This is a genomic window from Streptomyces sp. NPDC088747 (assembly GCF_044751025.1).
Classification (GTDB): Bacteria; Actinomycetota; Actinomycetes; order Streptomycetales; family Streptomycetaceae; genus Streptomyces.
In genome coordinates, this window is the sequence record NZ_JBIVKZ010000016.1 from 55458 (window position 1) to 112331 (window position 56874).

50 protein-coding genes and 3 pseudogenes (2 of these 53 running past the window's edge) are annotated in these 56874 nt (G+C 71.2%); 31 read left to right on the forward strand and 22 right to left on the reverse strand.

Translation table 11 applies throughout. The features are described 5' to 3' along the window. Together ACIP79_RS31375 and ACIP79_RS31380 are read left to right on the forward strand one after the other, a co-directional pair. Positions 1-264 carry the 3' portion of a helix-turn-helix transcriptional regulator gene (locus ACIP79_RS31375; protein WP_383690416.1) on the forward strand. Its footprint begins 108 nt before the window's first position, so the window shows 264 of its 372 coding nt (coding positions 109-372); its start codon lies off the left edge, out of view; the stop codon is at positions 262-264. 29 nt (positions 265-293) lie between these two features. Continuing rightward, a complete protein-coding gene (locus ACIP79_RS31380; RefSeq protein ID WP_401228566.1) occupies positions 294-839 on the forward strand; it encodes a dihydrofolate reductase family protein in 546 nt (181 codons plus the stop codon). 65 nt (positions 840-904) lie between these two features. On the opposite strand, the pseudogene ACIP79_RS31385 reads toward ACIP79_RS31380, so the two are convergent. Beyond that, positions 905-1320 (reverse strand): annotated as a pseudogene (locus ACIP79_RS31385) (VOC family protein). A 143-nt stretch (positions 1321-1463) separates the two neighbouring features. Here ACIP79_RS31385 and ACIP79_RS31390 point away from each other — a divergent pair. Continuing rightward, positions 1464-2594 carry a helix-turn-helix transcriptional regulator gene (locus tag ACIP79_RS31390; RefSeq protein ID WP_401228568.1) on the forward strand — a complete coding sequence of 377 codons (1131 nt, stop codon included), beginning with the start codon at positions 1464-1466 and terminating at the stop codon, positions 2592-2594. Between the two features lie 11 nt (positions 2595-2605). On the opposite strand, the gene ACIP79_RS31395 is transcribed toward ACIP79_RS31390, so the two are convergent. Together ACIP79_RS31395 and ACIP79_RS31400 are read right to left on the reverse strand one after the other, a co-directional pair. Further along, entirely contained in the window at positions 2606-3310 is a 705-nt protein-coding gene (locus tag ACIP79_RS31395; RefSeq protein ID WP_401228570.1) for a Clp protease N-terminal domain-containing protein, read from the reverse strand. Positions 3311-3433: 123 nt separating this feature from the next. Beyond that, a complete protein-coding gene (locus ACIP79_RS31400; RefSeq protein ID WP_401228572.1) occupies positions 3434-4447 on the reverse strand; it encodes an NADP-dependent oxidoreductase in 1014 nt (337 codons plus the stop codon). A gap of 110 nt (positions 4448-4557) precedes the next feature. On the opposite strand from ACIP79_RS31400, the gene ACIP79_RS31405 reads away from it, so the two are divergent. Beyond that, positions 4558-5112 (forward strand): TetR/AcrR family transcriptional regulator, encoded by a 555-nt coding sequence (locus tag ACIP79_RS31405; protein ID WP_401228574.1) that lies wholly within the window; start codon positions 4558-4560, stop codon positions 5110-5112. A 67-nt stretch (positions 5113-5179) separates the two neighbouring features. On the opposite strand, the gene ACIP79_RS31410 is transcribed toward ACIP79_RS31405, so the two are convergent. Then, positions 5180-6049: a helix-turn-helix transcriptional regulator gene (locus ACIP79_RS31410; protein ID WP_401228576.1), complete on the reverse strand. Its 870-nt coding sequence runs from the start codon at positions 6047-6049 to the stop codon at positions 5180-5182. A gap of 195 nt (positions 6050-6244) precedes the next feature. On the opposite strand from ACIP79_RS31410, the gene ACIP79_RS31415 reads away from it, so the two are divergent. Then, positions 6245-7111 (forward strand): SDR family NAD(P)-dependent oxidoreductase, encoded by an 867-nt coding sequence (locus ACIP79_RS31415; protein ID WP_401228578.1) that lies wholly within the window; start codon positions 6245-6247, stop codon positions 7109-7111. A 43-nt stretch (positions 7112-7154) separates the two neighbouring features. Beyond that, the gene (locus ACIP79_RS31420) at positions 7155-8153 is read left to right on the forward strand and encodes an aldo/keto reductase (RefSeq protein WP_401228580.1); all 999 of its coding nucleotides are present in this window, start codon (positions 7155-7157) and stop codon (positions 8151-8153) included. 48 nt (positions 8154-8201) lie between these two features. Here the strand turns inward: ACIP79_RS31420 and ACIP79_RS31425 are convergent, their stop codons facing one another. Next, positions 8202-9065, reverse strand: a complete 864-nt coding sequence (locus tag ACIP79_RS31425) for a LysR family transcriptional regulator (protein WP_401228582.1) — start codon at positions 9063-9065, stop codon at positions 8202-8204. A 96-nt stretch (positions 9066-9161) separates the two neighbouring features. Between ACIP79_RS31425 and ACIP79_RS31430 the strand changes: the two genes are divergently transcribed. From ACIP79_RS31430 to ACIP79_RS31450, 5 genes are all read left to right on the forward strand, one after another. After that, on the forward strand, positions 9162-9899 hold the full coding sequence (locus ACIP79_RS31430; RefSeq protein WP_401228584.1) for an SDR family oxidoreductase: 738 nt from the start codon (positions 9162-9164) through the stop codon (positions 9897-9899). 198 nt (positions 9900-10097) lie between these two features. Then, entirely contained in the window at positions 10098-10946 is an 849-nt protein-coding gene (locus ACIP79_RS31435) for an RICIN domain-containing protein (RefSeq protein ID WP_401228586.1), read from the forward strand. Positions 10947-11397: 451 nt separating this feature from the next. Further along, on the forward strand, positions 11398-11682 hold the full coding sequence (locus ACIP79_RS31440; RefSeq protein ID WP_401228587.1) for a hypothetical protein: 285 nt from the start codon (positions 11398-11400) through the stop codon (positions 11680-11682). A gap of 104 nt (positions 11683-11786) precedes the next feature. Continuing rightward, a complete protein-coding gene (locus ACIP79_RS31445; RefSeq protein WP_401228589.1) occupies positions 11787-12800 on the forward strand; it encodes a glycoside hydrolase family 43 protein in 1014 nt (337 codons plus the stop codon). A gap of 122 nt (positions 12801-12922) precedes the next feature. Next, the gene (locus ACIP79_RS31450; protein WP_401228591.1) at positions 12923-13756 is read left to right on the forward strand and encodes a class I SAM-dependent methyltransferase; all 834 of its coding nucleotides are present in this window, start codon (positions 12923-12925) and stop codon (positions 13754-13756) included. 39 nt (positions 13757-13795) lie between these two features. Here ACIP79_RS31450 and ACIP79_RS31455 read toward each other — a convergent pair whose 3' ends face one another. Continuing rightward, on the reverse strand, positions 13796-14335 hold the full coding sequence (locus ACIP79_RS31455) for an EF-hand domain-containing protein (RefSeq protein ID WP_401228592.1): 540 nt from the start codon (positions 14333-14335) through the stop codon (positions 13796-13798). Positions 14336-14562: 227 nt separating this feature from the next. Here ACIP79_RS31455 and ACIP79_RS31460 point away from each other — a divergent pair, with 227 nt between their 5' ends. After that, positions 14563-15573: a phosphotransferase family protein gene (locus tag ACIP79_RS31460; protein ID WP_401228594.1), complete on the forward strand. Its 1011-nt coding sequence runs from the start codon at positions 14563-14565 to the stop codon at positions 15571-15573. Here ACIP79_RS31460 and ACIP79_RS31465 read toward each other — a convergent pair. Both ACIP79_RS31465 and ACIP79_RS31470 read right to left on the reverse strand, forming a co-directional pair. Continuing rightward, the gene (locus tag ACIP79_RS31465) at positions 15544-15960 is read right to left on the reverse strand and encodes a hypothetical protein (RefSeq protein WP_401228596.1); all 417 of its coding nucleotides are present in this window, start codon (positions 15958-15960) and stop codon (positions 15544-15546) included. The two genes, ACIP79_RS31460 and ACIP79_RS31465, sit on opposite strands and share 30 nt — an antisense overlap. A gap of 184 nt (positions 15961-16144) precedes the next feature. Next, positions 16145-16756 (reverse strand): sigma-70 family RNA polymerase sigma factor, encoded by a 612-nt coding sequence (locus tag ACIP79_RS31470; protein ID WP_401228598.1) that lies wholly within the window; start codon positions 16754-16756, stop codon positions 16145-16147. 164 nt (positions 16757-16920) lie between these two features. On the opposite strand from ACIP79_RS31470, the gene ACIP79_RS31475 reads away from it, so the two are divergent. From ACIP79_RS31475 to ACIP79_RS31500, 6 genes are all read left to right on the forward strand, one after another. After that, positions 16921-17916 carry a MerR family transcriptional regulator gene (locus tag ACIP79_RS31475; protein WP_401228599.1) on the forward strand — a complete coding sequence of 332 codons (996 nt, stop codon included), beginning with the start codon at positions 16921-16923 and terminating at the stop codon, positions 17914-17916. A gap of 219 nt (positions 17917-18135) precedes the next feature. Then, positions 18136-19383: an NAD(P)/FAD-dependent oxidoreductase gene (locus ACIP79_RS31480; RefSeq protein ID WP_401228601.1), complete on the forward strand. Its 1248-nt coding sequence runs from the start codon at positions 18136-18138 to the stop codon at positions 19381-19383. A 129-nt stretch (positions 19384-19512) separates the two neighbouring features. Then, positions 19513-20223, forward strand: a complete 711-nt coding sequence (locus ACIP79_RS31485) for an SDR family NAD(P)-dependent oxidoreductase (protein ID WP_401228603.1) — start codon at positions 19513-19515, stop codon at positions 20221-20223. Then, complete coding sequence (locus ACIP79_RS31490) at positions 20220-21443, forward strand: lycopene cyclase family protein (RefSeq protein ID WP_401228605.1); 1224 nt, start codon at positions 20220-20222, stop codon at positions 21441-21443. The genes ACIP79_RS31485 and ACIP79_RS31490 overlap by 4 nt, the downstream gene beginning before the upstream one ends. Next, complete coding sequence (locus ACIP79_RS31495) at positions 21440-22171, forward strand: methyltransferase (protein WP_401228607.1); 732 nt, start codon at positions 21440-21442, stop codon at positions 22169-22171. Before ACIP79_RS31490 ends, ACIP79_RS31495 begins: the two co-directional genes overlap by 4 nt. Positions 22172-22224: 53 nt before the next feature. After that, positions 22225-23721, forward strand: a complete 1497-nt coding sequence (locus tag ACIP79_RS31500; RefSeq protein WP_401228835.1) for an FAD-dependent oxidoreductase — start codon at positions 22225-22227, stop codon at positions 23719-23721. Between the two features lie 92 nt (positions 23722-23813). On the opposite strand, the gene ACIP79_RS31505 is transcribed toward ACIP79_RS31500, so the two are convergent. From ACIP79_RS31505 to ACIP79_RS31535, 7 genes are all read right to left on the reverse strand, one after another. Further along, complete coding sequence (locus tag ACIP79_RS31505) at positions 23814-24821, reverse strand: DUF5914 domain-containing protein (RefSeq protein WP_401228609.1); 1008 nt, start codon at positions 24819-24821, stop codon at positions 23814-23816. Next, positions 24818-25813: a phytoene/squalene synthase family protein gene (locus ACIP79_RS31510; protein WP_401228611.1), complete on the reverse strand. Its 996-nt coding sequence runs from the start codon at positions 25811-25813 to the stop codon at positions 24818-24820. The genes ACIP79_RS31505 and ACIP79_RS31510 overlap by 4 nt, the downstream gene beginning before the upstream one ends. Further along, positions 25800-27371 (reverse strand): phytoene desaturase family protein, encoded by a 1572-nt coding sequence (gene crtI, locus ACIP79_RS31515; RefSeq protein ID WP_401228613.1) that lies wholly within the window; start codon positions 27369-27371, stop codon positions 25800-25802. Before crtI ends, ACIP79_RS31510 begins: the two co-directional genes overlap by 14 nt. Then, on the reverse strand, positions 27368-28510 hold the full coding sequence (locus ACIP79_RS31520; protein WP_401228615.1) for a polyprenyl synthetase family protein: 1143 nt from the start codon (positions 28508-28510) through the stop codon (positions 27368-27370). The genes crtI and ACIP79_RS31520 overlap by 4 nt, the downstream gene beginning before the upstream one ends. 134 nt (positions 28511-28644) lie before the next feature. Continuing rightward, on the reverse strand, positions 28645-30141 hold the full coding sequence (locus tag ACIP79_RS31525; protein WP_401228617.1) for a cryptochrome/photolyase family protein: 1497 nt from the start codon (positions 30139-30141) through the stop codon (positions 28645-28647). 12 nt (positions 30142-30153) lie between these two features. Next, entirely contained in the window at positions 30154-31527 is a 1374-nt protein-coding gene (locus tag ACIP79_RS31530; protein WP_401228618.1) for a cryptochrome/photolyase family protein, read from the reverse strand. 81 nt (positions 31528-31608) lie between these two features. Continuing rightward, positions 31609-32556 (reverse strand): hypothetical protein, encoded by a 948-nt coding sequence (locus ACIP79_RS31535; protein ID WP_401228620.1) that lies wholly within the window; start codon positions 32554-32556, stop codon positions 31609-31611. Positions 32557-32763: 207 nt separating this feature from the next. Between ACIP79_RS31535 and ACIP79_RS31540 the strand changes: the two genes are divergently transcribed. The 9 genes from ACIP79_RS31540 to ACIP79_RS31580 all read left to right on the forward strand — a co-directional run bounded on the left by ACIP79_RS31540 (position 32764) and on the right by ACIP79_RS31580 (position 45215). Beyond that, complete coding sequence (locus tag ACIP79_RS31540) at positions 32764-33300, forward strand: DUF4383 domain-containing protein (RefSeq protein WP_401228621.1); 537 nt, start codon at positions 32764-32766, stop codon at positions 33298-33300. A 102-nt stretch (positions 33301-33402) separates the two neighbouring features. Beyond that, complete coding sequence (locus tag ACIP79_RS31545; RefSeq protein WP_401228623.1) at positions 33403-34017, forward strand: dihydrofolate reductase family protein; 615 nt, start codon at positions 33403-33405, stop codon at positions 34015-34017. A 262-nt stretch (positions 34018-34279) separates the two neighbouring features. Next, entirely contained in the window at positions 34280-34729 is a 450-nt protein-coding gene (locus tag ACIP79_RS31550; protein ID WP_401228625.1) for a DoxX family protein, read from the forward strand. Between the two features lie 147 nt (positions 34730-34876). Further along, positions 34877-35881 carry a LacI family DNA-binding transcriptional regulator gene (locus ACIP79_RS31555; RefSeq protein WP_401228627.1) on the forward strand — a complete coding sequence of 335 codons (1005 nt, stop codon included), beginning with the start codon at positions 34877-34879 and terminating at the stop codon, positions 35879-35881. A gap of 300 nt (positions 35882-36181) precedes the next feature. Further along, positions 36182-37516, forward strand: coding sequence for an ABC transporter substrate-binding protein (locus ACIP79_RS31560; protein ID WP_401228629.1), 1335 nt, complete (start codon positions 36182-36184; stop codon positions 37514-37516). Positions 37517-37523: 7 nt separating this feature from the next. Continuing rightward, the gene (locus ACIP79_RS31565; protein WP_401228631.1) at positions 37524-38471 is read left to right on the forward strand and encodes a carbohydrate ABC transporter permease; all 948 of its coding nucleotides are present in this window, start codon (positions 37524-37526) and stop codon (positions 38469-38471) included. Then, positions 38468-39325: a carbohydrate ABC transporter permease gene (locus ACIP79_RS31570; RefSeq protein WP_401228633.1), complete on the forward strand. Its 858-nt coding sequence runs from the start codon at positions 38468-38470 to the stop codon at positions 39323-39325. Before ACIP79_RS31565 ends, ACIP79_RS31570 begins: the two co-directional genes overlap by 4 nt. 50 nt (positions 39326-39375) lie before the next feature. Then, on the forward strand, positions 39376-42135 hold the full coding sequence (locus ACIP79_RS31575; protein ID WP_401228635.1) for an alpha-mannosidase: 2760 nt from the start codon (positions 39376-39378) through the stop codon (positions 42133-42135). Between the two features lie 62 nt (positions 42136-42197). Continuing rightward, positions 42198-45215 (forward strand): glycoside hydrolase family 2 TIM barrel-domain containing protein, encoded by a 3018-nt coding sequence (locus ACIP79_RS31580; protein ID WP_401228636.1) that lies wholly within the window; start codon positions 42198-42200, stop codon positions 45213-45215. A 16-nt stretch (positions 45216-45231) separates the two neighbouring features. Here the strand turns inward: ACIP79_RS31580 and ACIP79_RS31585 are convergent, their stop codons facing one another. Both ACIP79_RS31585 and ACIP79_RS31590 read right to left on the reverse strand, forming a co-directional pair. Beyond that, positions 45232-45750 (reverse strand): adenylate kinase, encoded by a 519-nt coding sequence (locus tag ACIP79_RS31585; protein ID WP_401228638.1) that lies wholly within the window; start codon positions 45748-45750, stop codon positions 45232-45234. Positions 45751-45859: 109 nt separating this feature from the next. After that, complete coding sequence (locus ACIP79_RS31590) at positions 45860-46231, reverse strand: DUF2255 family protein (protein ID WP_401228640.1); 372 nt, start codon at positions 46229-46231, stop codon at positions 45860-45862. 291 nt (positions 46232-46522) lie between these two features. Between ACIP79_RS31590 and ACIP79_RS31595 the strand changes: the two are divergent. Further along, positions 46523-47466: pseudogene (locus ACIP79_RS31595) on the forward strand (helix-turn-helix transcriptional regulator). 147 nt (positions 47467-47613) lie between these two features. Here ACIP79_RS31595 and ACIP79_RS31600 read toward each other — a convergent pair. After that, complete coding sequence (locus ACIP79_RS31600) at positions 47614-48591, reverse strand: ABC transporter substrate-binding protein (protein ID WP_387179462.1); 978 nt, start codon at positions 48589-48591, stop codon at positions 47614-47616. A 392-nt stretch (positions 48592-48983) separates the two neighbouring features. On the opposite strand from ACIP79_RS31600, the gene ACIP79_RS31605 reads away from it, so the two are divergent. The 3 genes and pseudogenes from ACIP79_RS31605 to ACIP79_RS31615 form a co-directional block, all read left to right on the forward strand. Beyond that, positions 48984-50375 carry an alpha/beta hydrolase family protein gene (locus ACIP79_RS31605; RefSeq protein ID WP_401228642.1) on the forward strand — a complete coding sequence of 464 codons (1392 nt, stop codon included), beginning with the start codon at positions 48984-48986 and terminating at the stop codon, positions 50373-50375. Positions 50376-50424: 49 nt separating this feature from the next. Continuing rightward, positions 50425-51312 (forward strand): PaaX family transcriptional regulator C-terminal domain-containing protein, encoded by an 888-nt coding sequence (locus ACIP79_RS31610; RefSeq protein WP_401228643.1) that lies wholly within the window; start codon positions 50425-50427, stop codon positions 51310-51312. Positions 51313-51836: 524 nt separating this feature from the next. Next, positions 51837-52175, forward strand: a pseudogene (locus ACIP79_RS31615) (LuxR C-terminal-related transcriptional regulator); the annotation flags it as partial. Here the strand turns inward: ACIP79_RS31615 and ACIP79_RS31620 are convergent. From ACIP79_RS31620 to lanKC, 4 genes are all read right to left on the reverse strand, one after another. Next, a complete protein-coding gene (locus tag ACIP79_RS31620) occupies positions 52101-54026 on the reverse strand; it encodes an ATP-binding cassette domain-containing protein (RefSeq protein ID WP_401228645.1) in 1926 nt (641 codons plus the stop codon). The pseudogene ACIP79_RS31615 and the gene ACIP79_RS31620 sit on opposite strands and share 75 nt — an antisense overlap. Beyond that, a complete protein-coding gene (locus tag ACIP79_RS31625) occupies positions 54023-55813 on the reverse strand; it encodes an ABC transporter ATP-binding protein (protein ID WP_401228647.1) in 1791 nt (596 codons plus the stop codon). The genes ACIP79_RS31620 and ACIP79_RS31625 overlap by 4 nt, the downstream gene beginning before the upstream one ends. 87 nt (positions 55814-55900) lie before the next feature. Beyond that, positions 55901-56017, reverse strand: coding sequence for a SapB/AmfS family lanthipeptide (locus ACIP79_RS31630; RefSeq protein ID WP_383689951.1), 117 nt, complete (start codon positions 56015-56017; stop codon positions 55901-55903). A 77-nt stretch (positions 56018-56094) separates the two neighbouring features. Continuing rightward, a protein-coding gene (lanKC, locus tag ACIP79_RS31635) for a class III lanthionine synthetase LanKC (protein ID WP_401228650.1) crosses the window boundary here: on the reverse strand, positions 56095-56874 show its 3' end. It continues 1962 nt past the right edge of the window; the window shows 780 of its 2742 coding nt (coding positions 1963-2742); the start codon falls outside the window, past its right edge; its stop codon occupies positions 56095-56097.

Here is a 56874-nt window from a genome sequence, read left to right on the forward strand (position 1 = left end):
GCGCGTTGCAGGCTCACCGAACGTGCCGTCCAGAAGATCGTCTCGGATCTTGAGGAGGGTGGGTATCTCACCCACACACGGCAAGGGCGGTCCAACGCGTACCACATCGAGGACGGGACCATCCTGCGTCACCCCGCCGACCAGAGGCTGACGGTGGCGGAGTTGTTGTCGCTTCTTGCCCAGCACGATGTCGAACACGGCGAGGACAAGCGTAAGTTGCAGTCGGCAGGCGGCCCCGCGGCCGATCCGGAAGCCGACGTGTGACGAGTGGCCGAGGCGCTTGGAGAAGACGCATGAGTGACGACGTGGGCGACGGCACGGGCAAGGTCGTCGTGAACAGGGCGATGTCGCTGGACGGCTTCATCGCCGGCCCTGGCCACGCGATGGGCTGGATCGGCGAGTACCTGACTCCGGACGTGGTCCCGGAGGTCATGGAGGCCACGGGCGCCATGCTCGTCGGCCGGGGCACGTACGAGGTCGCCAGGGGTATGACCGCCCAGGAGACCGCGTACGAAGGGGGCGCACAGTTCGTCCTCACCCACGAGCCTCCTGCCGAGCCGGACCCCGGCGTCGTCTTCCTCACCTGTGACATCGAGGAAGCCGTCGCCACGGCACGCAGCGCCGCGGGCGGCAAGAACCTGGAGATCCTCGGTGCCGACGTGGCCGCCCAGTGCCTGCGGCGCGGGCTCGTCGACGAGATCCTGGTGTACGTCCTACCGGTACTGCTCGGCGACGGTGTCCGCTTCACACCGCCGACCCTCGACAGGATCGACCTGGAACCCTTCAGCAACACCCAGTCCGGCGCCGTAACGATGCTCCGCTTCCGCGTGCCGAAGTAGGCGCGTCCGGGGAGCGGTTGACCCACCGGGTCCGTGAGCCGTCGCGCTCGAACCGGGACCAACGGTCACCGCACCATGCCGCCCTGGCGGTCCTGCCTCTGTACTGCCTCGGAGGTGACCGGCGTGAAGAAGTTGATCAGATTGCCGTCGGGGTCCCGGAAGAGGAGGGAGCGGTTGCCCCACGGCATCGTCGTCGGCTTCTGGACGAACTCGCAGCCGAGAGGCAGCAGGCGCTGTACTCCGCGTCGACGTCGGCGACGCGGAACTCGGTGATCACCGAGTGATTGGCGGCCGGTCGGGCGGAGCCGGTGCCGAACAGTGCCACGGTGCGGCTGCCGGCGATCGCCAGCGTGCACGACCGCGTCACGAGTTCGGCGAAGTCGGGAGTCGACCACGTCGCCGTGACGCCGGTGACCTGTTCGTAGAACTCGACGAGGCGGGCGACGTCGTCGGTGATCACACGGATCGAGACGAAGTTCATGACGGTTTCCTGTCTGTGCCGGGATCGGATGGTGGGGCTCGGACGGTGGGGTTCGGCTGGAGGGCTCGGACGGTGGGGCTGTCCGCAACGCTAGGACCCATACCGGACAGGTTCCGCCCGGTATGTGCGGCAGACTTTCCGGGGTGACCACATCGACCGCCCGCGTGCTCGCTCTGCTGGAGATCCTCCAAGGGGGCGGCATCCGCACCGTCCCCGACCTGGCGGCTCGTCTCGATGTCGACGAACGCACGGTCCGGCGATACGCCGGACACCTGCTTGAGCTCGGCGTGCCCGTCGATTCGATGCGAGGCCGCTACGGCGGCTACCGGCTCGCTCCTGGCTACCGGATGCCCCCGCTGATGCTCACCGACGAAGAGGCCCTGGCCGTACTGCTCGGTCTCCTGACCGGCCGCAGGGCCGGGCTGGTCACCACGTACGTCGCCGCGAGCGAGAGTGCCACGGCGAAACTGCTGCGGGTGCTGCCCAAGGCGCTGGGGCGACGGCTGGACGCTCTGCTGGAAACGGCGGACTTCACCACCTCGCCCCGCCCAGGCGTCGCCCCGGAAACCGAGGTGTTGCTCGAACTCGCGGAAGCCGCACGGCAACAGCGGCCGGTGGTGATCAGCTACACCGACAGAAAGGACCGCCGCAGCGACCGCACCGTTCTGCCCTACGGCCTCGTGGCGCACTCCGGACGCTGGTACCTGACCGGCGCCGACCCTTCCGGCAGTGAGGTGCACACCTTCCGGCTGGACCGGATCACCGCCCTGTCGGTGCAGTCCGGCTCGTTCACCGTCCCTGCCGACTTCGACCCGGCGGCCACCGTGCTGGACAGCCTCGCGCACACACCCTGGACCCATGATGTGTCGCTGCGGATCCGTGACAGCGCCCAGCACCTTCGCACGCACCTTCCGGCCGGGATCGCCACCCTGTCCGCGATCCCGCCCACGACCGCACCGGGCGAGGCCGGCCCGGCCGACACCGCCGAGCCCCGGTCCGGCGGTGCGGGCGACTCCGCGGCGGCCGACGAGGACACCGGGTGGATCCAGGTCCGGATCCGGGCCGAACGGCTGGACTGGATCCCTCCCGTACTCGCCGCCCTCGACCGCCCGTTCGTCATCGAACACCCCGCCGCCCTGCGCGACCTCGTGCGCGCGCTGGCCCGCCGCCTGGACGAGCACGCCGCTGTCGACCCAGGCGCTCCGCAGGATCAGGTCACCGACCCTCAGCGGGACACCCCTGCGTCAGAGGCCGCCCGCGACAGCCGCGGGTGAGACGCGTTTCGCTACTCCTTCTCGCGCGCGGCGGACCGTTCGGCGATCTCGGTCCTGACCGTCTCGCGCAGCTCGTCCCACGTGAAGCCCAGGTCGCGGAGGATCCGCGCGGCCGGGCTGTCCCCGGCGCGGATCAGGCCCAGCAGGGTGTGTTCCGTGCCGACCCAGTCGTGGCCGAGGCCGGCAGCCGCGCCGCGAGCCTGCTCGATGGCCTCCTTGCTCTCCGGCCGGAACGGGATGTGACCCCGCAGTGCCTTCTCCCCGGCCGGTGGCATCGCTGCCTCGATCGCGTCGCGGACACGTCGTTCCGACTCGGATTTCGCGAGCAGCAGCTCGTACGCCAGGCCCTGCGGTTCGCCGAGCAGGCCGAGCAGGAGGTGTTCGGTGCCGATGGAGTCATGCCTGTACGTCCGGGCGGCCTCCTGCGCCAGCACGATGCTGTGCCGGTTCAGATTGGTGTACCGCTCGAAAGGGCCGGGTGCGTGGCGTTGCTGGGCGGCCTGTTTGGACACCCCGATGGCGTCGCCGATCTCCGTCCATGACGCGCCGGTCTGCTTCGCCTTGCTGACGTAGTGGTCGATGAGCTGGTCACCGAGGTCCGACAGGGTCTGGGCGCGCAGTCGCGCCTCGCTGATGCGGGCCAGTTCGTCGGCCGCGGGGAGTTCCTCGTCGAGACGCGCGATCAGGTCGGCGAGGCTGATGTCGAGTGGACTCATGCGTCAATCGTAGGTTGACGATGGAGGGCCGTCAACTTCTAATTGACGATTGCCTCGGGTTCGCCCCGCGATTTCATGCGGTTTCATGTGGTTTCGTTCATGCGATGGTCCACTCCGGAACGGTCAGCGACCGACCGTGAGCACGATCTTGCCCTGGATGTGGCCTTGGCCGGCGCGTTCGTGCGCGGCTCGGGCATCCGCGAGCGGAAACGTGCTGTCCACCGCGACGCGAACCGTGCCGGCGTCCAACAGGCTTCCCAGTTCGGCGAGTTGCGCGCCGTTCGAGCGGACCTGGGTGCCGGTGACCGTGACGCCCAGTTTCGCGGTCTCCTCCTCGTCGAATTCGCCGAAGAACACGGGGAACTGGGAGCCGCCGCGCTTGAGCGTACTCAGGAGGCGCCTGCTGTCCGGACCGCCGACGGCGTCGAGGACGAGGTCGACGTCGTGTACGAGTTCCTCGGGGCGGGCCTTGGTGTAGTCGATGAACCGGTCGGCGCCGAGTTCGCGCAGGAACGACTCGTGCGCGCCCGAGGCCACTGCGATGACATGCGCACCCTTCCATTTCGCCAGTTGCAGCGCGAGGTGTCCCACGCCACCGGCGGCGCCGTTGACGAGCACTGTCGTGTCGGCGTCGAGCGGCACCGGGCGATGCCTCGCCGCCTGGAAGGGCGAGGGGTGATCGTGCCCGAGTTCGATCAGGAACTGCCATGCCGTCAGCCCGGCCATGGGCGCCCCGGCGGCGTGCACGTGGTCGATCCCGGCCGGCTTGAGCGCGAGGTCCGACGCACGTGCGGCCACGTACTCGGCGTAGGCGCTGCCCTCGAAGCTGGGAAAGCGGAGGAGGCCGAACACTTCGTCACCGACGGAGAAGTCCTCCACATCCGCCGCGACGGCCTCGACGACACCCGACACGTCCGTCCCCGGAATCACCGGCAGTTCGAACCTCGGCCGCGTCTCCGGAGGCAGGTTGGCCATCCCGTCGCGCAGGTACCAATCCGGGGGATTGAGGCCGGCCGCGTGCACGCGAACGAGCACCTCGCCCGGCCTCGGCTCGGGAATCGGCACCTCCTCGTAACGCAGAACCTCGGGGCCGCCGTGCTCGTGCAGCCGGATCGCCCTCATGGTGTGTGTCGGCATCGTTTTCTCCTGCCCCTGGTGGGGGATACGCTGATCGGATCAGCGATCCGGTTATCCGGATCACTGAACCGAATATATGGATCAGTGATCCGGATAGTCAAGAGGGGCACATGCGGGCCGACGCCAGGAAGAACCGCGACCACCTGCTCGCTGTCGCGGGCGCCGTCATCACCGAGCAGGGTGTCGACGCGTCGCTGCGCGACATCGCGCGCAAGGCCGACGTGGGACTCGCCACGCTGATCCGGCACTTCCCGACGCGCGAGGCGCTGTTCGAGGCCCTGCTCCGTACGAGCTTCGACGAGCTGACGGAGAAGGCGGGCGAACTCGAAGAGGCGAGCTCACCCGACGAGGCGCTGGTGTCGTGGCTACGCGACTTTGTCGCCGTCGCGCACAACTACCGCGGTGTCGTGGCGTTGATGGTGGCCGCCATCGAGGACGCGGGGTCCGCGCTGCACGCCTCGTGCGTGACAATGCGCGCGTCCGGTGCGCGACTCCTCGCCCGCGCCCAGGCGGAGGGCCTGGCGCGAACGGACATCGACGGCGCCGACCTGTTCGCCCTGGGCGGCTCGCTCGCGTGGCTCAGCGACCAGCCCTCGCTCGCACCACGCGCCGATCACCTCTTCGACGTGGTCGTGAGCGCGATCCTGACGAAACCGGACCAGTAGGCGCCGTCGCCGTCACCGTCTCCGGGGGAACGCCCTCTCGGGCCCGTGGCCGAGATAGTGGGTGCCGTCACTCGGTGTCGGCGGCGAACTGGTCGGTCCCGAGCACGGTGAGCAGGGCGAGCTTGTCGTGGCTTTCCGTGCCCGGGGTGGCGGTGAATATGAGGAGCGACTGGCCCTGGTCGGGCTCCAGCAGGAGCTGGCAGTAGAGGTTCAGCCGTCCGACCTGCGGATGGACGAACCGTTTGGTCTCGCTCCAGCGCAGGCCCACCTCGTGACGCTCCCACAGACGGGCGAACTCGGCGCTGGTGCTCAGCAGGATGTCCGCCAGGTTCGCCGCGGGGGAGCCGGGCCCGTCCCGAGTCACGGCCGCGCGCAACTGCGCGACGTTGGTCCGGCTGTTCCTGTCGTACTCCTCCGGGTGGTACCGCTCTCTGGCGGCCGGATCGGTGAACCATCGGTACGTCGCGCTGCGGGCGTTGCCGGTGTACTGGGTCTGGTGGCCGAGCAGCGCCACCGCGGACGGCGTCTGGAGCAGCGTCTCGCCCAGGGGACCCATGACCTGCGCGGTGGTGCCGGCCAGGCCGTCCATGACCCGCATCAGCCCGGGGCTGACGTAGCGGAGCCGCAGATCTCGGCGCGCGGTGCGGTAACCGGCGAGCAGGAACAGGTGATCGCGCTCGTCCGGCGTCAGCCGCAGGCCGCGGGCGATGGCCGCGACCATCTGCTCCGACGGCTGCGGCCCGTCGCCGCGTTCCAGCCGGGCGAAGTAGTCGGCGGACATCGTGCAGAGCTCCGCCACCTCCTCGCGGCGCAGGCCCGGAGCGCGCCGGCGCTGTCCGCGGTACAACCCGACGTCCTCCGGTTGCAGCGCCGCGCGCCGGGTGCGCAGGAAGGCCCCGAGGGACGAGCGATCGAACGTATGGTCCATGGTCCCCATCGTTCGTCATCCGGCGGGACTTAGCCACGACCTGCCATTCAGTGGTTCCACGTGTCCTTCCAGCGCCGGTGGCGCGGCGCGTTCACTGGCATTGCGATCACCGATCACCGGGGTCGCCGCGAACCGCGAACCGCGAACCGCGAAACACCAACCACCAACCACCAACCACCAACCACCGACGACGGAGCCATGACCATGACGATGACCAGCTGGACAGCGGACGACCTCCCGGACCTGACCGGCCGTACGGTGGTGATCACCGGTGCCGGCCGAGGCCTCGGCCTGATCACGGCACGCGAACTCGCTCGGGCCGGTGCCCGTGTGGTGCTGGGGGTACGCGACACCGGCAAGGCCCGCCGCGCCGTGGCCGACCTCCCCGGAACCTTCGACATCCGACCGCTCGACGTGTCGGATCTGACCTCGGTGCGGGCCTTCGCCGACTCCTGGTCCGGCGACATCAACATCCTGATCAACAACGCGGGCGTGATGGACATCCCCGCCGCGCGCACCGTCGACGGCCTCGACCTCCAGACCACCACCAACTACACCGGCCCCTTTCTGCTGACCACCCTGCTGCTCGCGCACATCACCGACCGCGTCGTCCACGTCACCAGCGAGCTGCACAAGCAAGGCAGGATCGACCTGTCCGACCTCGACTGGCGGACCCGCAAGCACAACGGAATGCAGGCCTATCAGGCGTCGAAGCTCGCTGTCGTCCTGTTCTCCCTGGAGTTGCAGCGCAGGCTGACCGCCGAAGGCAGCCCGGTGCGCTCGGTGCTCGCCAGCCCCGGCATCGCCCGTACCGCGCTGGCGGCCCAGTCCCGGTCGAACGTCATCAACCGGTTCACGTTCCTCACCAACGCCCCCGAGCGCGGAGCACTCTCGCTTCTCTACGCCGCCACGCAGGACGTTCCCGGCAACTCCTACGTCGGACCGGACGGCCTCGGCGGCTTCCGCGGTTCCCCGGCCGTCCGCCGACAGGGCAAGGCCGGGCTCGACCCTGCCATGGCCGGTCGACTGTGGGAGGCGACCGCCGACCTCGTCGGAGCGCGCGCCCGTTGAGCTGCCTGGACAGCACCGACCACGACAACAACAAGGTGGAGACATGACTTTGCAGACACACACGATCGGCGAGCGCGGCCTGGTCGCCTCCGTCGAGGGCCTCGGCACCATGGGCATGACCGCGATGTACGGCACTCCGGACGAGGCCGAGGCGGTCAGGACCGTGCACCGGGCGGTCGAGCTGGGCGTCACGATGTTCGACACCGCGGACATGTACGGGCCTTTCAGCGGCGAGGAACTGCTCGGGCGTGCGCTGAAGGGCCGCCGTGACGAACTGACCGTGGCGACCAAGGGCGGCGGCGTCACTCTCGACGAGACCGGGGAGTTCGTCGGCGGCCCCAACGGGCATCCCGACTACCTGCGTGGGTGCGTGGAAGGCTCCCTGCGCCGACTGGGCACCGACTACATCGACATGTACTACCTGCACCGGGTCGATCCAGCCGTGCCCGTCGAGGAGACGTTCGGCGCCCTCGCGGATCTGGTGACGGAGGGAAAGGTGCGGTACCTCGGTATCAGCGAGGCGTCCTCGGCGAGCATCCGCGCCGCGCACACGGTGGCCCCGCTGTCGGCGGTGCAGACCGAGTACTCGTTGTTCAGCCGCACGGTCGAGGTCAACGGCGTGCTCGACACGGTCCGTGAACTGGGGATCGGATTCGTCGCGTACGCGCCGCTCGGCCGCGGGTTCCTCACCGGAGCCGTCCGGTCGGTGCGGGACCTGCCGGCCCAGGACTTCCGTCGTACCTCTCCGCGCTTCGCCGACGCGAACCTGGAAAGGAACCTGTCGCTTCTCGACCGGATCGTCGCGGAGGCGGAAGGACTCGGCATGACGCCTGGTCAGCTCGCCCTCGCCTGGGTGCTCGCGCAGGAAGGGGTCACGGCCCTCCCGGGAACGAAACGGCGCACCTGGCTGGAGCAGAACGTGGCCGCGGCCGCCATCGAGCTCGCCCCCGCGACCATCGCCGGGCTCAGCGCCGCGATCCCGGTCGGAGCCGCGGCGGGGGACCGGTACTCCCCGATGGGCCTGGCCTCCGTCCAGGAGTGATCCCGTACCCGACTTCGGGGCGCCTTCCCGCACGGCGGACAACAGCGGTCACAGCCGTGCGGCCGTGCGAATCAGTCCGGCGAGGGTGAGCGAGCGGCTGTGCGCGGGCCAGGCGATGTGGGTGACGACGGGAGGTGCGTCGGTGAGGGGGACGGCGCTGTGTTCGGCCCACAGCCAGGCGCGGGCCGAGTCCGGGAGGACGGCCGCCGTACGGCCCAGGGCGATCAACTGGGCCAACTGCGTCTGGTCGCGGATCTCCGGGCCGGGACCGGGTGGGTACGTGCCGTGCCGGGGCCAGCGGGCGAGCGGAAGCTCGGGGATGTCGCTGACGTCGGCCAGCGACAGGCTCGCGCGTGCGGCGAGGGGGTGCCCGGCGGGCAGGACGGCGATCTGCCCCTCGGTCTGGAGTTCCTCGCTGTCGAACCCGGCGAGGGAGTTGAACGGCGCGTGCATGAGAGCCACATCGGCGCGGCCGTCGCGCAGCAGCCCTTCCTGCTCGCACATGCCGCACGGCAGTACTTCGATCTCGACGGCGTCGGGCTCGGCCGCGTAGGCGTCGAGGAGCTTCTGCAGCAGTTCGTGAGAGCTGGCGGCCTTCACCGCGAGCACCAGGCGATTGCGTGGGGCGCCCGGAGTGTCGGCGCCCCCGGCGCGGCGGGCGCGGCGAGCGGCGGCGGCCGTCGCGTCGAGGGCCGCGCGACCCTCGTACAGCAACACCTCGCCGGCGTCGGTGAGCGAGACGCCGCGGCGGTTGCGTTCCAGCAGCGAGACGCCGAGCCGTCGTTCGAGCTGCTGGATCGCCCGGGACAGCGGTGGCTGGGACATGCCGAGTCGCTCGGCGGCGCGGCCGAAGTGCAGTTCCTCGGCGACCGCCATGAAGTACCTCAACTCGCGGGTCTCCAAGGTGTCCATGGCCACAGCGTAACCCAGCGGTGATACCTACCGGGTATGACAGGCCACCGTATCGGTGTTGGATGCACCGGTCGCCCGCGCGTGAACATCGACGGCATGAGTGACACGAGAATCGCGCTGGTCACCGGCGCGAACAAGGGAATCGGGTACGAGATCGCGACGGGGCTGGGTGCCCTCGGGTACCGCGTGGGAGTGGGAGCCCGCGACGAGGTTCGGCGCGAGGACGCGGTGGAGAAGCTGCGCGCCGCCGGGGTGAACGCGTTCGGGGTGCCGTTGGACGTGACCAGTGACCCGAGCGTCACCGCCGCCGCGGAGTTTATCGAACAGGAGGCCGGGCGCCTGGACGTCCTGGTCAACAACGCCGGCATCTCGGGAGAGATGGGACCGGGGTGGGTGCAGGACCCGACCACGCTCGACCTCGACGTGGTCCGCACGGTCGTGGAGACCAACGTCATCGGTGTCATCCGGGTGACCAACGCGATGCTGCCCCTGCTGCGGCGCTCGACGTCGCCACGGATCGTCAACGTCTCCAGTGCCGTGGCCTCGCTGACCCGGCAGGCGGACCCGGACGTCGAGATCGGCCCCGTCATGGCGGCCTACTCCCCGTCGAAGACGTTCCTCAACGCCGTCACCGTGCAGTACGCCCGGCAGTTCACCGACACGGACATCCTCATCAACGCCGCCTGCCCGGGGCTCGTCGCGACCGACTTCACCGGCTTCCAGGGGCCGCGCACTCCTGAGCAGGGCGCGGCCACGGCGATCCGCCTCGCCACGCTGCCCGACGGCGGGCCGACCGGCTCGTTCTTCGAGGACGACGGCGTCATTCCCTGGTGACCCCGGCCTTGTCGTGATCGCGCCGCGGGCCCAGCGCTCCCTCGCATGGACCCGAGGCGCGGTTCACTCTCAGGGGTGTGTCCGTTTGCTTGTCCGATGTCCGGCTCTCTAAGTTTTCGCCTGCTGGACAGGTGCATTCCGCGACGCGGAAGTGCCCTGTCCAACCGCTTACCGGGTCGGAAAAGAGGGGGGCCTGTCATGGCTGGGGGAGACGGGCGGCGGAGCGCGGCTCAGGAACTGGGCGCGAGGTTACGGGCGCTCCAGCAGCGGTCGGGCCGCACTCTGCGCTCCTTGGAGGCCGAGGTGGCGATCAGTGATTCGTCGCTGTCCCGCTACCTGCGGGGCAGCACGGTGCCGCCCTGGAGCGTCGTCCGCGATCTGTGCCGCGCGCTGAAGGCCGACCCCGCGGAGTACCGGCTGCTCTGGGAGGCGGCCGACGGCGCCCAGTCCGCGCCGCGGACGGACACTCCCGTCCCTGCCGCTCCCGGTGACCCGAAGCCCGCGGCCGTCGAGCGGGGACGGTGGGGCCGCGTCGTACGACGGGTGCTGCGACGTCAAAGGGCGTGCGCGGCGACAGGTGCCCTGGGCGGTCTGGCCGCCGGCAGCGCGCTCACCGCCCTCGTCCTGCTGCCGTCCGCGTCGGCGAAGAGTTCTCCGGAGGCGTCGGCGCAGGGACCGCAGGCTCCCGCCATGGGCCAGTTGCTGGTCAACCGGGCAACCGGGGCCTGCCTGGACCACAGCCTCGAAGGGGGTCTGCGCTCCTTCAAGTGCAACGCGCTCAGCTACCAGAAGTGGACCGTGCGCAAGGCCCCCGACGGCACCTGGCAGCTTCGGAACCACGCAACGGGCTCCTGCCTGGACCACGGCGACGCGGGCCTGCGGTCCGTGGAGTGCCGTGCGGCCGAGACGCAGAAGTGGTTCTACACCGTCCTGCCCGACCACGCGGCCGAAGTGAAGAACGCCTCCACGGGCAAGTGCCTCGACGACAGCGCCGCCGGTCTGCGCGTGCTGGCGTGCGACCGGCGGGCCGCTCAGAAGTGGGCCTGACACGGTCCGTTCGCATACCCGGTTCCGCGACGCGGCATCTCGCCGGAACGACCTCCGAGACGCCTGCCTTCAGAGCGGCGTACTGATTCCGGCAAGCGCGCGCAGGAGGAGCCGCCGGTGGTCCGGCTCTCGGGAGGTGTCCGCCGTCCTCGACGTCGTGTCCGGGGCCATTGCCGGTGCGCAGCTTCCCCTCGCACGCGCAACGGTGGCGTCACGATGCTTCGTTCATCCCGGGACAGAGGTGTCCCAGCAGGTCAGAGAGGTGTGTGTCCCGTCCTTGGTGAAGCGGCCGGGACTGGATTGCGCCGCTTCCCGGCGTCGGCACAAGCTCCTCTCATCGGCCCGGACATCACCACGTTCGGTGAGCGTCCCAGTGACGGTCCGGCCGAGGGGCGCAGCCGCATGTGGGCGGCGCCGACCCCACAACTCCCTCTCCTCGAAAGGCACTCCCATGTCCCGTGTACGCACTTCCCTGCCCGCCGTCGCCGCGGGCGCTCTGGTCGTCCTCAGCCTGGGCGCGGCCGTTCCCGCCACCGCGGCCCCCGGCACCACCGCCGTTCAGCGGACGGTGTCCGTGAGTGCCGCGCCGGTGGACCTCGATGTCCACCGCGGCAAGTACATGTCTCTGGGCGGCTGCCAGACCGCCGGTCAGCAGGGCATCGAGCGAGGTCACTGGGACCAGTACCAGTGCGCCCAGGGATCCTTCTGGCTCTGGAACCTGTGGACCAACCGCTGATCTGAAGCCTCACCACACATAAGTCCCACCGCGGTACCCGAGTGCCGGTCGCTGCCGAGTTCTCGCCGGCGGCCGGCACCTCCTTCAGCAAGGAGCACCACCACATGCCCAGCCCACGCGTCGCGAGCTTGCTCGGATGCCTGCTCGTAGCCCTCGCCACCTCGACGGGAAGCGGGAGCCATCACGTCGTTCCGGCGGCCCACACCTCCGTCGGCGCCGCCGTGCCCGCACCGGTCCTGGACCGCAACTTCCCCGACCCGGACATCGTGAAAGTGGGTAGGACCTATCACGCCTACGCCACCAGCGACATCGGCAGGAACGTGCAGCACGCGACCTCCACCGACCTGACGCACTGGTCGGTCGCGGGGACGGATCCGCTGCCGCAGCTCGGTGCCTGGGTGCATGCCGAGAAGCCGCAGGTGTGGGCGCCCGAGGTGTACGACAACGGCCCCGGATTCACCATGCACTACACCGCTCACGACCGGGCCAGCGGCAGGCAGTGCATCGGCGTCGCGCTGGCGACCTCCGCCGACGGGCCGTTCCGGCCGGCCGGTGACGGCCCGCTGGTCTGCCCCGTCGAACAGGGCGGGGCCATCGACGCGGCCGGCTACACGGAGAACGGCCGCCGGTACCTGCTGTGGAAGAGCGACGGGAACTGCTGCGAGAAGGACACCTGGATCCATCTCCAGCCGATCTCCAGGGACGGCACCTCCCTCACCGGACAGCCCATCGGTCTGATCAAACAGGACCGCCACTGGGAGAACGGACTCATCGAGGCCCCCACTCTCATCAAGCGGGACGGACGGTACGTGCTGCTCTATTCGGCCGACGCCTACTCTTTGGACGTCGAGGCCGGCACGAGGTACAAGACCGGTTACGCCCTCGCCGGGAGCCTCCAGGGCCCGTACACGAAGGCGGCCGAACCCCTCATGACCACCGAATCCTTCGCGGGCCAGGTGATCGGACCGGGCGGACAGGACGTCGTCACGGGCCCGGACGGCCGTGACCGCATCGCGTTCCACGCCTGGAACGCGGACCGCACCAAACGGCCGATGTACCTCGCCGACCTCGGCTTCAGCCAGGGCAGGCCGGTGGTCCAAGGCATCACGGCTCCCTAGCCGCCGGGTGCGCATGACGTCCTCGGCACCGCCCACGACGGGAGTGCCGACGGCGGCGGCAACCGGCGCCGGAAGCGTGCGGCGGGGTGTCCGGCCACGGCCGGCGTCGGTACGGTGACCGCGTGGACCAGGACGAACGACTCCTTCATGCCTCGTCGTTCGGCGCGGCGGCGGTCGCGTACGCCGAGCACCGCCCGGACTACGCGCGGACCGCGGTGCGTTGGGCCATCGAGCCCGCGCCCGGTCCGCGCGTGCTCGACCTGGGCGCCGGAACCGGAAAGCTGACCGCCACGCTGCTCGCGCTGGGTTCCGAGGTCGTCGCGGTCGAGCCCGACCCGGCGATGCTGGCCGAGCTGCGCCGCGCACTGCCGACGGTCCGCGCCCTGCCGGGCAGCGCCGAGGCCATACCGCTGCCGGACGCCTCCGTCGATGCCGTGCTGGCCGGTAATGCCATGCACTGGTTCGACATGGCCGTCGCGGGACCCGAGATCGCCCGGGTCCTCGCCCCTGGCGGCGTCCTGGCGGGCCTGTGGAACGTCATGGACGACGGGGTCGAGTGGGTCGCCGGGCTCGCCCGGGTCAGCGGGAGCGCCGCGATCGGCCCGCGTGACACGCCCGCCGGCTGGCGCGCCGAGACGGCGGACATGCACCTTCCGGGGACGGGGACGGGGACGGGGACGGGGACGGGGACGGGGACGGGGACCAAGGCCAGGCCAGACGTGTCCGCCCGGTTCGGTTCGCCGGAACAGGCCGAGTTCCCGCACGGGCAGCGCCGCACCGCCCACTCTCTCGTCGCGACCCTGGCGACGCGCGCCGGGATGCTGGTCATGCCGGAGGGGGAACAGGAAGCCACGCTGAGCCGGATCCGTGCCTTCCTCGCGAGTGGACCGGAGACCGCCGCCGGTGAGTTCACCCTCCCGTTGCTGACCAGCGTGCTGCGCGTCCGTCGGTTGTGACCGCCCGGTCCTGGCCGCCGTTCGGCTTCCGGGAGGGATCTAGGCGGGGATCCTGCCGCAGAGCCAGTTGCCCGGTTCCGCCGGATCGTCGCTGATCCAGAACTGGCGCCACAGCAGGGCGAATTCCTCCCGGCTGAGGTGTCCGTCGCCGTTCAGGTCGAGGAGTTCGAAGACGCCTGTCATGTCGACGGACCGTCCGTTCCACGTCTCGACGAGGCGACGGTGTTCGTCGGGGGAGATACGCCCGTCGCCGTTGGCGTCCACGGCGTCGAAGACGGTGTCGGCGGTCGCCGTGACGTCCGCGACCATGGCGGGCAACTTGTCGACGAGCGCGAGGAGTTCGCCCATGTCGATGGCTCCGTCCCCGTTGGCGTCACCGGTTTCCAGCAGAGCCGCCCACCACCCCATCAGAAGGGTCTCAACCCGGGTGCCGAGCTCGGTCCCGGGCCTGGCCGCGGGGAGTTGTCCCCACCGGGCGACCAGCGCCCGGAAGTCCTCCTCGCGCAGCAGACCGTCGCCGTCCGCGTCGAACGCGGCGAACATGTCCTTGAGCTTGCGCTCCTGAAACGCACTGGCCATGAGCGGCCCCCCTTGCACAGACGCGAATCCCGATGCCGGCCATCGCCGTAGGCAACAGCTGACGGTGTGTAACTTTAGGGCGCGAGGCACCTTCACCCCCACGAGCACATGCGCACGAACGGTCACCCGCCCACCGGGTTTCGGCCCTGGGCGCCAGAGCTTCGCGTAATCGACGCGGGTCCATGGGCCCACCTGGCAAAGTGGATCCACTGGCATGGGGAGGGGCTGTGGTGGACAGCTGGGAACGAGCGCGGACGGCTCTGGACGCCGCGGGTCTGTCACCCGACGCTCTGGTCGGATGCCGGCTCCTGACGGGTGGGACGTACAACACCGTCGAGGAACTGCTTCTCGCCGACGGTACCCGCTATGTGCTGAAGGTTCCGCCGCCGCCCACCGTCCCGGGCCTGCGGCACGAACAGCAACTCCTCGTCTCCGAGGCGGAGTTCTGCCGCGCGGCATCCTCGGTCGGCGTACCCGCGCCCGAAGTCGTCGGACAGGTGCTCCTTGAGGGCCAACTCCTGATGACGTACTGTCCCGGCTCGCCCTGGTCCGATCTGGAGCCTGAGGAACAGCCGGACGTGCGAGTGGAGTTGGGCCGACTTGTGGCCCGTCTGCACACGGTGACCGGCCCCGGTTTCGGCTACCCTTCCGGCGCGCTCGGGCCCCTCGCCGGAGATTGGCGCACGGCCTTCAGCGCCATGTACGACGCGGTGCTGGACGACGCCCGACGCTATGACGCCTGGCTGCCCCGCCCCGTGGACGAGGTGGCCCGCACGGCGAGGTCGGCGTACGACGCGCTGGACGAGGTGACCGTCCCCCGCCTGATCCACTTCGACCTCTGGCCGGGCAACATCCTGGTGGACCGCTCGCACTGGGCACCCCGGATCGGCGGACTCATCGACGGTGAGCGCATGTTCTGGGGTGACCCCCTCGCGGACTTCGTCTCGCTGGCCCTGCTCGGCGACATCGAGGACGAGCCGCATTTCCTGACGGGGTATCAGGAAGCGGGCGGCCGGGCCGACTTCGATCCGTCCGCTCGACGCCGCCTCGCGCTGTACCGCAGCTACCTCTACCTGATCATGATCATCGAGTCCGTGCCCCGTGCATACGGTGACGAGCACGTGGCCAGGCTGCGCGAGGCCGTGACTCCCGAGCTCGTCGCCGCTCTCGACGAGCTGGCGGACGACGGCGGGAGCCATCCCCGGGGTTCAGTCCCTCCGGCCGGGACGCCGAGCTGAACGGCTCCACCACCAGACGACGATCCCGGACAACAGGGCGAGGGTGACACGGACCGTCCGGACCTGGGTCTCCGTGGAACCGCGGGTGTACCGCGGTTCGGCCGACCCCGGGGCGAGGGGGCGGACAGGCTCCGCGCACGCCGGCGGAGCCGGCTCCGCCGCCAGGGACAGATCCTGCTTGAGGCGCTGCCAGACCCGCTCCGGAGGGGCGGTCGGCAGGTCCGGCTCCTCCACACTGCGCGCGGTGACGACCAGTCGTGTCAACCGGCTCAGTTCCTGTCGGCAGCGGTCACACGACGCGATGTGCCGCAGGGCCCCGAGGTCACCGTTCGAGCCGCTGTTTCCCAGGGCCAGTTCCAGCAGACGTGCGGGCTCGACATGAGGCACCGATGCCCTCCGTTTCCCGAGGTCCGTCCCGGCCTGTTTCCAAGGAGCGAGTCCGGGAGGCCACGAGAAGCGCCCCTTCGTCGAGGAGTTCCGCCGGTCGGTCGCGGAGACTCTAGGCCGTTTCGTGCGCGGCCCCCGCTACGGATGCGGGTGAAGGGTGAATTTTCGGCGGGCGGCTGTGCCGCTACGCTGCGTTCTCGTCGCCGCGCCCCTGTTCGATGCCGACGCGCAGCCGATGCAGTCCGCGTCGGGTGTGGCTCTTCACGGTGCCCAGGGGCAGTTCGGTGCGGGCGGCGATCTGGGTCTGGGTCAGATCCTCGTAGAACGCCATGCACAGCACCTCGCGCTGCTGCCGCGGCAGCCGGGACAGGGCATCGACCAGGAGCACCCGGTCCAGGACGTCGTCCGGCGCGCCCACCTCCTGGCGGTGCGCGTCGGCGTCGGACGCCATCGAGTCGATCAGAGTGAGACGCCGCGTCCTCGCCGCCAGCGCATCGATGATCTTCCGGCGGGTGATGCCGACCAGCCAGGCGCCCAGGGGGCCCCGCTCCGGCCGGTAACCGTCCCGGCCGCGCCAGGCGCCGATGAACACCTGCTGGGTCACGTCCTCGGCCTCGTGGGAATCGCCGAGCGAACGGGTCGCCATGGTGTGCACGAGCGAGCCCCACCGCCGGTAGACGGCCGCGAACGCGACCTCGTCCGCGGCGCGCAGGCCGCGGGCCAGCTCTTCCTCGCAAGGACCTTCGTCCGCGCCGGCCAAGGACCGGAGACCGATGGATCGAGTGTCCGCACTCATGAGCTCGTTCCTCCTGCCGTGCGTCCTGTACGGGTCCTGAAGGCCGCCGGCCGAACCGGTCCGGTCGGCACGAGCACCGCGCCGACCGGGCGCCTGAGCACCACTCTCGTGAGCCCTGACCGAAGCCCACAACATGCGTCGTTTGTGCGTCGTACGATGGGCGGGTGAGCCTGAACCGAGGAGACGCCGGTCACGGACGTGAGCCGCTGGGAGGCGGGCTGACCACCGGCGAGGTGGCCAGGCGACTGGGGGTGGCGCCCACCACGGTCCGTTCCTGGGACCGCCGTTACGGCCTGGGCCCCACCGCGCACACCGGCGGCAGGCATCGCCGCTGGACCGCCGTGGACGTGGCCCGGCTGGAGCGGATGTGCGCCCTGACGGCGACGGGCCTGGCGCCCGCCGAGGCCGCCCGCCTGGCACTCGACGAGGTGGATCTGGAGGCGTCCGCGTCCCGGGCGGGCTCCGCCCGGTCCGCGCCACCGGTGGCCGCTCCGAGCAGGGCCGGCACCGGGCTTCGTCTGGGCGACGCGCGTCAGGAGTGCAAGGGAGTGGCCCGTGCGGCCCTGCGTCTGGACGCCTCAGCGCTCGACGAGTTGCTCGAAGCCGCCATCGACGACCACGGCCTGGTCGCGGCCTGGTCGGAGGTGATCATGCCGACCCTCCAGGCGGTCGGCCGCAAGTGGGAGAGCTCGGGCGAGCGGTACGTCGAGGTCGAGCACTTCCTGTCCTGGCACGTGTCCGGAGTTCTGCGACGCCATACCCCTCTCATGGCCGCCGACCGGCCCGGCGCGACCACGGTCCTCGCCTGCGTCCCCGCGGAGAACCACACGCTGCCACTGGAGGCGCTGGCCGCCGCGCTGGCCGAACGGAAGCTGCCTGTACGCATGTTCGGCGCCGCGCTGCCCGTGGAGTCGCTGGTGGCCGCCGTCCGCAGGACCGGGCCGGTCGCGGTCGGGCTGTGGGCGCAGTCGCGCACCACCGCGAGCCGGCCGCTGGCCCAGCATGTGGCCGCGATCGAATGGGGTGTGCGGGGCGCCCGCAGGAAACCGGTCGTCATGACCCTCGGGCCCGGCTGGGCCGGTCAGACCGTGCCCGGCTCGCCGCGTCCGCCCGGCCTCGCACAGGCCGTCGCGGCGCTGGAGTCCGTCGTGCTCAGGTGACGTGCTGCGTCCATCGGGTACCTGGTCGCAGTGGCGGCTGGTCTCACCGGGCACGACGTGTTCGGGTGGACGCGGAAAGGGTGCCCGGCCCCGTCGCCTCACGTACGACGCGTTCCCTGGTGCGGCCCGGCCGGCCCCGACGGGACGGACCGACGGGTGCGCCGGAGGACGAACTCCCGGCCCCCGGCGCACCACTGTTCGCGTGGGAGGAAGAGGGACATGACCAGTCAGCACCGCGGAGGTCCGCAGACCGTCGTCGTCGGGGCAGGACTCGCGGGCCTTGCCTGCGCACTGGACCTGTGCCGCGCGGGACGGCGGGTGGCGCTGCTGGAGGCGTCGGACGGCGTGGGCGGCCGGATGCGCACGGACCGGCGTGACGGATTCCTGCTGGACCGCGGATTCCAGGTGTTCAACACCTCCTATCCGCAGGTGAAGCGGCGCCTGGACCTGCGGAGCCTACGGCTGAGGCCGTTCACCCCCGGCCTCATCGCGCACACCGCGACCGGCCCCGTCCACCTGGCCGATCCCACCCGGCGGCCGAAGGCGGCGGGAGAACTGCTGCCCGGGCGGGTCCTGCCGGCCCGTGATCTGGCCGCGATGGCGGCGCTCACCGCACGCGACGCGCTCCTGCCCGCCGCGTCCCTCAAACGACGTCCTGACGGTTCGACCGCCGACGCTCTCGCGCGCGCCGGGCTGTCGGCCGAGACGGTCACCAGAATTCTGCGTCCCTTCCTGTCCGGGGTGTTCCTGGAGGACGAACTGGCCACGTCGGCCCGCTTCTTCCACCTCGTCTGGCGGAGCATGGTCAGGGGAACGCTCTGCCTGCCCTACGACGGCATCGGCGCCGTACCCGCCCAGTTGGCCGAGGGTCTGCCCGGCGGCGTCCTGCGGTTGGAGACGCCGGTGGACGCCGTCACCGACACCGGAGTACTGCTGGCCGACGGCCGTGAAATCCCGGCCGCGTCCGTGGTGGTGGCGACGGACGCCGCCTCGGCGAGCCGCCTGCTCCCGGGCCTCGCCGTGCCGGGCGGCCGCACGGTCACCACGTACTACCACGCGACCGAAAGCTCGCCCCTGGCCGAGCCGACCCTCGTGGTGGACAGCACCGGCACGGTACTCAACACCTGTGTCCTCACGGAGGTCGCGCCCACCTACGCACCGCCCGGCTCCGCGCTGATCTCCAGCTCCGTACTCGGCGCCGACCTGCCGGGCACGGAGAAGACCGTGCTCGGGCGGCTGGCCGAGCTGTACGGCACCGACACGGGTAGCTGGCGGCATGTGGCCGCCTACACCGTGGAGGGAGCGTTGCCCGTGATGGAGCCGCCGTGGCCGCTGAGCCGAACCACCCGGCACACACCGGGCAAGTACGTCTGCGGGGACCATCGGGCCACCGGGTCGGTGCAGGGCGCTCTGGCGTCGGGCACCCGTGCCGCCCGGGAACTGCTGAGCGACCCTGCGCGCGGCTGACCCCGGTTGGTCGTCCTCCGGCGCATCCGGCGGCGGCCGGTCCAGGGAACAGACGGTGAGGACAGCCTCGCGGAACGGACGGTACGGACAGTGAAGCCGTCGGGCTGCCCCTGCGATCAGGAGTGAGACGTGGACATCAACGGCGCGCGCGTGCTGGTGGCCGGCGCCACCGGGGTGCTCGGTGGTGCCCTCACCTCCGAACTCACCGCCCGCGGGGCGCGTACCGCCCTCGCCGGCCGTGACCCGGACCGCCTCGCCAGGGCGGCCCAGCCGCATCCGGAAGCTCCGACCGTCCTGTTCGACGCCTACTCCCCGGAGTCCTGTGTCCGGGCGGTGCACGAAGCCGCCGCCGCGCTGGGCGGACTGGACGCCGTCGTGACGGCCTTCGGCGCGGTGGCCTTCGGACGGGCGGAGGAGCTGGCCGACGGGGTGGCGGAGCATCTGATGGCGGTCAACTTCCTGGCGCCCGCCGCGTTCCTCCGCGCCGGGCTCGGCATCATGGAACGCGGGTCGGTGATCTCGGCCTTCACTGGCGTGGTCGCGGACCGGCCGCAGGCGGGGATGGCCGACTACAGCGCCTCCAAGGCCGCGCTGAGCGCCTGGCTGAGTGCCGCGCGCCGGGAGGCACGGGCCGCGGGCATCCGGGTCCTGGACATCAGGCCCGGACACCTGGAGACCGGCTTCGCCGACCGGCCGGTGGCGGGCACGGCGCCACCGCTGTCGGCGGGAGGCGATCCGCGGCAGGTCGTCCGGGCCGTCGCCGACGCGATGTCGACGGACGCCGAACTGGTGCGCACGGCTCCGAACGGGATGCCCGTCGTCGAACGGCGGGCCGGATGAGCCGACGTTCCGACGCGCCCGGCGAGACGTCCGACGTGGTCATCGTCGGCGGCGGCGCGTCCGGGCTCAGCCTCGCGTACCGGCTCACGGCGACCGGTTCCCCCACCGTGACCCTGGTGGCGGCCCCGGACGGTCCACTGCTCCCGCCCGAGCGGACCTGGTGCTACTGGGAGCGCGGCACCGGCGACTTCGACGAAGCCGTCGCCGCCTCCTGGTCCCGGCTGCGCGTGCACGGCGCCGACGGCCGTGCGATCACCGTGGACCCCTCACCGCTGCGCTACCGCATGCTCCGCTCCGCCGACTTCGAGCGGCTGGTGCACTCCCGGCTGTCCCGGGCACCCGGCGCACACGTCCTGCGCGCGACCGCGGACACGGTGCGCGACACGGCCGACGGCGCGGAGGTCCGCTGCACGACGCCCGACGGCCGGACGCTGTCACTCCGCGCCCGTCAGGTGTTCGACTCCCGCCCTCTGCCCTCGCTGCCACCGGCCCGGACACAGCTGATGCAGCACTTCCGTGGCTGGTTCGTCCGCACGGACACCGACCGGTTCGACCCCGCCATCGCCGATCTGATGGATTTCCGGGTGCCGCAGCCGAGTCATGGACTGGCCTTCGGCTACGTCCTGCCCCTGGCCCCCGACCGGGCGCTCGTCGAGTACACCGAGTTCTCCCGTACCCCCCTGACCACGGCGGAGTACGAGAAGGCGCTGACCCACTACAGCCGGGACGTGCTCGGCCTCGGGGCGTTCACCGTCGAATCGGCGGAGCAGGGCGTCATCCCCATGACGGACGCGCGCTTCGCCCGCCGGACCGGACCGGCCGTCTTCCGTATCGGGACCGCCGGCGGCGCCACCCGCCCGGCGACCGGCTACACCTTCGCCGCCGTGCAGCGGCAGAGCCGGGCCGTCGCCGCCGGACTGCGGAACGGCCGGGTGACCGTGCCCGCGCCACACGGGCGGCGGGCGCGGGCCATGGACGCGGTGCTGCTGAGGGCACTGGACACCGGGCGGATCGACGGCCCCGGCTTCTTCACCGGCCTGTTCCGGCGCGTACCGGCGGAACGCCTGCTGCGCTTCCTCGACGGCGACACCTCACCCAGGGAGGAGTGGGGCATCGGCCTGCGCACCCCCATCGGCCCGATGCTCAGGACCGCCGTAGAGCTCCCCTTCCTTCCCCGACGTCCCCAACCCGCCACCCGAACCGGAGAGAGCCCTCGATGACACTGCTGCGCGACCACGACCTGGCACGCGCCTTCGATCACGCGTCGCACTCCTACGACCGCCTCACGGCCCTCAACCCCGGCTACCGCACCGACCTCCAGCGGTCGGCCCGACGGCTCCAACTGCCCCGGGACGGAGACGGCCTGCACATCCTCGATCTCGGCTGCGGCACGGGTGCCTCCACCCAGGCCCTGCTGCGGACCGCGCCCCGCGCCCGGATCACGGCCGTCGACGCCTCGTCGGGAATGCTGCGGCGCGCACTGGCCAAACCGTGGCCCGAGCGCGTGAGCTTCCACCACCTCACCGCCGAAGAGGCGGCGACGGCCGGAGAGGGCCCGTACGACGCGGTGTTCGCCGCCTATCTGTTCCGCAACGTCACCGACCCCAACGCGGTTCTGGACACCGTCAGGTCGCTGCTCCGGCCGGGCGGAAGGCTCGCCGTCCACGAGTACTGCCTCAGCGGCTCGGCCGTTCACCGGGCCCTGTGGACGGCCTCCTGCCGGGGGATCATCATCCCGGCGGGAACCCTCAGCGGCGACGGCGCGCTCTACCACCACCTGTGGCGAAGCGTCCTCGACTTCGACACCGTCCCCGAATTCACCGGCCGACTGGCCGACGCCGGGTTCACGGGAGTGCGCGCGGCTCCCGTCGCCGGCTGGCAGACCGGAATGCTGCACACCTTCCTGGCCCGCAACGGGGCCGCCGTGGCAGGGGAGTTCGACAGGTGAGCGCCCCTCGACGAGCGGCCCGCCGTGGCCGCGACCGCAAGGCCGAGATCGTCATGCCCGGACCCGGCCGGGTCCGTTTCGACCGCGCGGACGCACCGAGCGTCGCCGTCGTCGGGGGAGGGATCGCCGGCCTCGCCGCCGCCACCCTGCTGGCCGAACGCGGCGCCCGCGTCACCCTCTACGAACAGGGGGAGTCGCTCGGCGGGCGACTCGCGGGCCGGCGTACCCGCCTCGCCGACGGTTCCGAGGTGACCATGAGCCGCGGCTTCCACGCCTTCTTCCGGCAGTACTACAACCTGCGTGGCCTGCTGCGCCGGACGGATCCCACCCTGAGCCGCCTCCGCCCGTTGCCCGACTACCCGTTGCGGCACAGCGGCGGTCTGACCGACAGCTTCGCCCGCGTTCCGCGGACACCGCCGTTCAGCGCGATGGGCTTCGTCGCCCTCAGCCCCACCTTCGGCTGGCGCGACCTCGCGACGATGGACGCCCGTGCCGCGCTGCCGCTCCTCGACGTACGCGTGCCCGAGGTCTACGAACGGTTCGACGGCATCAGCGCGACGGCCTTCCTGGAACGCGTCCGCTTCCCCGAAGCCGCACACCATCTCGCGTTCGAGGTGTTCTCGCGCAGCTTCTTCGCCGACCCGCGCGAACTGTCCGCCGCGGAACTGCTGTTGATGTTCCACATCTACTTCCTGGGCTCCTCGGAGGGCCTGCTCTTCGACGTGCCGAACGAGCCCTTCCCCCAGGCACTGTGGGAGCCTCTCGGCGACTACCTCCAGAGCCTGGGGGCGGACATCAGGACCGGCACCCCCGTACAGGGCGTCCACTCGTGCGACGACGGGGGAGTGGAGGTACGGACCGACGGCTCCCCGGCCCGGCACGAGGCAGCCGTGCTCGCACTCGACCCGGGCGCACTGCGGGAGGTCGTCGCGGCGTCACCCGGCCTTGGTACCCCCGCCTGGCGTGCCGACGTCGCCGCCATGGCCACCGCGCCGTCCTTCCTCGTCTCCCGCCTCTGGCTGGACCGGCCGGTGCGCGCCGACCGCCCCGGGTTCCTCGGCACCAGCGGCTACGACGGCCTCGACAACATCAGTGTCCTGGAGCGCTACGAGGGAGAGGCCGCCCGCTGGGCCGCCCGGACCGGCGGTTCCGTGGTGGAACTGCATGCCTACGCCGTCACCGACGGCGCTGGACGCGAGGCGGTGCAGAACGGCCTCATCGACAGCCTGCGCCGGATCTACCCGGAAACCCGGCCGGCTCGCATCGTGGACGCCCGGCACGAGTGGCGCTCGGACTGCCCCTTCTTCCCCGTCGGCTCGTACTCCCGGCGACCCCCCGTACGGACACCGGACCCCCGGGTGACGCTCGCCGGCGATGCGATCCGCTGCGCCCTGCCCGTCGCCCTGATGGAGCGCGCCGCCACCACCGGATTCCAGGCGGCGGGAGCCCTGCTCGCCGCCTGGGGCGTCCGGGGACAGGTGCTCTGGACGGTTCCCCGGGCCGGACGTTCACCCGTGCTGAGGGCACTCGGCGCGGCCGGTAGACGCTGAGCGCCTCTCCGCGTGGCGCGGAGTGTCCCCGCCGGCCGCGGTGCGGACACTCCGTCGCGCTTGGTCCGGCACGGCAATCGACCGCGCCGCGCTCATTCGGGGAAGCGTCCCGTGCTGCGCAGGGTCCAGCGCCGTTCGGCGTACGCCAGGTCGTCGCGCCACAGGCGGCCGGCGGTCCGGCACATCAGCGGTCGCAGCGCTGGCGCGACCGCCCGCGCCAGCGCGAAACCGCGCCGGTCCGAGGCGGCGACCACGGCCTCGATCACCGCGGTCCGCGGCTGGTCGTCCGCCTCGCGGGTCAGCGGCGTGGCATGCGTCTCCACGACCGACGAGGACCCCTCACCCTCGGTGATGCGCATGACGACCGTGCGGGGCTCGGGCGCGGTGAACTCCGCACGGACGGGCACCACCAGACGGTTCGACACACGGAAGGACACGTCGACGACGAAGGCGTCGTCCTCCTCGCCCATGGGCGGACGGGCCACGGTCAGGTCGACGAACGAGTACGGGTGGAACCACGAACCGTGCCAGGGATCCAGCCGGTTGGCGACCACGTCCTGCGGCTCGCACCGCCCGACCGCCGTGAACACGGCGTCCACCCCGCTGCCCGCCGCCGGCCGGGCCGGCACCACGGGACGCTCGGTCGGCTCCTCGCCGCCCACCGCGTCCAGCCGCACCCACACCAACACCCCGTCGTCATGGGCCGGGTAGGGGTCCCAGCCCGCGAACGACCCACCGTCCAGGGCCAGTCCGTGCCAGTGGCACACGAGGGTGCCGCACACCACCCGGCTGTCGCGCAGGGGTGCGCCGAGGTGCGGGCAGGCCCCCGGCCCGGCGTGCAGCCCACCGGTGTCCGTGCGCCACAGCACCACCTCGACACCGCCGACCGTCCTGCCGTACGGGCCGCCACCCGGGCGTACGTCACGGGAGGCACCGACGACGAACCAGTTGCCCGACGGACGTGCCGAGGCCCGTTTGAGCGCGTCCGCGATCAGCGCCGGGCGGGCCTCCCGCCAGGTCGGTGCCTGTGTCGCCCAGTCCGGCCGGCGCCGCCGCCGCAACGGCGGAGTCCAGCCGGCTCGGTCCGCTCGGTCGCTCACGGCACGGGTCCTTTCGTCGGGATCGCCGCGCCGTCCGCCCGAGGCGCGGCAGGTGTGGAACGGGCACGCCACCGCGTACCCGCGATCTGTACGAGTCCCGCGCCGGCCGTGGCCGCACGCCGCCGCCGGGACACCACCGCACGCCGGTGCAGCACCGTGTGACCCTGGGCCGCGATCGCGTCGAGAATCCCGCGGTACAGCGTGAAGGCGGTCCGGATGCAGGGGCGCGTCCGCGGATCGAGCATCGCGATGCCGGGTTCCGCCTCCCGGTACACCTCTCTCGTCATCGCGTCGGCAGCGAGGAGCGCCGCGTGGATCCGCGGGTCGCGCCGACCGGTCCGGCGGCTCCACTCCAGCAGGGGCCGGTCCACGCCGTGCGCGGCGAGCAGGTCGGCGGGCAGGTAGACGCGGCCGCGGTCCAGGTCCTCGCCCACGTCCCGCAGGAAGTTGGTGAGCTGGAAGGCGACCCCGAGGGCCGCCGCGTGGGGCGCCGCCTCCTCCCGGGGCGTGACCGTGCCCAGGACGGGCAGCATCTGCAGACCGATGACCGCGGCCGAGCCATGCATGTAGGAGCGCAGGTCGGCGTAGGTGGGGTAGTCCGTGACGTGCAGGTCGCTGCGCATCGAGGCCAGGAAGTCCGCGAACAGGGACGGCCCGATGTCGTACCGGTCCGCGGTGTCGGCGACGGCCCGGACCACGGGTTCGTTCCCCTCGCCGGTGCGCAGCCCGTGCGCGAGGTCGCTTTCCAGGCGGCGCAGCAGCCGGTCGCGCTCCTCGGCCGTCGGGTGCCTGTCGAGGTCGTCCATGATGTCGTCCGCCCGGCGCGCGAAGCCGTACAGCGCGTGCACGGCGGAACGGTGCTCCACCGGGAGCAGGCGGGTGGCGAGGAAGTAGGTCCTGCCGTGACGGGCGTTGAGCTCCCGGCATCGGGTGTAGGCGGCACGCAGGGCGGGATCGGTGATCCCGGCGGCGTCCAGTTCACGACGGGTCATGGTCACCTTCCGCGGTCGAGACGGCGGCGACACGGGCGGCGGGCGTCGCCGGACGGGTGTGGGCGGAACGGCGTCGGACGCCCCCGGTGACGCGCGCGGCGGCGAGTCTGCCGCTGATGAGCACGGTCGGGACGCCGACGCCGGGAGTGGTGCCGCAGCCGGCAAGGACGACGTTGTCGAGGCCGCGCACCAGGTTGCGCGGGCGGAACGGGCCGGTCTGCGCGAAGGTGTGCGACACCGAGAAGGGGCTGCCCGCCGCGTGTCCTTGGGCGGCCCAGTCCAGCGGCGTCACCAGCATCTCCTCCTGGACGCTGTCCGCGAAGCCGTCCAGGCCCCGGTGTTCCAGCTCGGAGACCAGGCTGTCGCGGTAGCGCGGTCCGAGGTCACGCCAAGCGGCGGCGGAGGGGCCGACGTCGGTGTTCGGGCAGGGCGCCAGCACGTAGTGGAGGTGCCGGCCCGGTGGCGCCAGGGTGGGATCGTGCGTCGTCGGCCGGGTGATCAGCAGGGACGGGTCGCTCATCAGCCGTCCCGTGCGGGTCAGTTCGTCGAAGGTCCGCTCCCAGGCCCCGCCGAACGACAGGGTGTGGTGAGCGAGTCCGGACCACGTGCGGTCGGTACCCGCGTGCAGGATCACGGCCGACGGCGAGTGACGCAGCCCCACCGGACGCCGCGGAGCGCGCCCCAACAGCCGGTGGGCGGCGGACAGTTCGCAGGACAGCACCACCGCGTCGCAGGCGATCCGCTCGCCCGACGCCAGCCGTACGGCACGGACCCGGCCGCCCGAGCGTTCCAGCGAGGTGGCCTCGGCCGACCAGCGGAAATCGGCCCCCGCCTCGGCCGCCGCGTCCGCCATCCCGCGGGGGAGCGCGTGCATGCCGCCCTTGGGGAACCAGACGCCCGCCACGGTGTCCATGTAGGCGATCACCGCGTAGGCCGCGAGAGCCCTCGCCGGGGCTACTCCGGCGTACAGGGCCTGGAAGGTGAAGACCCGGCGCAGCCGGGGATCGGACAGGAACCGGGCGATGCGCCGATCAAGCCGCCCGAAGCCGCCCAGCGCCGCCAGCCGGGCCAGGTCGGGATGCAGGAGCTGGAAGGGCGAGTCGAAGTTCGTGTCGATGAAGCGCCCCATCTGGGCCCGGTAGAGCCGCTCCAGCCACCCCCGGAGCTCACGGTAGCCCGCGGCCTCCGCGGGACCCGCGAATCGTCGTACCTCCGCCTCCATCGCCTCGCCGTCGGTGTGCACGTCGAGGGAGGTCCCGTCCGCGAAGCAGGCCCGGTAGGCGGGGTGGAGGGCGGTCAGCTCCACGTGCCGTTCGAGGCTGTCGCCGACCGCCGCGAACGCCTCGTCGGCCAGGTGCGGCATGGTCAGGACCGTGGGCCCGGTGTCCACCTCGTACCCGCCGAGGCGGATACGCCCGGCCCGGCCGCCCGGCCCGGTGTCCCGTTCGACGACGGTCACCCGGCGCCCGGCGCCCAACAGGTGCAGGGCACAGGCGAGGCCGGACAGCCCCGCACCCACCACGACGACATGATCCGTCCGCCCCGCCACCGTCCTCACGCGGCCTCCCCGGCGCGCTTGGGGGACACGCCTGTCGCCCGTTCGACGAGCGCGGCGAACTCCCGCCGCATGAAGGGCTGCGCGCCGGTCCGGTCGAAGTGCCGCAGACTCGACGCCGCCAGCTCCGAGATCTTCGACTCCACGACAGACCGCGCCCCTGTCCGTACCAGCGCCGTTCGCATGCGTGCCACGGCGTCGTCCGAGGGTCGGGGCGCACCAGGCGCGAGCGCTTCGGCGGCCTCCTCGTCGCCTGCTGCCCCGGCGAGTTCGAGACCGACGGCGAGCAGGTAGGTGAGCTTGCGTGTCCGCAGGTCGTCGTCGGCCGGTTTGCCGGTCAGCGCGGGATCGCCGAAGGCGCCGAGCAGGTCGTCGCTGAGCTGGAAGGCCAGCCCGGCGCACCGGCCCGCGGAGCGCAGCGCGTCCAGGGTGGGCGTGTCGGCGCCGGCCAGGGACGCGCCGAGGGCCAGTGGCCGCTCGACCGTGTACAGGGCGCTCTTGAGGGTGGCGATGGTCAGCGCCTCGTCGAGTCCGGACGCACCGGTGGCCTGCGCGTGGATGTCCCGGTACTGTCCGGCGACCATCTCGCCGCGCATCGCCTGCCACTCGCGATGCAGCCGGGTGCCGTGCGGTGAGCCGAGTGCGGTCTCGGTCAGCATGTCGTCCGCCCAGGCTAGTGCCAGGTCGCCGGCGAGTATCGCCGCGGAGGTCGCGAACGCCTCGGGCCGCCCCGCCATACGGGCCGCCCAGTGCGTACGGGCGAAGTCCACGTGCACCGCGGGCGCGCCGCGCCGCAACGCCGATCCGTCCATCACGTCGTCGTGGACGAGAGCGCACGCCTGGACGAGTTCGAGGGCCGCGCCGACGCGCAGCACCGGGGTGATGTCACCCGATCCCCCGGCGGCCCGCCAGCCGCACCAGGCGAACGCCGTGCGCAGTCTCTTCCCGCCACGTCGGACGAACGCGGTGACCCGTTCGGCGACATCGTGGGCGAACACCGGATCGGTGTCACGGGCCCGGCGCATCGCGTCGTCGAGCACCCGCCCGAGCTCCGCCTCGACGGCACTGACGACGTCTCCGGCCGTCGCCGGACCGTCGGCCGGCCCGAACGCGTCGGCCACAGTGGGCCGCAGTCCCAGCATGCAAACCCCTTCTCACTCTCGGTCAGCCCCACATCAAAGCTTCTGCCGAGTGCCCGTGTTCGGATGCGCTGATCCCTGCCCGTTGTGCGGCCGTGCCGGACCGCGGTCACTCCACCGGCCCCACGGCGGGGCCGTCATGGCGGTGCGTCACCTCGGGCGCGCTCCTGTAGGCGCACCTCCGCCAGGTCGGACAGCCGGTCGAGCTGCCGGACCGGCTGCGCGGTGCGGTGGTTGTGGCCGAGCCGTTCCCGGTGCCGGTCCAGGAAGTTCCAGTAGCCGGCGGTGTAGGGGCAGGCGTGCTCACCGGTGCGGTCGCCCGGCCGGTAGCGGCATGGGCCGCACAGGTCGCTCATGCGGTGCACGTAAGCGCCGCCCGACGTGTAGGGCTTGGTCGTCATCCGGCCCCCGTCTGCGTACTGGGACATGCCGACGACGTTGGGGACCATGACCCAGTCGTATCCGTCCACGAAGCTGCGGTGGAACCAGTCCGTGACCGCGGCAGGGTCCCAGCCCCGCTGGAGGGCGTGACTGCCGAGGATCATCAGCCGGGGGATGTGGTGCGTCCATCCCGTGTCCCGTACCTGGGCCAGGACCGTGTGCAGACAGCGCGCCTCCACCGCGTCCGCGTCGAGGTCGTTCCACCAGTCGGGGAGCGGAGCGGTGTGCCGCAGGACGTTGGAACGCCGGTACTCCTCGCCGAAGTACCAGTACAGCTGCCAGACGTACTCCCGCCAGCCCGCGATCTGCCGGACGAATCCCTCCACGCTGTTGAGCGGCGCCCGGCCGGCCCGCCACTCGGCCTCCGCCCGCTCGACGCACTCGGCGGGGTCGAGCAGACCGAGGTTGAGCGAGGACGACAGCAGGCTGTGGCTCATGACCGGATCGGCGGCGAGCATGGCGTCCTCGTACGGGCCGAAGGTGTCGAGCCGGTGGGCGAGGAAGCGTTCGAGGGCCGCTCTCGCCTCCGTACGGCTCGCGGGGTACAGGCGGGGCCCGTCCCGCCCGACGAAGGACACGTCACCGTCCTTCTCCCAGCGGTCGAGGTCGTGACGGACCTCGTCGTCGATGTCGTCCTCGCGCGGTCGGTACGGTGCGGAGACCGGCAGGGTGGCTGCGCCGCGTGGCGGCGGCTGCCGGTTGTCGTGGTCCAGGTTCCACTTGCCGCCGGCCGGGGCGTCGCCGTCCATCAGCAGGTCGTGACCCCGGCGCACCCATCGGTAGAAGTCCTCCTGCCGCAGCCGCTCGCCGCCGTGCCCTTCGGCCCACGCCGCGAAATCGTCGGTCCCTACCAGGAAGCCGCGCGCCGGGCCGGTGGTGACCTGCGGCAGCTCGCGCACCAGGCGGGCGGCGGCGTACGAGGTCGGGTGGTGGACGGTGACCGGGCGGCTGCCCGCCGCCCGCTCCAGGCCCTCCCGGTAGGTGTCGGCCCGTACGTAGGTCATCCGCTCGCCGAGTTCGGCCGCGCGGTGGCGCATGGCGGAGAGCACCAGGTGGGCCTTGGCCCGGTGGAAGCGCCGGCGCCGGAACACCGAACGCGCCTCGATCATGAGCAGCGGTGTGTCCCTGTGCGGGCCGTCCTCGCCCGGGGTGAGGAAGTGGGGCCCGAGCTGGTCGCCGAAGAGCCAGTGCATGGGGGTCGCTCCTCAGTCGCGTCCGCGGGCGTGCTTGAAACGTGCCAGCCCGTCGGCGAGGTCGATCAGCGGTTCGGGGTAGTCCAGGCGGGTGCGCAGATCCTTCGGGAGCCGCCAGGGCTCGTGCACGTACCGGTCCTCCACTTCGTGCAGCTCCGGCACCCACCGGCGTACGTACGCTCCCTTCGGATCGAAGCGTCTGCCCTGCACCACCGGGTTCAGCACGCGGTGCGGACGGGTGTCGGTGCCGGTTCCGGCCACCCACTGCCAGTTGAGCTGGTTGTTGACGATGTCGCCGTCCACCAGCAGGTCCAGGAAGTGCCGCGCGCCGATCCGCCAGTCCACGTACAGCGTCTTGGTCAGGAAGCTCGCCACCAGCAGGCGCGCGCGATTGTGCATCCAGCCCTCGTGACGCAGCTGCCGCATTCCGGCGTCCACGACCGGATAGCCGGTACGGCCCTCCCGCCACGCGGCGATGTCCTCGGCCGCGTCCTTCTCGCCGCGCCACCGGTCGTGCTTGGTGCGGTAGTCCCGCGCGGACGTGGCGGGCCGCGCCGCCAGCACCTGGTGGTGGAAGTCGCGCCAGCACAACTGGCGGACGAACGCCTCCGCGCCGGGGCCCCCGTGCGAGCGGGCGCGCCGCACGAGTTCCCCCGGGGAGAGTGCGCCGAAGTGCAGGTACGGCGACAGTCGCGAGGTCGCGTCGCCGGCCATGTCGTCGTGCAGGTCCTCGTAGTCGGACAGGCCCGACCGGGCCCACCGGGAGAACAGGTCCCGCCCCGCCTTCTCACCACCGGAAGGGAGGTCCGGCGAGATGCCGGACAGCTCTTTCCGGGACGGCAGGGGCTCGCCGTCCACCCCGTCGGGGACGCGCACGGTGCGCGGCGCCGGGCAGGTCTCGCGCAGCCGCTCGGTCGACCAGCGGCGGAAGTAGGGGGTGAAGACGGCGTAGTGATCGGAGCCGGTCGGGGTCAGCCTCCCGGGAGCGACCGCGGTGATCACCGTGTCGTGCACGTGGAGGGCGACGCCGCGTCCGTCGAGATGATCGCGCAGCCGCTCCTCCCTCCGGTGCGCGTAACCGGTGATGCCCGCGGCCACGTGCACCTCCGTGGCGCCGCACCGGGAGACGACGTCCCCGACCTCCCGGTCGACCGGCCCCGACCGTACGACCAGCCGACCGCCACGCCGGCGCAGTGCGGTGTCGAGGTCGTGCAGGCAGTCGGTGAGGAAGGCGGTGCGGTTCGGTGCGTCGAAGCCCGCCGCTTGCACACCGGGATCGCGCACGAAGAGGGGAACCACCTCATCGGCCGCCGCGAGGGCGGCGCGCAGCGGCGGATGGTCGTTGAGACGCAGGTCCGAGGTGAACAGGACGACCGCGACGGTCATGTCGTAACTCCTGATGTCGTGAAGCGGTGTTGCGGGTACTGCTGTGTTGCGGGTACCGCTGGTGTCGCCCCTGCTCTCCGATCATGGGCGCAGCAGGGTGACCGTGCCCGTCGCCGTGACGCGTCCGGCGGCCAGGACGGGGAAACGGAAGCCGCCCTGCTCGGGCGCCGGCTCCAGCCGGGCCCCGCGAGCCGGAGTGGGGGAGCGCAGGTCGACGCTCAGACCGACCACGGCCGCGGCCGTCGTCCCGGAGTTCAGCAGCGCCGCCTGTCGGCCTGCCTCAGGTACCGCGAGCGCGGGCAGAACGGACGGCCGGCCCGGCAGCAGCACGGGATGCCCCGGGTCACGTGGGACGACCACCAGCCGTCCCTGGGGTGCTCGCGCCACCAGCACGTCGGGCTCGGCGACGGCGCCCACGGCAGCCGCCGGGGGATGCAGCAACGCTGCCGGAAGGCGCGTGTCGAGGTGGGGCGCGTCCGCGTACGCCGTCCGGGCGAACCGCATGGTGCACGACCCGAACGGGGTGCCGGCGTGCAGGTACTCGGCCGTGACCCGGTAGGCGACGAGTGTTCCGGCCCGGATCTCCAGGTCGCTCACGCCGATCCGTACGGCCACGTCGGTCCCACTGCCGCTCTCCTCGGGACACTCCCGCGGATTCAGTCCCATGGCCACGGACACGGGCTCGAGCGGTGGGGCACCGGCTGCGGGCAGATGCCCGCGCTCCAGGGCCAGGGCCAGTTGACGGGTGGACTCCACCATGATCAACGGATGGTGTGTCACGACGGTCGTCCGCTCGTTCAGCGGATGAAGACGCGGCCACTGACAACGCGCGCCGAGACAACGGCTCCCTCGGCGACGCAGGGACACGACGAGCATCGACGCCATCGTCTCCAGCCCGATCGCGTCCCAGGTGACGAGGGGAGAGGCCTGCTCCTCGGCGTCCGGCGCGAGGGGAGCGCCCGGCCTGTCGGCGTCACCGCGTGACCGGCCGGGGGCCGCCGGTGCGGTGTCCATCGCCATGGGGTGCATGAGCGTCTCCTGCCGAGGGTGCCGGGCAGATCGACCGCCCACGCCACCTCTTCACCAGCCGTGGAGCTCCTGGATGCACGGCGTCACCCGAATGGCATGGCCACAGAGCGGCGCGGCTCCTGGGTCGGCGTACGAGGAGGGAGGGCCATGTGGAAAGAAGTCGCGTCCGTCCGCATCCAGCGGGACGATTACGGTCGAAAAGCGGACATGAAGCTGCAAGACGAGTTCCCCGTCGACCACCATCTGGCGACCGTCTATCGCTACGGCGCCGCGTCCTGCGGCATCCTGCTGCTCGTCTTCGCGGGCCTCGGGTTCGCCGACGCCCTCAGCCCCTTCACCACCTCGGGCGACACGATCGCCGGCATGACCAGCAACGTCGCACTCAGCGTGATCTCCACCGTGGTGGGTCTCGCGCTGCTCGTCGGTGCCTTCATCGGCGGCAACTTCGCCTCCACCCTCAACATGTGGGTGGGCGGACTGTTCGTACTCAGCGGGTTCGCCCACATCTTCGTCCTGGACCGCCCCGCCAACATCCTGGACTTCGGCATGACCAACGTGATCTTCAGCTTCGTCATGGGGCTGCTCATCGCGACGTTCGGCATGTACGGCCGGGTCTCCAGCAAGCTGTCCCCCGACAATCCGTACTTTCGCCGCAGGCACTCCGAGCGGACGGCTACGGAGCCGACGGAGGCCGAACTCGGCGCCGCCGCCGGGCCCCTGCCCCTCACCGGACGCGACGTCTGACGACCTTTCACCGAGGTACGTCGCGACCGACTGTCGAATGCGACGCTCCCCGATCGACGTGAGTGTCAAGGCAGTACATCCACGATTCGGGAGCACCTCATCATGACGGTAACCGCGGACATGGCCATCTCCCTCGACGGCTACATCGCCGGCACCGGCGTCGGCCTGGACAACCCGGGAGGCGACGGCGCCGAACCGCTCTTCGACTGGATCCACAACCTGGCCAGTTGGCGGGAGCGGCAGGGGATGACCGGCGGGGAGGAGAACCGTGACTCCGAGCTGATGCGCGAGTGGTTCGACGCCACCGGAGCGGTGGTCATGGGGCGGATGATGTACGACACGGGCGAGGCGTTCTGGGGCGACAACCCGCCGTTCCGTGCCCCGGTCTTCGTGCTCACCCACCGGCCCCGGCCTGCCCTGGTGAAAGAGGGCGGCACCACGTTCACCTTTGTCACCGACGGCATCCACAGCGCCCTCGACCAGGCGAAGGCCGCGGCCGGGGACAGGAACGTCGACATCGCGGGCGGGGCGAGCACGGTGCGGCAGTACCTCCGGGAGGATCTCATCGACGAGCTCCAGTTGCACACGGTCCCCGCGCTGCTCGGCGGCGGACTGCGGCTCTTCGAGGGACCGGGCGCCGTGCGGCGGGAACTGGAGCAGGTCCGGGTGGTCGAGACGCCGCTGGCCACCCACCTGAAGTACCGCTTCGTGAAGTGACCCGGCGCGTCCGGGGCCGGGCCGGGCGATCGGGCCCCGTCGCCCCGCCCCCCGGGGGCCCCGCTCGCGGCGATCGGAATCGCGGAACCGAGGCGTGGCCACCGGGAGTTCGAGGCCGGGAGTTGGCGACCGGAAGTTCGAGGTCCGTCTGAACCCGGAGCGCTTCGCGCACGTACGGTCAACTGAGGGCCGCGACCTGCGCTCTGTGGTCCACGTTCCCTCCTTCCGGCCGATTCCGTAGTTCCACTTTCCAGGAGTACCGATGACCAGTCCGAGCCTCAGTGACCGGCTGACGGCGGGCCAGCCCCTCGTGCTGGGCCTGTTCCGTATCGTCCTTGGCCTGTTGTTCACCAGCGAGGGCGCCGCCACGGTCTTCGGGGTGCTGGACCGGAAGGCCAGTCCCACGGGCGACTGGCCCTTCTGGTACGCCGGAGTGATCGAGCTGGTGGGCGGCGCGCTCGTTCTCCTCGGAGTCGCCACCCGCAGCGCCGCGTTCCTCTGCTCGGGCATCATGGCGTTCGCGTACTTCACGGAACACCAGCAGGACGGCCTCTTCCCCTTGCAGAACGGCGGACTCGCCCCGGTCCTCTTCTGCTGGGGATTCCTGCTCATCGTCTTCTTCGGCCCCGGTGCGCTCTCCGTTTCGGGGCTCGCCGGACGGGAGAGCGGCGCGCGGTCGACCTCCGGCCCGGTGGCCCAACAGTCCCGGTGACCGTCCGCCCCTCCTCGGACCGTGGGTCGCGGCGCGTCCGCCGGACTCGGCCCTCCCGCTCACGGTCCGGCTTCGTGCCGTCGCCCCGGACGTGCATACTCAGGCTTTGCGCGCGCACCGGCGTTCGCGAGAAGCAGGAGGTAGGCGATGGTCTCGACATCGGGGGCGGAGCCCCGGAAGGTCACGATCAACGACGTCGCCAGGTCGGCCGGGGTGTCCCGGCAGACCGTGTCGCGGGCGCTCAACGACAAGGGCGAGATCGACAGCGACACCAAACAGCGCGTGCTGGACGCCGCTCGCGCGCTCGACTACCGGCCGAGCCGGTTCGCCCGCGGGCTGGTCCGCCAGGACACCATGACCATCGGACTGGTCATCCCCGACCTGCTCAACCCGTTCTTCACCGAGGTCGCGGCCGCCGCCCTGGAGGCCGCCAGGACCCGTGGCTGGCACGTCGTCGTGTACGACACCGCCGACCGGGCCGAGGAGGAGCGGGGCACGCTCCAGGTGATCAGTTCGCAGGTCGACGCGGTCATCGGCTACTTCAGCTGCCCCGACAGCGAGCTCGACGCGTTCACCCGTGGCATGCCGGTCGTGCTCATCGGCCGTGAGGGCGCGTCCACGCGGTTCAGCTCGATCCGGATCGACGGTGAGGAGGGCGTGCACGACGCGATCGCCCACCTGGTGGCGAAGGGTCACACCCGGATCGGCATGCTCGACCACCACGCCCGGGCCGAACCGAGCATCCGGCACACCTGGTTCACCTCGGCCGCGAAGGCGCACGGGATCGACGCCGGCATGATGGTCGGCGCGGACCAGACGGCCGACGGCGGCGGCGCGGCGCTCAGGGAACTGCTCACCGCTCATCCCGAGGTCACCGCGGTCTTCACGTTCAACGACATCATCGCGATCGGCGCCCTCAGGGAAGCCCGCCGGCTCGGCAGGAGCGTCCCGCGGGACCTGGCGGTCATCGGGTTCGACGGCCTCCAGCTCGGAGCGCTTCTGGAACCTCCGCTCAGCAGCGTCGCACTCGACACGCGGCGACTCGGCGCGCTCGCCGTCGAGCAGGTCGCCCGGCTGCTGGCGGGACCGCAGACCCTCGCGGCCGTCGACCTGGCCGTGCACGCCGAACTGCGGCTCAGCGGCTCCGCTTAACACCGCGGAAACGCGTCCGCCTCGAATGTCTTGACATGGAACGGCGCCGAAGCGCAGACTTCCGAGCACTTCGCGGAACATCTCGTGGGGTACCCCCGAGCTTCCCCGTGAACGTTCACGGGAGCGTTCACGGGACCGCTCACAAGTAGTCATAACGAATATTTCCACCCGCCCCGCCACGGCGTTCGGCGCTTGAACCGACGCCGTTGCATCCTGTCCCTTCCACCCGGAGGCACTCGCCCGAGGGATCAGCATCGAGCCGCCTAGCACCGTCGCTAGCCGTTGTCTGGAACGGAAAATATGAGCAACACAGCCACACGCATCCGCCTCACCGCCGTCGTTGCGGCGGCCGGCATCGTCGTACTCGCCGGATGCTCGTCGTCCGATCCGTCCGACAAGTCATCCGCAGCGTCCTGCGAGCCCGCCAAGGGCAAGGTGACGCTCCAGTACTGGAACACGGTTCCGGGGATGGACGACGTCGTCGCCCTGTGGAACAAGAAGAACCCGGACATCCAGGTCGAGACGAAGAACATCTCCAACGACCAGTACGGCACCCTCGGCAACGCCCTCAAGGCGGACAAGGCGCCGGACCTCGCTCAGGTCGGCTACGACCAACTGCCCAATCTGCGCACCCAGAACGCCTTCGTGGACGCCTCCGGCTGTGCGGACGCCACCGCGGCCAAGTCGAAGTTCGTGCCGTGGACCTGGTCCCAGACGAGCTTCGCCAACACCGGCGTGTTCGCCCTGCCGCAGGACACCGGCCCGATGGCGCTCTACGTGCGCAGCGACCTCTTCAAGAAGTACGACGTCGCCGTCCCCAAGACCTGGGACGAGTACGCGGCGGCCGCCGAGAAGCTGAACAAGGCCGACCCCGACCTCGACATCACGTTCTTCGACCCCAACAACGCCGAATGGTTCAACGGGCTGATCTGGCAGAACAACGCCAAGATGTACAGCTACTCCGGCGACAAGTGGCACGTCACCGTCGAGTCGGACCAGAGCAAGCAGGTCGCGGACTACTGGCAGAAGCTCATCGCCGACAAGGTCGTCCGCACCGACCTGGCCAACGGGTCGACGCAGATGTACGCCGCCTACCAGAAGGACCAGATCGCCAGCTACGTCGGCGCGGCCTGGGGCTACAGCATGTTCCGCGACAACCTGCCCAAGCAGGCGGGCAAGTGGAGCATCGTCCCGATGCCGACGTGGGGCGCGAACGGCGCGTCCGGTGACTGGGGCGGCTCGACCGTCGCGTTCATGAAGGGCAGCGAGCACCTCTACGAGTCGGTCAAGTTCAACACCTGGCTCAACACCGACCCCGAGGCGCTCGCGCTGGAGAACAAGCTGGGCGGTCTCTACCCGGCCGCCAACGCGGGGCTGCAACTGCCCGCGCTGTCCGAGGGCGTTCCGTACTACAACAACGAGAAGATCTTCGACGTCTTCGCGGAGTCGTCCAAGAACATCGACACCAGCTTCGCCTGGGGCCCCACCCAGAAGACGGTGAACCTCGCGCTCCAGGACGCGATGGCGAAGGCGGCGGCCGGCGACGGGACCCTCACGGACGCGCTGGCGGCGGCCCAGGCGGCTGCGCTGAAGTCGATGAAGGACCAGGCGATCCCGGTCACGGCAGGCAAGTGATCGCGGCATGACCGACCTCGCGACCCGCGCGACGCGAGTGGTGACGTCACCAGGGGGTCGTCGCCGTCTCAACGGCGGCGGCCCCCGGGCCGGCACCATCATCGCGTTCCTGACGCCCTTCTTCCTCCCGTTCGTGCTGTTCTACCTGGTGCCGGTGGGGTACGCGCTCTGGCAGAGCTTCCGCGCCGTGCACCGCACCGGAGGCCAGTACGGCACCTCGTACACGAGCTTCGGCGGTTTCGAGCAGTACCAGAAGGTCTTCGAGAACACCGAGTTCTGGTCCAGCATCGGGCGCATCGGACTGTTCGGCACCGTGCAGGTGCCGGTCATGCTGTTCGTCGCCCTGATCATGGCCCTGCTCCTCGACACACCGCTGCTGAAGCTCAAGTCGGTCTTCCGCATCACCGCGTTCATGCCGTATGCCGTACCCGGTGTGATCGCCGCGATCATGTGGTCGTACCTCTACTCACCGCAACTCAGCCCCGTCGTAGACCTGTTGAACCATATCGGTCTCCAACCCGACTTCCTGGGCCCCGGAACCGTGCTCTGGTCGGCGGCGAACATCTCCACCTGGCTGTGGACCGGCTACAACATGCTCATCATGTACTCGGCCCTGCAGTCGATCCCGCAGGAGCTGTACGAGGCCGCCAAGCTCGACGGCGCGAGCAACTGGGCCATCGCCTGGCAGGTCAAGGTGCCGATCATCGCTCCGTCGATCGTCCTCACCACGGTGTTCTCGATCATCGGCACCCTCCAGCTCTACGCGGAGCCGGCGGTGCTGCGGCAGATCTCCTCGAACATCTCCAGCACGTTCACCCCGAACATGCTCGCCTACGCGGTGGCGTCGGGGAACAACTACCAGCAGGCCGCGGCGATCTCCGTGGTCATCGCCGTCATCACCTTCGTCCTGAGCTTCGGATTCATGCGACTGACCTCGAAGAAGGCCGGCCTGTGAGCAAAGCGTCCGTGAACCGAGAGAGCGCGGGCAGCCGCACGGCGGCCATGGCCCTGATGCTCCTGCTGGCCATCTACTTCCTGCTCCCGATCTACTTCCTCATCGTCGCGGCCACCAAGCCGCAGGGGGATCTCGCCACCACCAACGGCCTGGCGTTCTCCCACTTCAACCTGTTCGAGAACCTGCGCGTCCTGTTCACCCGCAGCGACGGCATCTTCGGACGGTGGGCCGTCAACACCGTGATCTACGCGGTGCTCGGGGCCGCCGTGGGCACCCTGATCTCCGCGCTGTGCGGTTACGCCCTCGCCAAGTTCCGTTTCCGCGGGCGGGAGTTCCTCTTCTCCGTCATCCTCGGCGGCGTCCTCGTACCCACCACCGCACTGGCGCTCCCACTGTTCCTGCTGTTCTCGGCGACCGGGCTCGTCAACACCTACTTCGCGGTGTTCCTGCCCAGCATCGTCAGCCCGTTCGGCGTCTATCTGGCCCGCATCTTCGCCAACGCGGCCGTTCCCCAGGAGCTGATCGAGTCGGCGCGTCTGGACGGCGCGGGGGAGTTCCGTACGTTCTTCTCGGTGGCTTTCAAGCTGATGACGCCGGCCCTGGTGACCATCTTCCTCTTCCAGTTCGTCGCCATCTGGAACAACTTCTTCCTGCCGATGGTCATGCTGCAGAAGGAGGAACTGTTCCCGATCACCCTCGGCCTGTACCAGTGGAACGGCCAGACCGCCCGGGCGCCGCTCCTGCAGCAGTCCGTCATCACCGGTTCACTGGTGTCGATCGTGCCCGTCATCATCGTGTTCATCCTCCTCCAGCGGTTCTGGCGCACCGGTCTCGCCGCCGGTTCCCTCAAGTGACCACCGGCGCCCGCCCACCGTCTCCGCACGCACAGAAGGTTCCTCCCGCCATGCGCAACTCCGCCGTCTTCGTGCCCCACTTCCACTGGGACCGGGAGTGGTACGAGCCGTTCCAGGTCTTCCGGCACCGGCTGGTCGCCGCCCTCGACACCGTGCTGGAGACGGCCGAGGCGAACCCGGACTTCCGGTTCACCGCCGACGGGCAGATGGCCGCGATCGAGGACTACCTGGAGATGCGGCCGGAGAACCGCGACCGGGTCGTGGCGCTGGTCACCGAGGGACGGCTCGCCATCGGGCCCTGGCTCATCCTGCTCGACGAGTTCCTCTGCTCCGGCGAGACCATCGTCCGCAACCTCCAGATGGGGTGGGCCGCCGCGGCGGACCTCGGCGGCGCGATGCCCGTCGGGTACCTGCCGGACATGTTCGGCCACGTCGCGCAGATGCCGCAGATCCTCGCCCGTGCCGGTATCGAGCACGCGGCACTGTGGCGCGGTGTGCCGGGCACCGTCGACGGTCACGCCTTCCGCTGGCGCGCACCCGACGGCTCCGAAGTACGCACCGAGTTCCTCTTCGACGGCTACGACAACGGCCTCGACGTCCTGCTGGTGCCCGACCGGATCGGCCGCGCGCTGGGCGAGTACGCGGAGATGACCGATGAGCGCTGGGGCGGCGACCCGGTCCTGGCGATGGCCGGCACCGACCACAACGCACCCGACCCGCACCTCGCGGCCTGGCTGCGACAGGCGTCCGGCGAAGGGCGCGCCATCACCATCGCGACCCTCGACGAGTACCTCCGCGAGCACGTACGCGACGAGGTGTCCGCTGTCGTCACCGGGGAGTTGCGCAGTCACGTACGCGGCAACATCCTCCCCGGAGTGCTCTCCGTACGGCTCGGGCTCAAGCAGCGCATGGCGGTCGCCGAGCGCACGATCGACCACGCCGAGCGCATGAACGCCCTCTGGTCCCGGCGCGACGACTCCCCGTTCCTCTCCCTCGCCTGGCACAAGATCATCGAGTCGACGGCGCACGACTCGGTCGTCGGCTCCGGAACCGACGAGACCTGCGACCAGGTCGCCGCACGCCTCGCGGAGGCGGCACAGACCGCCCGTGCCGTCCGGGACGCCGCGCTCGCCGAACCCGCCTCCCAAGTGCCCAGCGACGCCTACCTCGTCGCCAACCCGCTGCCGTTCGAGCGCACCGCGCTGGTGGAGGTGGATGTCGTCGCCCCGCCCGCGGGAACGCGCCTGGTCGCGACCGTCACCGACGGCACCGCCCACCCCGTACAGCTCATCTCCGAGGCGCCGACGGTCCTCAGCGACGAGCGCATGGACGCCTCACAACTCGAACGCGTGCTGCGCCGGATCCACCGGCGCGAACTGTTCGGCCGGCTCATCGACCACTACGAACTCACCCCCGGCTCACTCGTCTTCCACCTCGCGGAGGTCCCCGCCAGCGGCCCGTTCGACCTGCTGATCCTGCGCCGGGAGGTCGCCGCCGCGGCTGCCGCGCACCCGGGGGAGTGGCGGGTGCTGACGGTGGAGGAAGCCAGGGCAACCGCGCTCGTACCCGCACGGGTTCCCGCCTCGGGTCTGACGGCCTTCAGGGTCGAGCCGCGCGAGGACACCTCCGCCGCGCCGGCTTTCCCCGCGCCGGCTTCCCCCGCGCCGGCTTCCCACACGGTCGCGACAGCGAAGGGCCGCACCCTGGCCAACGGCCTGGTCGAGGTCACGGTCGCCGCCGACGGCACGCTGGACATCACCGGCGCCGACGGCACCGTACTGAACGGCGTCGGCCGCCTCGTCGACGGCGGTGACCGCGGCGACAGCTACAACTACGCCCCTCCGGCGCACGACCTGCTCGTCTCGGAGCCGACGGAGATCACCGTCGACGTGCTGGAGGACGGCCCGCTGCGGTCACGGCTGCGGGTCACCCGCGTCTACGCGTGGCCCGCCGCGCTCTCCTCCGACCGCGATCTGCGAGACGAACGGACCCTGCCGACACCGGTGGAGACCCTCGTGGAGGTGCGCGCCGGTGAACCCTTCGTACGGGTCTCCACCTCGTTCCTGAACCAGTCGGCGGATCACCGGCTGCGCTTCCACGTGCCGCTGCCCGAGCAGGTGACCACGTCCTCGTCGGCCGGCCAGTTCGCCGTCACCGAACGCGGTCTCACCGCCGAGGGCGGCTGGGGCGAGTACCCGCTGCCGACCTTCCCGGCCAGTACGTTCGTGTCGGCCGGCGCCGCCACGGTCCTGCTCGACCACTCCAGCGAGTACGAACTCGTCGGCGAGGGCGGCGAACTCGCCATCACCCTGCTGCGCGCGATCGGCTCGATCAGCGTCAACATCCATCCGCTCCGCGACGAACCCGCGGCGAGCGAGATCCCCGCCCCGGGCGCGCAGGACCTCGGCATGCGCGTCGAGAACCGCTTCGCCGTCCTCCCCTCCGCGGCCGGCTGGAGCGGGGCGAACGCGGTCGCCCTCGCCGAGGACTTCCGCAACGACGTGCTCATCACCCGCGGGACCGCACCCGCCGGAAGCCAACTGCCCCTGGACACATCAGGGTTGCGGGTCGACGGCCCGAACGTCCTCGTGTCAGGCGTCCGCCGCGTCACCGACGACGAGTCCGGGGCCGGCACCGAGGTACGGCTGGCCGCCATACGGGACACCGCGTGCACCGTACGGGTGACGGGCGCGTTCTCCGAGGCCACCACCGTGGACCTGCTCGGCCGGCCGATCTCGCGCGTTCAGGCCTCGGACCGACTCGAACTGGCCCTCGGTCCATGGGAGATCCGCACGGTCGTACTCCGGTAGAGCACCGGCGTACCCCTTGGATCCCCCAGGCGACACGCCGCCCCGCACGGCGATCGCGGCCGATGTCAGCTGCCCCTGTGACACCAAGAAAGAGTTGTGACCTCTTGCCCACCGAGCTCTCCCCCCAGGTTTCGGACATCGCGCCAGGGCGTGGCGCCCTGCTCCCGGCACGCTCGTGGCTGCACTCCGACGCGCCCTCGCGTTCGCTGAACGGGCCGTGGCGGTTCCGGCTGTCGCCCACGGCGCCGGCCACGGAGGAATTCGCGGCCGACGGCTTCGACGACCAGGGCTGGGACAGCATCCCCGTGCCCTCCCACTGGGTGCTGGAGGGCGACGGTGACTACGGCCGGCCGATCTACACGAACATCCAGTTCCCCTTCCCGATCGACCCGCCCCACGTGCCCGACGAGAACCCGACCGGCGACTACCGCCGCCACTTCGACCTCCCCGCCGACTGGTCGGACGCCGCACGCGTGGTGCTGCGCTTCGACGGCGTGGAGTCGCTGTTCCGCGTGTGGGTCAACGGCGTCGAGATCGGCGGCGCGAGCGGAAGCCGGCTCGCCCACGAGTTCGACGTGACCTCAGCGCTGCGCACAGGCGACAACGCCATCGCCGTACGAGTCCATCAGTGGTCGGCGGCCAGTTATGTCGAGGACCAGGACCAGTGGTGGCTGCCGGGCATCTTCCGCGATGTCACCCTGAACGCCCGGCCCGCCGGAGGCATCGACGACGTCTGGCTGCGGACCGGCTTCGACCACGGGCGCGGACGGATCGAAGCGGAGATCACCGCCGAGGCGTCCGCGTTCCCGGTCACCCTGCGCATCCCCGAACTCGGCGTCGAACACGTCTGGCACACCCCGGCCGACGTGGCCCCCCTCGACGTCACCGACGTCGAGCCCTGGTCGGCGGAACGGCCCCGCCTGTACGACGCCACCGTGTCCACGGCCGCAGAGAGCATCGCGCTGCGAGCAGGATTCCGCACGGTCGAGATCCGCGGCGACCGGTTCCTCGTCAACGGCAGCCGGGTCGTCTTCCACGGGGTGAACCGCCATGAGACGCACCCCGAGCGCGGTCGCGTCTTCGACGAGGAGCACGCCCGCGAGGATCTGGCCCGCATGAAGCGGTTCAACGTCAACGCCATCCGCACCAGCCACTACCCACCGCATCCCCGGCTGCTCGACCTGGCCGACGAACTCGGCTTCTGGGTCGTCCTCGAATGCGATCTGGAGACGCACGGCTTCGAGAAGCTCGACTGGGCCGGCAATCCGAGCGACGACCCGGCCTGGCGCGAGGCGTTCCTAGACCGCATCAGGCGCACCGTCGAACGGGACAAGAACCATCCCAGCATCGTCATCTGGTCGCTCGGCAACGAGGCGGGGACCGGCGGCAACCTGGCCGCCATGTCCACGTGGGTCCACGCCCGCGACACCGGGCGCCCCGTGCACTACGAGGGCGACCACACCGGCGAGTACACCGACATCTACTCGCGGATGTACGCGTCGGTGCCGGAGACCGAGCGGATCGGCTCGGACAGTTCGCGCTCCGCGCTGCTCAACTGCACTCCCGCGCAGAGCGCCCGGCAGCGCGCCAAGCCGTTCCTGCTGTGCGAGTACGCGCACGCGATGGGCAACGGGCCGGGCGGGTTCGACCAGTACGAGGCACTCGCCCGGCAGTACCCACGGCTGCACGGCGGCTTCGTGTGGGAATGGCGCGATCACGGCATCCTCGCCACCACCCCGGACGGAACGCCGTACTACGCCTACGGCGGCGACTTCGGAGAGGTCGTACACGACGGCAACTTCGTGATGGACGGCATGGTGTTGAGCGACGACACCCCCACTCCCAGCCTCCACGAGTTCAAGGCGGCGGTGCGGCCTGTCGAGTTCGCCTTCGACGACGGGAAGGTCGCGGTCACGAACGTGCGGCACGCGGCCGACACCTCCGACCTGTCCTTCCGCTGGCGGGTCGAGCACGACGGAGTCCCCGTCGCGGCCGGGGAGTTGGAGGTCCCCGTCATAGCCGCGGGCGAGTCGGCGCGGGCGCCGCTGCCCCAGGTCGCCGTCAGCCCCGACGCCGAGACATGGCTGACGATAGACGCGACACTGGCGGCGCCAACGCCCTGGGCAGCCGCGGGACATGTGATCGCGACGGCTCAACTGGACTGCTCCGTACGGCATCCCGTGCCCGCCGTCCGCGCACGGACCGACTGGCGGCCGGCCGAGGGGACCCTGTCGCTCGGGACGGCCGAGTTCACCGGCGGAACCCTCTCGCGCCTGGCCGGCCGCGCCGTCGGCGGGCCGCGACTGGAACTGTTCCGCGCGCCGACCGACAACGACGAGAGCCCGTCCGACGGCGTCGAGGAGAGCGACGCCAGCATCGCCGGGGTGTCCAACGCCGACCTGTGGCGCCGCGACGGACTCGACCGGCTGACCACCCGGCGCGTCCTGGTCGAGCACACCGCGGACGCCCTGCGCACCCTCGACAAGGTCTCCGCGGCGAACAGCGCGCTCTGGGTGACCATGGAGTCCCTCTGGTCCCTCGAAGACGGCGCGCTGGAACTCCGCGTGGAGATCGAGCCCTCGCGCGGCTGGCGGACCGTGTGGCCCCGGATCGGCATCCGGTTCGACCTGCCCGACGGCACAACTCCCTTGGATGGCGCGGAGTGGTTCGGCCTGGGCCCGCTGGAGTCCTATCCCGACAGTCTCCGCGCGGCTCGTACGGGTCTCTTCTCGTCCCCGATCAGCGATCTCTCGGTCGACTACGCGCGTCCTCAGGAAACCGGACACCGCTCGGAGTTCCGCCGGTTGACGCTGATGAGTGGTGCCACCGAGGCGCTGCGCATCGAGGCACTCCCCGACACCCGAGGGCGCCGCCCCGGCTTCACCCTCAGCCGTCACACCCCCCAGCGGATCGCCCGAGCCCGACACCCCTTCGAACTCGGCGACTCGACGACGAGCCATCTGACCATCGACGCCGCGCAGCACGGTCTCGGCTCGCGGGCGTGCGGACCGGACGTGTGGCCCGAGTTCGCGCTTCGCCCGGAGTCGCGCACGATCAGGCTGCGTATCTCGGCGGGCTAGGGATACGCGCCGTGGGTCACAGGCCCGCCACCCAGTTCGCGGTGTCCTCGGGGCGGGAGAACCGGAGTGTGCTGAGAGGAGCGAAGCGCGGGTCGCGCGTGCGGTGTTCGATCTCGCGGCGGCGGTTCGCGTGCTGGGACCAGGCCCACCGAGCCGGGTGTTCGCCGCTCAGCCAACCCGCCCAGGTCTCACTGTTGCCACCGAAGAGGACCTCGCGGGTGACCGTACGCCGGAGGGAGCGGCGTAGGACACGGGGCATGACGACGTGCCTGGCGTAGTCGAGCCAGAGCACGGTGTCGGCCTGGTCCCAGAGCAGGTCACGCACCTCGGGACAGCCGAGCGAGTCGACGATCCAGCGGGGTTCGGCCGCGAGGCGTGACACCGACTCGGTCAGTCGGTCGTTGACCGTCCAGTCCGGGCCGGTGAAGTACAGGGCGTCCATCTCGTGGTAGGGGACGTCGAGGCGTTCACCCACCGTCCGGGCCAGCGTGGACTTCCCCGCCCCCGTGACACCCACCACCAAGATCCGCTTCACACAGGCACCTTAGTGGTGGCGGATGTGCGCAGCGCCGTCCCGCAGGGTGAGGTGCCGCATGAAGCGGTCCTCGGGGGCAACGTGCCGGTGCTCCTCGCCGGGTGAGCGGTCAGCGTGGTTCCAGGCGCAGCGTGGCGGCGCGGGCCCGCTCCGTCAGGACGTGCTCGACGATGCTCGTGTAGTGCCCGTACTTGGTGCGGTAGGCGGCGTCCACGTCCGCGTACTCCCCGGGGCCGGCCTCGTGGAAGGTGACGTCCTCGCGTACGCCACCGGCCTCGACGCGGCCCTGCTGACGGGAGCGCGTGCCCCGGTACCAGGGACCGTCGGTGCACTTGACCGACCGCACGTAGAGGTGGTCACCGGCGCGGACCACCCACATCGTCACGGGCTCGCGCAGCGAGCCGTCGGCCGGCTCGGACGCGAGGTCCAGATCCTCCGCGGTGCCGATCCCGTCGAGTTCCTTGTCGTTCCACTGCGTCATCGTCATCTCCTTCCGACCTGCGAGGACCCGGTGGTCGAGGCCGCGGCGGTCGACGCCGCGGAGTTCCTCTCCGGATCCAGAGTCACCCGGCGTTCCGAACCCCGCCAGGGGAACGCACGGCGACTCAGAGGGGGCAGCTCCACATGGGGCAGCTCACATGGGTGAACGGACCGCTCTACGCCGTGACACCGGACGACACGGTCCAGCCTGCCGTCCCGCGTCCGGGGCAGGCAGGCCGAGGTTTGCCAGGGAGCGGCCGGCGGGGGTGTGGCAGGGCCCCTTTGTACGGGCGTGTCACGAGGACGGGAGAGGGACACTTGGGTCACGGCACCCGAGCAGCACAGCGGCGAGGAGCTGGCGCGTTCCCTGCGCGCTCGCCGTACCCAGACCAGCCCCCGGTCCGTCGGCCTGACGCCAGCCCCCGGTCCGTCGGCCTGACGCCAGGCCCCGGCATCCGCCGTACCCCCGGCCTGTGCCGCGAGGAACTGGCCACCCTCGCCGGGGTCAGCATCGACTACTACACCCGTCTGGAGCGCGGCAAGGAGACCCGCCCCAGCCCCGCCGTGGTCGACGCCCTCGCGCGTGCCCTCCAGCTCGACGACGCCGAGCACCAGCACCTGTGTGACCTCGCGGTCCGCGCCGCCCGCTTCGCGCCCCAGCCCTCTCAGGCCCCCAGCCGCACTGTGCGCCCCCAGCTGAAGCTGCTCCTGGAGACCGTACGGCCCAACCCCGCCTACATCGTCAGCCGCAGCATGGACGTCCTCGCTCACAACCCCGGCGGACTCGCCCTCTACGCCGGACTCGCGGACTGGCCGGCCAGACAGCGCAACCTGGGCCGCTACCTCTTCCTGCATCCCGCCGCTCGCGAGATCTTCCCCGACTGGGACAACCAGACCCGCGGCTGCGTCGCCCGCCTGCGCGCCCTGGCCGGTACCGCCCCCGACGCCCCCGACCTCACCGCCCTCGTCGGCGAACTGCTCCTGAAGAGCCCGGACTTCGCCGGGCTGTGGGAACGCTACGAGGTCACCGGCCGCAAGATCGCCACCAAGACCTTCCAGCACCCACAGGTCGGCACTGTCTCCCTCTCCTTCCACGGCATGGCACTCGAAGGCACCCCCGGCCACCGCATGGGCGTCTACACCGCCGACCCCGGCACCCCCGACCACGACGCCATGCTCCTGCTCGACATGACCGCCACGCAGGCCGAGGCCAGGGCCTCCGAGCAGAGGCGATAGCCCGGAGGCCGCCGGATCTCGGACCGTCGGCGGAGACGGGCGAGGGCGCCGCTCAGGACCATCTGAACAGCCGTCAGCCCGGTAGGCAGTGCAGGCAACTCGCCGTAGTGTCATAGGAGTTGCGGGCGGTGCACGCCGGTGTGGCGGTCAGGAGAACAGTGCTCCGATGTCCGGCTTCTTGCCCCCGAAGATGCCGTCCCGCTCCCCGAGTTCGGCGAGCTTCTCCAGGGAGGCCGTGTCGACCTCGGCGGGCCAGCTCGGCAGGATGAGCTCCGGAAGCACGTCACCGCTGATCTTGGTGTACGTGGTGAGGATCTGGCGTGCCTCGTCGGGATGGCTGGAGGCGTACTCCAGCGACTCGGCCATCGCCTCCTTGAACTGCTTCACCAGGGCCGGGTTCTGCTGTGCGATCTTCGTCGAGGTGAAGTACGTGGCGACGGTGAGCTTCGGGTCCGTCTCGGCGAACGGTGAGGCCACCACCCGGGCGCCCTGGCCCTTGGCGACGGTCTGGGCGGGCTCGCCCATCCAGGCGGCGTCCACCCGCCCGCCGTCCACGGCGGCCGGCATCTGGTCGAACGGGATCTCGACGAACTCGACCTCGGCGGGGTCGCCGCCGTCCGTGCGTACCGACTCGCGGACCGTCGTGTCCCCGATGTTCTGAAGGGTGTTGACGGCCACGGTGTGCCCGGCGAGGTCCTTGGCCGACTTGATCGAGCTGTCCTTCTTGACGAGGACGGCGGTGACGTCGGCGCCCACCTTGCCATTGGAGGCGGCGCCGTTGACCACAGACTTCACGGGCACGCCCTTGGTCTGGGCGAGCATCAGGGAGGTGGTGTTGCTGAAGCCGAACTGGAACTGGCCGCTCACCACACCGGGAATGATCGCGGCGCCGCCCTGGGCGCTCACCATCTCCAGGTCGATGCCGCGACCGCTGAAGAAGCCCTTCCGCTGCCCGAGATAGAGCGGCGCCACGTCGACGATGGGAATGATCCCGACGGTGACCCGAGTGGTCTTTCCGTCCTCCGCCGACGAGTTGGAGGCACTGTCGGAGTCCGGCGAACCGCACGCGGTCATGCCGGCGAAGGTCACCGTGACGAGGGCGAGCCCGAGTGTGCACCTGTGCATGCGCTCCTCCTTGAGGAGAACGAGATGTGTGCCGTGCGGGGGACCGGACGTCCGATTCGGCGGTATCCATGCGGCCAGGAACGGCGCCGGCGATGAGCGCCTGCCGGTGCGAGATGCGATCTGCGGGGCGGGAGCGAGTCCGTGGAGGAGACCGGACCTGATGTTGTGCAGATTCTTGACGCCCGCAATCTACACATCTACTTTCGCCGTGTCAGTCCCCCCGGACGAAGGAATTCGCCGATACCCGGTACGTCATCCCGGTCGCTCGGTCGCACCGTCAGACAGTCGCACCGCCAATTGACCAATCGGCCATTCAATCGCTCGGTCGCCCGTTCGTCGGCCCGAACCCCGGGGTCCCCGCACCGCCCCCCCACCGCGAGGAGCTTCGCCCCGTGAGCCACCGCATCCGCACCCGTACGCTCACCGCCCTGGCGGTACTGCTTCTCGCCGCCCCCTTCACCCAGGCCACGGCTCAGGCCGCGGAAGCCGCCCACGTCGAGGGCTCCCTGCCGTCGGGCGCGGCTTATCTCATGGACATGCCCGCCAGATGGAACGGAACCGTCCTGCTGTACAGCCACGGCTACATCCCGGCCGGCGCGCCGAACCCGGCGCGCAACTCCCCGGACGACGCCACGAGGCGACTGCTGCTGGACCAGGGATACGCGCTGATCGGTTCCTCGTACGCCACCAACGGCTGGGCGGTGACGGACGCCGTACCGGACCAGCTCGCGACCCTCGACGCGTTCACGTCCCGCTTCGGACCGGCCCGGCGCACCCTCGCCTGGGGCACCTCCTACGGCGGTCTCGTCACCACCGCGATCGCCGAACGGCACGCGTCACGCATCGCGGGTTCACTCTCCATGTGCGGACTGGTCCAGGGCGGCGTGGCCAACTGGAACAGCACCCTCGACCCGGTCTTCGCCCTGAAGGCCCTCCTCGCGCCCGACTCCGGTATCCGCCTCACCGGACTGGGCAGCCCCGCCGTCGCCGCCGAGCAGGCCGCCGCCATGGCCGGTGCCGTCACCGAGGCGCAGGAGACGGCCGCCGGCCGGGCCCGTATCGCGCTGGCCGCGGCGCTGCACAACATTCCCGGCTGGAACGATCCCTCGCGGCCCCGCCCGGCTCCCACCGACTGGGACAGCCGGCAGGCGGCGCAGTACCAGGCCCTCGTCGGACTCGTGAGGCTTCCCGCCTTCGCGTGGCGGCAGGAGGCGGAAACCCGGGCGGGCGGCAACATGTCCTGGAACACCGGTGTCGACTACACCTCCATGCTCGGCCGCTCCCCGTACCTCAAGGAGGTCACCGAGCTCTACGGCAAGGCCGGGCTGTCCCTGAAGAACGACCTCGCGTCCCTCGGCAGGGCGCCGAGGATCAGCGCCGACCCGAATGCCGTCGACTGGATGAGCCGCACCAGCACCTTCACGGGCCGGCTCACCGAGCCGCAGCTCAACATCCACACCACCGGCGACGCGTTGATCCCGGTGCAGGCCGAGAGTGCCTACGCCCGCGCCGCGAGCGCCGGGGGTTCCACGTCGCTGCTGCGGCAGCGGTACGTCGACAACGCCGGCCACTGCACCTTCAGCACCGGCGAGCAGATCGCCGCCCTGCACACCCTGGAGGACCGCGTCGACACCGGTCGCTGGTCCCGAAGCGCTCCGGCCGACCTCAACGCGCGAGCGACCGAGGCCGACCCGGCTTCCGCCGCGCGCTACCTCGCGTACACGCCCGCGAGCTATCCGCGCCCGTACGACCGGTCTCCCGCTTGGGACGGGCCCCGCGGGTGACCGTGCTCCGTCCGGCCGGAGTGCTCGCGGCGACCGTACTCTTGCTCGCGTGAATGTGAACGCCACACCCCCGCGGGACCTCCCGCATCCGCCGGAATCGTCCGACTCCCCACCGCGCACCGGGAGTTCCGCGGCGCGCCCGCAGTCACTCCTGTTGGCCTTCTTCGGAAACCATGCTCTGGAGGAGAACCCGCTCTGTGTCTACTCGGGCAGCGTCATCGACGTCCTCGCCCGCGTCGGCGTCGGCGAGCAGGCAGTCCGTTCCACGCTCACCCGCATGGTCAACCGGGGCCTCCTGCTGCGCCAACGGCAGGGGCGGCGTATGTACTTCGGCCTGACCCCGCTCGCCACCCAGATACTGGAGGACGGGCGCCGCCGGATCTGGGAGACCAGCGCCGTGAACGACGACTGGGACGGCACCTGGACGCTGCTCGGCTTCTCCCTCCCCGAGTCCTGGCAGCGCCAGCGGCACGACCTCCGTTCGCGCCTCACCTGGGCCGGTTTCGGCCCCCTCTACAACGGCCTGTGGATCGCCCCGGGGCCCGTCGACGTCACGGGCGTGATCACCGAGCTGGACCTCTCCGCGTACGTCAAGGTCTTCCACGCCCGCGCCGACGAGGCGACCGACGCCCGCCTCATGGTCCGCGACACCTGGGATCTGGACTCTCTCGCCGCCCGCTACGCCGACTTCACCCGGTGCTGGAGCAACCATCCGGACGTGGGCAGCGGCGACGCGATGGCGACCCGGCTGCGGCTGGTCAGCGAGTGGCTCGGGATCATCCGTACCGATCCCCGGCTGCCCGAACAGCATCTTCCGCCCAACTGGCCGGCCCGGCAGGCGGAGGAGACCTTCCACCGTGTCGCCGCCGGGACCGAGGCGCCGGCCCGCCTGATGGCTTCGGCCATGCTCGACACCGTTCCCCTCAACGCGCCCTGATCACAAGGTAGTTCGGCGCCTGGCTCGGTCGGTCTCCGATTTCGGTGACGTACCCAGGCGGAACCCCGGGCCGAGCACGGCGAGGAGGGGCGAAGCGCGGCGAAGAGACCGATTCCGAGTACCTCCTGCCACCCCTCGTGCGCCCCGCGCTCGGCGTGCGAAACGGCGCTCGCGCGCTGCCCGAGCGCCGATGTGCGCCCCGGTGGCTCATTCTTCACGCCCGGGAAAAGCGAAATGTGGGACGGGCGAGTGAATGGGCACCCCCAGAAAGCAACGTCACGGGGGAGCGCGGCACGACGGAGCAGTCAGACGGAATGGACCGATGGGGTACGGGAGGGGCGTAAGTGATCCGGGTGCTTCTGGTGCACGACGTGTGTCTGGTGAGGTCGGTACTGGCGGAGTGGCTTCGTCAGGAATCCGACCTGTCCGTGTTCGAGGCTCCGTGGGGCGGCGCGCCCAGGAGTGTTCGATCACTACAGCCGGACATCTGCGCGGCCGACCTCGAGCGAGCGGACTCGTACGGCATGCCACCGCTGGGAGAACTCTGCGGTCGGACAGGAAAGGATCCCCGATTACTGGTGCTGGCCACGGCGCGCAAACCCGGTCTCCTGCGGCGCGCGTTCGACGCCGGTGCGCGCGGTTTCGTGGACCAGGAGAGCTCGCCGCAGAGACTCCTCTCCGCGATCCGAAGAGTGGCCGCGGGTGAGCGTTTCGTCGACGACTCGCTCGGCTTCGGCTTCCTCCAGGCGGCGCGGATGCCGCTGACGAAAAGGGAGTTGAGCGTACTGTCACTTGCCGCTGACGGCGCCTCCGTCGCGGAGATCGCCGGCAGTCTCCACCTGTCCACCGGGACCGTACGCAACTACATGGCGGCCATCACGCGAAAGACGGGCGCCCGCAACCGCGTCGACGCCATCCGGATCTCGCAGGGCGAGGGCTGGGTGTGAGGGGCCCGACCAGGCCCCGACGAGGTCTCGGTAGAGCGGGCAGCGTTCCAGCAGGTCGGCGTGGTCGCCGTACGCGGTGCGGCTGCCGTCCATGACCAGCACCCGGTCGGCCCGCAGCGCGGAGCTGACCCGGTGCGCCACCACCACGAGGGTGCCGCCACGCCGGGCGAAGGCGCGCTCCGCGCGTGCCTCCGCCTCGGGGTCGAGGTGACAGGTCGCCTCGTCGAGCAGGACCAGGGGGGCGTACGAGAGGTGGGCGCGCGCCAGCGCGATGAGCTGGCGCTCGCCCGCCGACAGGTTTCCCGGCGTGACCTGGCCCGTCGGCCCGCCCAGCCTGTCGACCAGGGCGGTCATCCCCAAGTCCGCTGCCGTGGACAGTAGTTCGGCCTCCGGTACGGTTTCCTGCCGCAGCTGGCCGAGGTTCTCGGCGAGCGTCCCGGTGAAGACGTACGCCTCCTGCGGGATCAGCACGCGGCGCTGGGTGGGACGGGTGCCGGGCACTCCGTGTATGGCCACGGAACCGCCGGTCGGTTCGAGGAGGCCGGCCATCAGCGCGGTGAGGGTGGACTTGCCGATGCCGCTGGGGCCCACGATCGCCAGGTGGGTGCCGTGCGGGACCGACAGGTCGAGGTCCTCGATGACGGGCTCACTGAAGGGGCCGTAGGCGAAGGTGAGGTGGGAGAGGGTGACCGCCGCGGGCGGGGCCGAGTGCGTTGTCGTAGCCGCCGAGGGGCTCGGTTCCGGCACATCTGCCGGTGCCGGCTTCAGCCCGGTGTCCGGGGCCGACCTGCCTGCTGCCGCGATGTCCGTTGCCGTCCTGCCCGCTTCCGCGGCGGCGGGGTCGGCGGGCGAGAGGCGGCGCAGGACCACCGCCAGCCGGGAGCCGCTCGTGCCCAGGCCGTGGATGAGGTTCTGCAGTGCGGGCAGCAGGGACTGGCCGACGTACGCGAGGGCGCCCACCAGGGCTCCTGCCGTGACGCCGTGCGCGAGGAGCCAGGGCGCGGTGGCGAGCAGGAGCACGAGCGGGAGCTGTCCGCCGATCGTCAGGGACACCACGCGCACCACGCCCCAGCGGGCCAGTGAGCGCGCGGCGCGCTGCTCGGCGCCGATCCGCTCCCGCGTGCCGGCCGCGACCTGGTCCTCGGCGCCGGCCGCCGTGATGTCCCGCAACCCCGGGCAGACCAAACCGAGTTGAGCGGCGAGTTCCTCGTCGGCCACCAGGAAGGCCTCCTGACGGCGGGTCAGCGGACGCAGGGTCAGTGCGAACAGGCCCACTCCCGCGACGAGCGGCGGCACCACCACGAGAAGCAGCAGCGGGGCGAGCGAGAACAGGCCGATCAGGGCGCCCGCGGCGGTGAACACGAAGGAACGCGACACCATCACGATCCCCGCGAAGGTGTCCCGGGCGATCTCCACCTGCTGGGTGAGCCTGGACAGTGCGCCCCTGTCCGCGTCCCGCACCCCCCGGTCGACCACGTCCCGCACCAGCCGGTCCCGCAACGGCTCCACCAGCGCGGCCACGGCGGCGTAGACCCGCCCTGTGCCGTACGCCCCGGCGATGACGGCGACGGCCGCCGCCCCGAGCCAGCCGAGTCCCACCGTCGCCCGCCCGGCCAGGAAACCCGCGTCGAGAGCACGAGCGAGCGCGAACCCCGTGAGGAAGGTCTGCCCGGACTCCAGCACGGACCACGCGGCGAGCCGTACGACCACCCGCCACCTGGCACGCAGGAAGCGGAACCCGCGACGGTACATCCGCTCGCCGCTCATCGGCCGCCTCCGGCACGCTCCCGGCCCGAGGGCCCGGCGTCCGCGTCCAGGGCCGCGCCGACCCCGAACACCCGCCGGTACTCGGCCATCGTCCACAGCTCCTCGTGCCGTCCCACCGCCCGCACCCGGCCTCCATCCAGCCAGGCCACGGCGTCCGCCCGCGCCGCCGTCGACGCCCGGTGGGCGACGATCAGGCGGCTGCACCCCGGCATGTCCCCGAAGAGCGCCCCGGTGACGTGGTGTTCGGTCACCGTGTCCAGGCTCGACAGCGCGTCGTCCAGGATCAGCAGCCGCCCGCCGCGAGCGAACGCCCTTGCCAGGCCCAGGCGTTGGATCTCCCCGCCGGACAGTGGAGCGTCGGCGCAGGGTGTCGCGTAGCCGTCCGGCAGACGTCGTACGAAGTCGTCGGCGCGGGCCGTGCGGGCGGCGGCCCGGATCCGCTGAGCGGAGGGCGTGGGGCGGCCGAAGCCGATCGTGGCCTCGACGCTGTCGCCGAGCAGGGCGGGACGCTCGAAGGCGTAGCCGACCTCGCGGCGCAGGTCGCGCCGGTCCAGTTCGCGCAGTGGTACCCCGTCCAGGAGCACGTCACCCTCGTCCGGGTCGGCCAGCCGGCCGGCGAGGGACGCGAGCAGCGACTTGCCCGTGCCCGAGCGCCCGACGACGGCCAGGGTCGTCCCGCCGGGGACGACGAGGTCCACCCCGTCCAGCACGCTCCGACCGCCGCGGCGCACCGTGACGTCACGCAGTTCCAAGTGCCCTTCCCCAGGCGGGAGATGACGGACTCCCTGTTCCGTCACGGGCACGTCCAGCAGATCGCCGAGGCGGTGTGCCGAGGCCCGTGCCTCGATCAGCCCGCCGAGGCGGCCCACGAGGACACCGACGCCGGCCGCCAGTACCGCGTACCGGGAGGCGGCGAGCAACTCACCGACGCTCAGCGCGTGCCGGGTCAGCAGGAGGCCCGCTGTGGCCAGCACCGCGATCTGCAGCAGTGGCGCCACCGCGACAGCCTGCGCGGCGGCGCGCCCCTGGACACGCCACATCCGGTGGCCCTCGCGAGAGAGTTCGGGAAGCGGCCGCAGGATGCGCGCCACCTCCTTGTCGGCGGTCCCGGCCGCCGCGATGGTGCGTGCCCCGTCGATCGCCTCCGTGAGCGACCCGGCGATCCGGCCCTGTGCGTCCTGGTATCGCGCCACGCACTCCGAGGAGTTGCGGGTGAAACGGGTGAGGAGCGCCGCGACGAGAGGCATCCCGCCGAGGAAGACCAGCGCCAGCCGGTAGTCGATGAGCCAGAGTGCCACGATCGCCCCGAGCGGTGCGGCCAGCGCGGCGAGCACACCGGCGAAGGTGGCAGGAGCGGCTCCCGCCTGGCCGGCGTTGCCCACCAGACGGGCGACGAGTTCACCGGGCCCGAAACGCCGGGCGGCCCGCGGGCCCGCGGCCAGCACATGACCGGTCAACCGCTCGCGCAGCCACGCGGTGGCCCGGGCGTTCGTGGTGGCGCCCAACACCGTCTCGCAGGCGTCGAGCACGGCGAGCACGCACACCAGCGCCGTGCAGTACAGCACCCAGCGCGTGGCGCGGGAGGGGTCGGTCAGCAGGACGTCGAGTGCCCGGCCGAGGGCGGCCGGCAGCAGGAGGTTCGCCGCCGTCGCGGCCAGGGCCATCAGCCCCAGGGACACACAGCGGACACCATTGTGGCGGGCCGCCGCGCGCAGCAGCGCGTCGCCCGTCGGGGCGGACGGGCGGTCGGGGCGGGACGAAGCGTCGGGGCCAGGGGAAACGGTCACCGTGCGGCCTCCCGGAACGAGACGGACCCCGGACGGCCCCGCCTCGTGAAGAGGCGGGAACCGTCCGGAGCCGTGGGCACGGTGCTGTCAGAGACAGAGGGTGATGCTGGCGGCGCTGACACAGGACAGCAGGCTCAGTGTGCTGGGACCGCCGCCGCCGGTGATCTCGTCGGACTCCATCGTCTGCAGGTCGAGAAGGGCCATGTCTTCTTTCCTTTCGTCGTGTTCCCACTGTGGGGACGGGGTGGGTTCACGACTCCGCCGGACGGCGGAGCCGGGTATCAGGGCCGCCGTCGAGGCGGCGGCAGGAACGGCAGTTGTGCGGGGACCTCGCTGTCCAGGGCGGCGCCGAGCGCGAGCAGGCACCCTGCCGTTCCGGTGCCCAGGTCCATCGAGAGGCGCATCATCTGCTGTCCGGGAAAAGCCAGTTGGCCTTGATAGGGCATCGCGAACCAGCCGAGTCCCGCGACCTGCTCGGCGATCCGCTCGGGTGCGGCGCCGGTGCGGCTGAGATGCAGGATCATGCCGGCCCTGCCCTGGAACAGCCCTGGCTGGGCGTAGAAGCGCGAGGTCGAAGCGGTGAGGATGCCCGCGCGCGCCTGCTCGAACTCGTCCTGTGCGGCGCTCGGTTCGTCCTTGGTGTGTCCGAGGTGGTCGTCCAGCACCATGCCGACTCCGGCGCTGCCGTCGCCGAGGTAGGGCAGCGTGCGCCAGCCCTCGTCGACCTCCAGGCTGCCGCCCGGGTGCTTGACACAGCACTCCAGGTCCCGGCGCAGCGCCTCGGTGGCCGACGCGAGCAGCGCCGGATCACCGGTCGACTCGTACCGGCGGAGCAGGAACAGCGCGGGTCCGCTCGCGCCCCGTAGGAGCCCGGCACGTCGCTTCTTCGTGGCGGGGCGCGGCTCGGCCAGGCGTTCCTGGAGGATCCGCGCAACCTCCGCGGCCCGTGCCTCCAGCTCCGGTTCTCCGGCCGTACGGCCCAACTCGTCCAGGACCAGGCCGAGTCCGGCGAGACCGCCCTGGAGGTCGGACGACAGCTTCTGCCACTTCTCGTGGAGGAC

Excerpts from the sequence above, each read along its gene's own strand:
- ACIP79_RS31380 (WP_401228566.1), top strand. The coding sequence starts at position 294 with ATGAGTGACGACGTGGGCGACGGCACGGGCAAGGTCGTCGTGAACAGG.
- ACIP79_RS31395 (WP_401228570.1), bottom strand. The coding sequence starts at position 3,310 with ATGAGTCCACTCGACATCAGCCTCGCCGACCTGATCGCGCGTCTCGAC.
- ACIP79_RS31400 (WP_401228572.1), bottom strand. The coding sequence starts at position 4,447 with ATGCCGACACACACCATGAGGGCGATCCGGCTGCACGAGCACGGCGGC.
- ACIP79_RS31405 (WP_401228574.1), top strand. The coding sequence starts at position 4,558 with ATGCGGGCCGACGCCAGGAAGAACCGCGACCACCTGCTCGCTGTCGCG.
- ACIP79_RS31410 (WP_401228576.1), bottom strand. The coding sequence starts at position 6,049 with ATGGGGACCATGGACCATACGTTCGATCGCTCGTCCCTCGGGGCCTTC.
- ACIP79_RS31415 (WP_401228578.1), top strand. The coding sequence starts at position 6,245 with ATGACGATGACCAGCTGGACAGCGGACGACCTCCCGGACCTGACCGGC.
- ACIP79_RS31420 (WP_401228580.1), top strand. The coding sequence starts at position 7,155 with ATGACTTTGCAGACACACACGATCGGCGAGCGCGGCCTGGTCGCCTCC.
- ACIP79_RS31425 (WP_401228582.1), bottom strand. The coding sequence starts at position 9,065 with ATGGACACCTTGGAGACCCGCGAGTTGAGGTACTTCATGGCGGTCGCC.
- ACIP79_RS31430 (WP_401228584.1), top strand. The coding sequence starts at position 9,162 with ATGAGTGACACGAGAATCGCGCTGGTCACCGGCGCGAACAAGGGAATC.
- ACIP79_RS31435 (WP_401228586.1), top strand. The coding sequence starts at position 10,098 with ATGGCTGGGGGAGACGGGCGGCGGAGCGCGGCTCAGGAACTGGGCGCG.
- ACIP79_RS31440 (WP_401228587.1), top strand. The coding sequence starts at position 11,398 with ATGTCCCGTGTACGCACTTCCCTGCCCGCCGTCGCCGCGGGCGCTCTG.
- ACIP79_RS31445 (WP_401228589.1), top strand. The coding sequence starts at position 11,787 with ATGCCCAGCCCACGCGTCGCGAGCTTGCTCGGATGCCTGCTCGTAGCC.
- ACIP79_RS31455 (WP_401228592.1), bottom strand. The coding sequence starts at position 14,335 with ATGGCCAGTGCGTTTCAGGAGCGCAAGCTCAAGGACATGTTCGCCGCG.
- ACIP79_RS31470 (WP_401228598.1), bottom strand. The coding sequence starts at position 16,756 with ATGAGTGCGGACACTCGATCCATCGGTCTCCGGTCCTTGGCCGGCGCG.
- ACIP79_RS31480 (WP_401228601.1), top strand. The coding sequence starts at position 18,136 with ATGACCAGTCAGCACCGCGGAGGTCCGCAGACCGTCGTCGTCGGGGCA.
- ACIP79_RS31490 (WP_401228605.1), top strand. The coding sequence starts at position 20,220 with ATGAGCCGACGTTCCGACGCGCCCGGCGAGACGTCCGACGTGGTCATC.
- ACIP79_RS31495 (WP_401228607.1), top strand. The coding sequence starts at position 21,440 with ATGACACTGCTGCGCGACCACGACCTGGCACGCGCCTTCGATCACGCG.
- ACIP79_RS31500 (WP_401228835.1), top strand. The coding sequence starts at position 22,225 with ATGCCCGGACCCGGCCGGGTCCGTTTCGACCGCGCGGACGCACCGAGC.
- ACIP79_RS31510 (WP_401228611.1), bottom strand. The coding sequence starts at position 25,813 with ATGACCCGTCGTGAACTGGACGCCGCCGGGATCACCGATCCCGCCCTG.
- ACIP79_RS31520 (WP_401228615.1), bottom strand. The coding sequence starts at position 28,510 with ATGCTGGGACTGCGGCCCACTGTGGCCGACGCGTTCGGGCCGGCCGAC.
- ACIP79_RS31525 (WP_401228617.1), bottom strand. The coding sequence starts at position 30,141 with ATGCACTGGCTCTTCGGCGACCAGCTCGGGCCCCACTTCCTCACCCCG.
- ACIP79_RS31530 (WP_401228618.1), bottom strand. The coding sequence starts at position 31,527 with ATGACCGTCGCGGTCGTCCTGTTCACCTCGGACCTGCGTCTCAACGAC.
- ACIP79_RS31535 (WP_401228620.1), bottom strand. The coding sequence starts at position 32,556 with ATGCACCCCATGGCGATGGACACCGCACCGGCGGCCCCCGGCCGGTCA.
- ACIP79_RS31540 (WP_401228621.1), top strand. The coding sequence starts at position 32,764 with ATGAAGCTGCAAGACGAGTTCCCCGTCGACCACCATCTGGCGACCGTC.
- ACIP79_RS31545 (WP_401228623.1), top strand. The coding sequence starts at position 33,403 with ATGACGGTAACCGCGGACATGGCCATCTCCCTCGACGGCTACATCGCC.
- ACIP79_RS31550 (WP_401228625.1), top strand. The coding sequence starts at position 34,280 with ATGACCAGTCCGAGCCTCAGTGACCGGCTGACGGCGGGCCAGCCCCTC.
- ACIP79_RS31555 (WP_401228627.1), top strand. The coding sequence starts at position 34,877 with ATGGTCTCGACATCGGGGGCGGAGCCCCGGAAGGTCACGATCAACGAC.
- ACIP79_RS31560 (WP_401228629.1), top strand. The coding sequence starts at position 36,182 with ATGAGCAACACAGCCACACGCATCCGCCTCACCGCCGTCGTTGCGGCG.
- ACIP79_RS31565 (WP_401228631.1), top strand. The coding sequence starts at position 37,524 with ATGACCGACCTCGCGACCCGCGCGACGCGAGTGGTGACGTCACCAGGG.
- ACIP79_RS31575 (WP_401228635.1), top strand. The coding sequence starts at position 39,376 with ATGCGCAACTCCGCCGTCTTCGTGCCCCACTTCCACTGGGACCGGGAG.
- ACIP79_RS31580 (WP_401228636.1), top strand. The coding sequence starts at position 42,198 with ATGTCAGCTGCCCCTGTGACACCAAGAAAGAGTTGTGACCTCTTGCCC.
- ACIP79_RS31590 (WP_401228640.1), bottom strand. The coding sequence starts at position 46,231 with ATGACGCAGTGGAACGACAAGGAACTCGACGGGATCGGCACCGCGGAG.
- ACIP79_RS31600 (WP_387179462.1), bottom strand. The coding sequence starts at position 48,591 with ATGCACAGGTGCACACTCGGGCTCGCCCTCGTCACGGTGACCTTCGCC.
- ACIP79_RS31620 (WP_401228645.1), bottom strand. The coding sequence starts at position 54,026 with ATGAGCGGCGAGCGGATGTACCGTCGCGGGTTCCGCTTCCTGCGTGCC.
- ACIP79_RS31630 (WP_383689951.1), bottom strand. The coding sequence starts at position 56,017 with ATGGCCCTTCTCGACCTGCAGACGATGGAGTCCGACGAGATCACCGGC.